The following is a 57,343-nucleotide window of genomic DNA, read 5'->3' as shown; positions in this document are numbered from 1 at the left end:
CGTCAGGCTGTGAAGGAATCGAAGGTCCATCTCGATTGCGAAGTGTGAGCTGGAACATCCGAGGGTAGTCGTCGGTTGAAACAGAAGGACGTACGCAGTCCTGAGCAGGAGGATCCAACTATTTACAAGATCAACGGCGATCGCGACATCGCGCGTCTACCCGAGTCCGTACCCGCACCCGACGATCTCAGCGGCACCGCAGTGTTCGATGCGACCGGCGAGGACTCCACCATGCCGTCGTGGGACGAACTGGTTCGCGAACACGGCGACCGCGTCTACCGACTGGCCTACCGGCTGTCCGGCAACGCCCAGGACGCCGAGGACCTGACGCAGGACACCTTCATTCGCGTGTTCCGCTCCCTGTCGAACTACCAGCCGGGCACCTTCGAGGGGTGGCTGCACCGCATCACCACCAACCTGTTCCTGGACATGGTTCGTCGACGCAGCCGCATCCGTATGGAAGCGCTCCCCGAGGACTACGACCGCGTCCCCTCCGACCGACCCAACCCGGAGCAGATCTACCACGACGCGCGTCTGGACCCCGATCTGCAGTCCGCACTCGACTCGCTGGCACCGGAGTTCCGTGCCGCAATCGTGCTGTGCGACATCGAAGGACTCTCGTACGAAGAGATCGGTGCGACACTGGGCGTAAAGCTCGGAACTGTTCGCAGTCGCATTCACCGTGGACGCCAGGCGCTACGCGAGTACCTTCGAGTGCACGGGAAGGTCGACTCCGGTCACGCAAGTGTCCACTAGCTACGAGGAGGGTTGGATGACGCAGGCGCGCAAGCCGAAGCAATTCAGCTCCACCGAACATCTGGCCAGTGAGGCCATCGCGGCGTACGTCGATGGCGAATTGCGAATGCCCGCTTACCTTCGTGCAGCCGACCATCTGTCCGAATGTCCCGAGTGCGCCGCCGAGGTCGAGGCCCAGCAGCAGGCACGCAAGGCACTGCGGGGAGCAGGGGAGATGTCGATGCCGCATTCCCTGCTCGGCCTGCTCAGCCAGATACCGTCCTGCGCGGGCGAGGATCGGCCGTCCCACACCAAGCGAACCTTCATGTCCGCCGTCGCCGACGTCCGTCGTCGCCGACGCTGATCGCATCGACATCTGCCTCACGACTTCTCACCTGCATCGAGCCGCGCCGACCGCTCGAGTGATACTGAACTCTCACACCGACGTATGCGAGGGGTAACCGGACGCGTGACATCGAATTCGACCAGCACCGAGACTGCAGGCACCGACCCGTCGGAGATCGAGCCCGACGGCACCGGCCAGGCGGGACCGGAGGGTCCACGGTTGCCACCGCGTCCGGTGTATCGACCTTCCGTCGATCCGGTGTCGGCTTCGGTGTTCGGACGTCCCGACGACGTGGACGGTTCGTTCTCTCCTCGTAGGCCCGGTGAGGAACTTCCCTCGCGCGTATCGGTGCGGCCACCCGATCCCATCCTCGCCGAGGCGTTCGGACGCCCGGACGATTCCCCGGAATCGCTGCAGCGCGACCCGAATGCCCAGGGCGAAAGCGATGCGGCCCCGTCGGCTCCGGCCGATCCGTGGCGCGATCCCACCGCTCGGGTGTCCCTCGGCAGCGCGGCGCTCGACACACCGCCCCCTCCTGTGTTGCCTCCGGGAACCAAACTCGGTGTGCGCGATGTGCTGTTCGGGCGGTCGGTGTCCGTCCGAGCGCTCGTCGTACTCGGTGTCCTCGCACTCGTCATCGGATTGGTCGGCGGGTTGTTCGGTCGCCTCACCGCCGAGGTGACCGGTGCGTTGACCAGCCAGAAAGTAACCCTGACCCAGTCCAGCGGCGACGACATCCCGCGCGGACAGATCAGCAAGGTCGCCGACGCCGTCCTGCCGTCCGTCGTCTCGATCCAGGTGACGCTCGGCGAAACCGGCGGCACCGGCTCGGGCGTCGTCATCGCAGGTGAGGGCTACATCGTGACGAACAATCACGTGATCTCACTGGCCGCATCCGACCCGGAGAACTCGACACTCGAAGTGACGTTCTCCGACGGCACCAAGGTGCCCGCTGACATCGTCGGCCGCGACACCAAGACCGACCTCGCCGTCCTCAAGACCGACGTCGGCAACCTCACCGTCGCCGAACTCGGTCGTTCCGCCGACGTTCGCGTCGGGCAGGACGTGATCGCCGTCGGATCACCGCTCGGGTTGAACAAGACCGTCACCTCCGGCATCGTCAGCGCGCTCGATCGGCCCGTCGCCCTGTCGGGTGAAGGCACCGACACCAACGCCGTCATCGATGCCGTGCAGACCGACGCCGCCATCAACCCCGGCAACTCCGGCGGCCCGCTCATCGACTTCGAGGGCCGCGTGATCGGCATCAACTCCGCCATCCGAAGCGAGAGCGGCGGATCGGTCGGCCTCGGCTTCGCCATCCCGGTCGACGAAGTGTTCGAGGTGACACAGTCACTGATCCGGGACGGCGTGATGCGGCACCCCGACATCGGAATCAATGCCCGCTCGGTCATCAACGACACCTCGGCAGGCGCGGAAGTGGCGAACGTCCGCTCGGGCGGTCCTGCCCAACAGGCCGGAATCGTCGAAGGAGATGTCATCACCAAGGTCGGCGACCGAGCAGTGGGCGACGCCGACGAACTGGTCGTCGCCGTGCAGGCCACGACCATCGGGGAGTCGGTCCCGGTGCAACTCGTTCGGTCGGGACGGCTGGTGGACCTCTCCGTCACGCCGGTTTCGGACTGACGACGTAGGCTGGCAGGCGTGTTCGGCAACATCGGTTGGGGAGAGCTCGTCATTCTCCTCGTAGCAGCTCTCGTCATCCTCGGCCCCGATCGCCTCCCCGGCGCGATCAGCTGGGTGTCCAAGTCGATCCGCCAGGTCAAGGACTACGCCAACGGCGCGAGTCAGCAGCTCAAGGACGAACTCGGTACCGACTTCGAGGACCTCCGCAAGCCGCTCGCGGATCTCAACCAACTTCGCGGCATGACCCCTCGGGCAGTGATCACCAAACACCTGCTCGACGGAGACGATTCGGTCTTCAAGAACCCACTCGAAGACACGTTCAAGGGCAAGCCCTTCGACGCCAAGCCGAAGAGCTCGGGCGGCCCGACGCCTCAGATCAGCACTCCACAGGGTGGGGTGTCGATGAGCAAGAACGAGCCGAAGCTGTCCGCAGGCGACACCCCGCCCATCGACGCGGACGCCACGTAACCAGATTCCGTCCCGCGGCACTCCACCGCTTGTTCTCGTCAATGGACCACTGCATACGTCTGAGCGGTGCAATGGTTCATTGACGCAGACCAGGGCTTTGCGTCAATGAACCATTACATGCGTCTCGGCGGTGCAATGGTCCATTGACGCGGCGGGGAAGCGGGTGGACGCAGCCTGTCTAGAGTTTGCGGGCCGAGTCGATGCCGAGTGACATTCCCACCAGACCGCGCTCGCGCACGGCGAGTTTCGCAGCCACGGCCTCGAGTGCCTGGGCCGCAGGCGATTCCGGGTTACTCAGCACGATCGGCGTGCCTGCGTCACCGCCCTCTCGGACGGCGGTGTCGAGGGGAATCTGACCCAGCAGAGGAACGCTGGCACCCACGGCCTTGGTCAGCCGGTCCGATACGTCCTGTCCACCACCGGATCCGAAGATGTCCATCCGAGTGCCGTCGGGCAGCTCGAGCCACGACATGTTCTCCACGACGCCTGCGACGCGCTGCCGAGTCTGCAGCGCGATCGCGCCCGCACGTTCGGCCACCTCGGCCGCGGCCTGCTGAGGGGTGGTGACCACGAGGATTTCCGCGCTCGGGATGAGCTGAGCGACGGAGATCGCCACGTCACCGGTGCCGGGCGGAAGGTCGAGCAGCAGCACGTCCAGGTCGCCCCAGAAGACGTCGGCGAGGAACTGCTGCAACGCACGGTGCAGCATCGGCCCGCGCCACACGACGGGGGTGTTTCCCTGCGTGAACTGGGCGATCGAGATGAACTTCACCCCGTGTGCCTGCGGCGGCATGATCATCTTCTCGACCTGCGTGGGCCGGGCGTCGTTACCGAGCATCCGCGGCACGGAGTGACCGTAGATGTCGGCGTCGAGCACACCGACCGACAACCCGCGAGCGGTGAGCGACGCGGCAAGATTGACCGTCACGCTGGACTTACCGACGCCGCCCTTGCCCGACGCCACCGCGTACACGCGCGTCAGGGATCCGGGTTGCGCGAAGGGAATGATCGGCTCTGCGGAATCGCCGCGCAGTGATTTGCGGAGTTCGGTGCGCTGCTCGTCGTTCATCACGTCGAGTTCGACCGAGACGGTGCCGACGCCTGCGACGTCGGCGACTGCGTTCTTGACGCGGTCGCTGATCTCGGTCTTCATCGGGCAACCGGAGGTGGTGAGGTAGATGCCGACGCCGACGGCTCCGTCGGCGGAGATGTCGATGCTCTTGACCATCCCCAGATCGGTGATGGGTTTGCGGATCTCGGGGTCGATCACCTTCGCGAGCGCGGTCCGAACGTCGGATTCGGTCAGTACAGCCATTGCCTCATGCTAGGCGGTGGGCCAACTCTCGATGGACAGCGGGCAGCACGATCTAGTGAATGCGCGGCAACTGGTCCGAGCTCGGGACGATGCCGGTGGCGTATCCGGCCGACCACGCAAGCACGTTCGCCACGTAGGCCATCGAGTTGTTGTAGCGCAGGATCGCTTTGGTGGTCGAACCCAGGTCGCGCATGTTGGTGCCGTCGTCGCAGAGGTACATGCCTGTGGCCAGGGCTGCGTCGAACAGGTTCTGTGGGTCGGAGACTCCGTCGCCGTTGCCGTCGGCGTGATAGAGGTTCCACGTCGAGGGCAGGAATTGCATGGGTCCGACTGCGCGGTCGTATTCGGTGTCGCCGTCGAGCGCGCCGCCGTCGGTGTCGCGAATCACCTGGTTGCCGGCGAGGGTGCCGTTCAGTCGCGGCCCGAGGATGGGCTCGTGCAGCTCGCCCGAGTCGTCGACCTTGCCGTTGTTGGCGTGGGTGGATTCGACACGGCCGATGCCGGCGATGACGGTCCAGCTGATGCCGCAGCCGGGTTGCTGCTGGGCGAGGATGCGCTCGGCGTTCTTGTAGGCCGAGACGTTGACGACCGGAATCGCGATGGGACTGACCGCGAGGTTGGTGGGCAGCTCCGGTGTGGGCGGGATCTCGGGAACCGGCGCAGGTGCGGGGACCGCAGCGGGCACGGGAAGCTCGGCCTGGGCGACCGGCTGCGCCTGTTGATCCTGGGCGATCGGCTGCGGAGTTTCGACGACGGAGTTCGATTCCTGCGCAGCAGGGGACGTCTTCGCGCTGACGAACGGGATGTATTCCGTGGCTCCGGCGCTGGTGGCGGCGGTGACGAGTCCTGCGGGGACGAGACCTGCCAGAGCAATCACCGAATTCCGTCTGACCTTGGAATTCGATGCTTTTCTGTGACGACCCACGCGTGCTGTACCTCCTGATTTCCCCGAATGACAACCGGGGCCCGACCTGATGACCGGGATCGAGGGTACCTGATTCGAGACTGTTCCGTTATCGGGCCGTTACAGAGCGGACCTAGTGCGTATCGGGGTCCGACGCGTCCGGCATGCCCATGTCGTCGTGCACCCGCGCGGCCGCCTTCTTTCGTGCCTTCTTGGGAGAGACCGTAGGTTGACCCGTCGCCTGCTCGAGGAGTGCCTTGATCTCGTCCAGTTCGCGGCGCAGGTAGTCGCGGGTGGCGACCTCGCCGACGGCGATGCGCAGCGCAGCGAGTTCACGAGCGAGGAACTCGGTGTCGGCCTTGGTCTGTTGGGCGCGAGAACGGTCCTCTTCGAGGGAGACGCGGTCGCGGTCGTCCTGCCGATTCTGGGCGAGCAGAATCAACGGCGCGGCGTACGCGGCCTGGGTCGAGAACGCGAGATTGAGCAGGATGAAGGGATACGGGTCCCACTGGAGGTTGACCGCCACGACGTTGAGGAAGATCCAGACGATCACGATTCCGGTCTGGATGGCCAGGTAGCGGCCGGTGCCGAGGAATCGTGCGGCTTTCTCTCCCGACTTGCCGAGGTCGAAGTCGAGGTTGACGTTGAACATCCGCGACCCGCGCGGCGTGTCCATTCTCTGGCGTGCTGTTTCTTTCACTGTCCCGCCACTTCCTGATCTCGCCAGTCCTCGGGCAGCAGATGATCGAGGACGTCGTCCACGGTCACGGCCCCGACCAGGTGGTCCTCGTCGTCGACCACCGGGCCACAGACGAGGTTGTACGTCGCGAAGTATCTCGTCACGGCGGTGAGGCTGTCCTCGGGGGACAACCGCGGCAGAGCGCTGTCCACCACACCGCCGACCAGGCTCGCCGGGGGTTCTCGAAGCAATTGCTGCAGATGCACGCAGCCGAGATACGGGCCGGTCGGTGTCGCGGTCGGGGGCCGCACCACGAAAACCAGGGAGGCCAGCGCAGGCGTCAGGTCGGGATTACGTACCCGGGCGAGCGCCTCGGCCACCGTCGTCGACGCGGTGAGAACCACCGGCTCGGGGGTCATCAGACCACCGGCGGTATCGGGGGAGTGTTCGAGCAGACGACGGACAGGTGCCGAGTCCTCCGGATCCATCAGGCGCAGAAGCGATTCCGCCTCGGTCTCGGGCAGCTCGCCCAGCAGGTCGGCGGCGTCGTCCGGGTCCATGGCCTCGAGCACGTCGGCACCACGGTCGACACCGAGGTAGTGCATCAACTCCACCTGATCGTCGTCGGGCAGTTCCTGTACGACGTCCGCGAGCCGCTCGTCGTCGAGAGCCCGCGCCACCTCCATTCGGCGCTTGACGGGCAGCTCGCGCATCGCGTTCGCCACGTCGGCCGCGCGCAGATCCTCGAACTGCATCAGCAGCTGCGCTACACCCTGATCGGGCATGGACAGCTCGTTCTGTGTCAGCCCCTGCACGTGCTGCCAATCGACGACGTGGATGGCACCACGCCGCGCGAGCCGTTGCCGTTGCTTACGGACCGCCACCCGCGCGACCACCCAGTCGCGAGTTCGGGTGAGTTCGATGCCGAGGTCGACGACGATGGAATCGGCGTCGTGCAGCTCGTCGAGCTCGGGGTCGTCGACGCGCACCTTGGAGTCGAGAATCTGCGCGAACACCAGGATCTCGTTGGCGCGTTGGGTGAATCGACGCAGACTGACGTTTCCGGTCGTGAGCTGAACGGAGTTGGGCTCGATGCTGGTCACTCGCAGCATCGGCACGAAAATTCTTCGGCGAGTTGCCAATTCGACCACGAGGCCGAGGACTCTCGGCTGCGCTCTGCCGACACGCATCGAGATGACGACGTCGCGAACGCGGCCGATCGATTCGCCGTCGGGGCCCAGGACACCCAGGCCGGCGAGCCTGGCCGCGAATACCTTGCTCAGTGCTGCCATGATGGCAAGGTTAGAGGCTCGGCAGTACAGAGGGTGAATTAGACAGGGGTTGTGCTTTCGTGAGAGCTTCGGGCATGCGGCGGTCGGTGCTGGCCGTTCCGGGCAGTTCGGACAAGATGATCGACAAGGCGAAGGGACTGCCCGCCGACGCGGTCTTTCTCGATCTCGAGGACGCTGTCGCGCCGCTGGCGAAAGTGGCGGCCCGAGCGCGCATCGTCGACGCACTCAACTCCGACGGTTGGGGCGATCAGATCAAGGTCGTGCGCGTCAACGACTGGACGACACAATGGACGTACGGCGACGTCATCGACGTCGTCTCGGGTGCCGGACGCAATCTCGACGCCATCCTGCTGCCGAAGGTCGAGTGCGCCGCGCACGTGCAGGCTTTGGATCTGCTGCTCACCCAGGTCGAGAAAGAGCACGGACTCGACGTCGGTGCCATCGGAATCGAACCGCAGATCGAGAGCGCCCGCAGTCTGCGCAACATCGACGAGATCGCGACCGCGAGCCCACGGGTGCAGACCCTGGTGTTCGGTCCTGCGGATCTGATGGCCAGTGTCAACATGCGCACTCTGGTCGTCGGCGAGCAACCGGTCGGATACGACACCGGCGACGCCTATCACCACATTCTGATGACCATCCTGCTCGCTGCCCGGACCCACGGTCTGCAGGCGATCGACGGTCCCTACCTGCAGATACGCGATCTCGACGCCTTTCGTCGGGCGGCCGGCCGCACGGCAGGCCTCGGTTTCGACGGCAAGTGGGTGCTGCATCCGACGCAGATCGAGGCCGCCAACGAGATCTTCGCACCGCGTCAGGCCGACTACGACAAGGCCGAGATGATTCTCGACGCGTACGAGTTCCACACGTCCGCGGCGGGCGGCGGCCGCGGCGCGGTGATGTTGGGCGACGAGATGATCGACGAGGCGAGCCGCAAGATGGCGCTCGTCGTCTCGGCGAAGGGGCGAGCGGCAGGAATGACGCGCACGACCGCTTTCGAGCCGCCCACCTCCTGATCCGTCGTCTCGTTCGCGGGAGGAACAATGGGTGTGACGGTGTCCGTTTCGGGGCACAATGGAGTCATGACTAATCCCCTCTCACAGTCGGGCCGCCCAGGGCAGGGACTGCCGACGCCGCCTTCCGGTTGGCCGATCGGTTCCTACCCCACCTACGCCGAGGCGCAGCGCGCCGTCGACTACCTGTCCGACGAGGAGTTCTCGGTACAGGACGTGACGATCGTCGGCGTCGACCTGATGCAGGTCGAGCGCGTCCTCGGTCGCCTCACGTGGCCCAAAGTGATTGGTGGAGGCATCGTTTCGGGTGCATGGCTGGGTGTTTTCCTCGGCCTGGTCCTCGGCATCTTCAGCGAGAACATCTTCGGAGCACTGCTCATCGGCGTCGGTGGCGGCATCATCTTCGGCCTGATCTCTGCGTCCATTCCGTACGCGGCCACCAAGGGGCAGCGAGATTTCGCGTCGAGCATGCAGTTGGTCGCCGGTCGATACGACGTCCTCTGCGAGCCCCGTACCGCGGAGAAAGCACGCGACCTGCTCGCGAAACTGTCGATCTGATCACACCTGGTGGACGACCAGGCAACCGACAGGTAACGGAATAGCCCCAATCTCCCCTCAATGCCAGTGAGTTCGGTTACGTTTCTTTCGTGCACGGCAGTCCCACACAGTGTGCTGCGCGAGTAACTGAACGTACGGAGGCGGAAAGTGCCGAGACATCGTGGTCGTAGGCGTGGAAAAGCAACGAGGATAGGGGTGTTGGCGGCAGCGGCTCTGGTGACGAGTCCGTCGCTCGCAGCGTGTGGTTCGTCCGACAGTTCGGTTCCGGTTCTGAGTTTCTACACTGCCGCAGACGGCGCAGAGCAGTACGCCGCTGCGGCACAGGTGTGTTCGGACGCCTCGAACGGTCGCTACCGCGTGGAGCAGCGAACGCTGCCCAAGAGCGCAAATGATCAGCGTCTCCAGCTCGCGCGGCGCCTCGCAGGCAACGACCGGACGCTCGATCTGATGACACTCGACGTGGTGTGGACGGCCGAATTCGCCGAAGCCGGATGGGCATTGCCCGTGCCCGACGACCTGTCCGAAAAGCTGCGCGACGGCTCCACCCTCGAAGGTCCGCTCGCCACGGCCGAATGGCAGGACCAGCTCTACGCGGTTCCGCTCAACTCCAACACCCAGTTGCTCTGGTACCGGCCCGACGAGGTGCCGGACGGGGTGCCGCCGCAGACGTGGGATCAGCTGATCGACGTGGCCGAGGCCAATGCGGCCGCCGGTAGGCCCTCGGAGATCGGCGTTCAGGCCAAGCAGTACGAGGGCTTCATGGTCTGGTTCAACTCGCTGCTCGAGAGCGCTGGTGGATCGGTCGTCGGCGAAGACGGAACGACGGTGACACTCAACGACACTCCCGAGCACCGCGCCGCCACCGAGAAGGCCCTCGAGATCATCAAGCGGGTCGCCACCGCCGATGGCCGCGACCCGTCGGTCTCGCAGAGCGACGAGGGAACCTCCCGGCTCGGGATGGAAGCGGGACGGATGGCCTTCCAGGTCAACTACCCGTTCGTGCTGCCCGGTCTGAAGGAGAACGCCGTCGCCGGTGCCGTCTCGTTCCTCGACCTGTCGAACGTCCCTGCCGACCAGCAGGACGCGCGGATCGCCGAGGTCTTCCGCAGCGCCCCGTATCCGGAGGTCGATGCGGGCGAGCCCGCCAAGGTCACCATCGGTGGGTTCAACATCGGCGTCGCCAAGACCACCCAGCACGAGGACCTCGCGTGGGAGGCCGTCGAGTGCCTCACCAACGAGGAGAACCAGCGCAACAACGCCGTCAACGGTGGTGTGCCGCCGGTGCTTGCACGCCTGTACGACGATCCGGAGTTCCAGGCCGTCTATCCCGCATGGGAAGGGGTGCTCGGTTCCATCGAGTCGGCGGCCGTGCGGCCCGTTTCGCCTGCGTACCAGAGCATCTCGATTCTGTTGACCGATGCGCTCAACCCGCCGCAGAACATCGATCCGGTGGCCGACGTGGACAAGCTCGCTGATCTGGTCACCAAGGCCGTCAATTCCGAAGGGTTGATTCCATGAGCGCCACCACCGAGTCACAGCCCGCATCGCAGCCTGTCGACAAGCAGGCGGCTCTGAAGAACGTCTCCGACGGCAAGAAGGCCGAACGACGGTTGGGTCTGCTGCTCATCGCACCCGCAGCCCTGCTGATGATCGCGGTCACCGGGTACCCGATCATCTACGCGTTCTGGCTCAGCCTGCAGAAGTACAACCTCGCATTTCCCGAGGATCGTGAATTCGTCGGCATCTCCAACTACGTGACCGTGCTTTCCGACGGCTACTGGTGGACGGCGTTCGGCGTGACGGCGGGTATCACGATCATCTCGGTGATCATCGAGTTCATCCTCGGCCTGGCGGTGGCTCTGGTCATGCACCGCACCATCTTCGGCCGTGGACTGGTGCGCACCGTGGTGCTCATTCCGTACGGCATCGTGACCGTCGCCGCCGCGTACAGCTGGTACTACGCGTGGACTCCCGGCACGGGCTACCTCGCCAATCTGCTGCCCGACGGTAGTGCTCCGCTCACCGAGCAGTTCCCGTCACTGGCGATCGTCGTGTTGGCCGAGGTGTGGAAGACGACGCCGTTCATGGCGCTGCTGCTGCTCGCAGGCCTGGCGCTGGTACCCGACGATCTGCTCAAGGCCGCCGAGGTGGACGGAGCGGGTGGTTGGACCAGGCTGATGCGGATCACCATCCCGTTGATGAAGCCGGCGATCCTCGTCGCGGTGCTCTTCCGCACCCTCGACGCGTTCCGCATCTTCGACAACATCTACGTCCTGACCCGAGGCAGCAACGAAACCGGATCGGTCTCGATTCTGGGTTACAACAACCTGTTCGGTGCGTTCAACCTCGGACTCGGGTCGGCGATCAGCATCCTGATCTTCTTCTGCGTCGCGATCATCGCGTTCGTGTTCATCAAGTTGTTCGGTGCATCGGCACCGGGATCCGACGACGGAGGCCGCAAGTAATGACCACTGTTACGCCTCGCAAGAAGGTCGGTTGGACGGTCGTCAACGTCCTCGTCCTGCTCTACGCACTCGTTCCGCTGCTGTGGATCATCAGCCTGTCGTTCAAGTCGACGGCGACCATCGCGGACGGCAGGTTCATTCCGCAGTCGTTCACCCTCGAGAACTACAAGGGCATCTTCCAGACGAACCAGTTCACCTCGGCACTGGTGAACTCGATCGGCATCGGACTGATCACCACGGTGATCGCCGTGGTGATCGGCACGATGGCCGCGTATGCCGTTGCTCGCCTGGACTTTCCGGGCAAGAAGGCGCTCGTGGGTGCGGCACTGCTCATCGCGATGTTCCCCCAGATCTCGCTGGTGACACCGCTGTTCGACATCTCCCGCTCGCTGGGGCTGTTCGACACCTGGCCGGGACTGATCATTCCGTACATCACCTTCGCGTTGCCGTTGGCGATCTACACCCTGTCGGCGTTCTTCCGCGAGATTCCGTGGGAGCTCGAAAAGGCAGCGAAGATGGACGGCGCGACGCCCGCACAGGCGTTCCGCAAGGTCATCGCTCCGCTGGCCGCCCCCGGCATCGTCACCGCCGCCATTCTGGTGTTCATCTTCGCCTGGAACGACCTTCTGCTCGCCATCTCGTTGACGGCGACGGAACGTTCGGTCACCGTCCCGGCGGCCATCTCGCAGTTCACCGGTAGCTCTCAGTTCGAGGAGCCCACGGGTTCGATCGCGGCGGCAGCAGTCGTCATCACGATCCCGATCATCATTTTCGTGCTCTTCTTCCAACGACGTATCGTGGCGGGCTTGACGTCCGGCGCAGTGAAGGGATAACCGTCATGGCCGAAATCGTTCTCGACAAAGTCACCAAGCTCTACCCCGACGGCGCCGCCGCGGTCAGCGACGTCGACATCACCATCGCCGACGGCGAATTCATCATTCTCGTCGGGCCGTCCGGTTGCGGAAAGTCCACGACGCTCAACATGATCGCCGGTCTGGAGGACATCTCGTCCGGCGAACTGCGCATCGCGGGGGAGCGCGTCAACGAGAAGGCACCGAAGGATCGCGACATCGCGATGGTGTTCCAGTCCTACGCGCTGTACCCGCACATGACGGTGCGTCAGAACATCGCCTTCCCGCTGACGCTCGCGAAGCTCTCGAAGTCGGAGATCAACACCAAGGTCGAGGAGGCAGCCAAGATCCTCGACCTCAGTCAGCATCTCGACCGCAAGCCGGCGAACCTCTCCGGTGGTCAGCGTCAGCGAGTTGCCATGGGCCGCGCCATCGTTCGTACCCCCAAGGCGTTCCTGATGGACGAGCCGCTGTCCAACCTCGACGCGAAGCTGCGCGTGCAGACTCGCGCCGAGATCTCGCGCCTGCAGAAGCGCCTGGGCACCACCACGGTGTACGTCACGCACGACCAGACCGAGGCCATGACCCTCGGCGATCGCGTCGTGGTGCTGCGCGGCGGTTTGGTACAGCAGATCGGTTCTCCGCAGGAGCTCTACGACAAGCCGCGAAACCTGTTCGTGGGCGGCTTCATCGGATCGCCCTCGATGAACTTCGTTCCCGGACAGCTCACCTCGAACGGAGTGTCCACCGCGCTCGGTGAGATCGACATCCCACTCGAGCGGATGGATGCGATCAAGGCCAAGAACCCGGGCCGCGAGGTGGTCGTCGGCATCCGTCCCGAGCACTTCGAGGACGCGGCTCTGATCGACGGCTACCAGAAGATGAGCGGCGCGACCTTCACCGCCACCGTCGACGTGCTCGAGTCGATGGGTAGTGACAAGTACGTCTACTTCACGCTCGAGGGTGCCAAGGTCGAGTCCAGCGAACTTCAGGAGCTCGCAGCCGATGCGGGCATCGCCGATCTCGGTGGCGCACAGGTGGTTGCGCGTCTGGCCGCCGAATCCAAGGCCGCCGAGGGTGGTCAGGTGGAACTGTGGTTCGACCCGGGCAAGATCTCGGTGTTCGACCAGGCCTCGGGTGCCAACCTGACGCTGTAGTGCCTACGGCAGTGGTGTGGTCGAGTGCCCTCGAGGGCACTCGACCGCACCACTGCGCAGCGCTCAGAAGGCAGAGCCCGTGCTCGGCAGCTGGTAGCCCTGAAAGAAGTCGAACGGCACCACGTTCGGTGCCGGATTCTGCAGCTGCGGTGCCGGTGCCTGTGGGAACAGTTCGGGCAGGCGGAACTGATCGGGCTGCTGGTTCTGCTGATACTGTGGCGCGCTGTGGTCGCGATCGTCGCGGTCGGACCACAGCGGATCGGCCGACGCGGTGCCGGTGACCGCCACCAGAGGGATGGCCACCAATGCTCCGGTGACTGCTGCGCGGGTGAGGATCTTTCGGGTGTTCATGTGTTCCCTTTCGTCGTGGTTCGTACCTCCACGACAGTAGGTATGCGTGAGGTCGACCGAAAGGCAGATTCGTTGACTCCCAGTAGATTTGGAGTTTCCTGCCAGGGTCCTGGACCAGCGAATGTATGGTCCGTGTCCTGGTCGGACGAGGGTGTCACCTGTCAGGCTGCTGTGAGGCGGTCGTCAGGGCGTCACACCTGCATGTTCGACGTGGTGGTCGGTTCGGACTCGGCCACTCGCACCGATTCCCGAGCGGCGGGGGTGCTCCTGATGACCAGGGCCGCGAGTACGACGACGAGGCAGGCCACCGCGCCTGCGACGAAGGCTGCGGTGTACACGCTCTCGCGGGCGACGGCTGTCCCGTCGATGGTGAACATGGCGAGGACAGTGGACAGTGTGGCACTGGCAATCGAGGTGCCGACTGTCCGGACGATCGAATTGACGCTGTTCGCCACCCCGGTGTCCGCTGCGCTGACCTCGGCCATGAGCAGGTTCGGCAGGGCAGCGAACGCAAGACTGACGAACATGTTGATGACGATGCCTGCGGTGATCAGCTGCCAGGTGTGATCGTGGGCGAGTGCGACGAAGACGAATCCGACCAACCCGATCACGGCTCCTGCGATCAGTACTCGGCGCGGACCGAACGACCGGATGAGGCGACCACTGACGACGGCCGCGACCACTCCGACCGCTGCGCCGGGCAGCAGATAGACGACGCTCGCCTCGAGAACATTCGCGGTGAAGCCGTAGCCGGCCACAGCTCGTGGTGTCTGCACGAAGTACGAGCAGGCGAGGAAGTTGACGAACATCCCGATACCGACGAAGAGGGTGGCGACGTTGGTGGCGAGCAACGGTCCGTGGGTGAGCATCCGGGGTGCGACCAGTGGCTCGTCGGCGCGTTTCTCGAAGTTCCACCAGATGGCCCCCGCGACCACACCTCCAACCGCGCAGCCGATGGTGGCAACCGAACCCCACCCCCAGGTGCGGCCCTGGGTCAGGGCGAGGAACAGCAGCAGCAGAGTCACCGCGAGCAGTGCAGCTCCCCACCAGTCGACGGTGCCGCCGCTGGTCCTCGGGCGCGCCGGTACGCCGAACCAGGCGATCGCGAGGGCGAGCACCACGAACGCAACAGTGAGCCAGAACACGCGGTGGTAGTCGGCACCGTTCGCCGTCAGCAGCCCGGTCAACACCAGTCCGAATCCGCCGCCGACGCCCAGTGTGCCGGACAGGACGGCCATCGAGCCGACGAGCTTACGAGGAGGCATCTCGTCACGGAGGACGGCAAGGGCGATGGGGAACAGAGCGTAGGACACGCCCTGCAGGACCCGGCCGACGATCAGCCACAGCAACGAGTGGGTCAGAGCTGCGAGCAGAGATCCGGCGAGGACGACGGTGAGCACACCGATCAGCACCGGACGCTTACCGTGCAGGTCGGCGAGCCTACCGATGACCGGGGTGGCGATCACCGCAGCGAGGAGATTGGCCGTCAGTACCCATCCGGCGGCGGTGGTGCTGACCCCGAGTTGGGTGCCGATGGTCAAAACGATGGGGACCACCATCGTTTGCAGAACGGCGAGAGTCATGACGATGAAACAGAGTCCGGGCAGCAGGATGCGGCGGGAGGACATGAAAGAACTACCTCGTTACGTATCGACCAAGCGATGGAACCGAAAAAATTAGAATGATGAACGCATCTAAGTAACTATCAGAGATCGGTGCACCAGGGAAGTGAGCCGGGGCTGTTACCACGGCCGAGCATCGACGCAGGCCTACTGATGCTTTCCCAGAGCTTTCTGACGCAGTTCGCTGACGATCTCGTCGTTCCAGACGTGTTCGCGCACCAGGCGGTAGCGCTCCCGGCTCATCCAGAGGTACGCCTCGGCGTCGGTGCGGTCCTCGAGGATCTCCGCTGCGCGCACCATGCGAACCACCGGTAGGTACTCCTCACCGAACCAACGCCGCGCGACGGTACCGCGGTCGACGAATTCCCCGACCTCCTGCATCAACCGGAATCCCCACGCTTCCACCGATTCGCTCAGCTGCGCGTAGTCGAAGGGATCGGTGACCTGGACGGCCTCGCGGGCCCGGCCCACCAACGGAACTCGACTGAGGAAGATGCGTCGGTGATCCTTGATCAGCAGGTCGCCGCGTCGGGTGATGCCCTCGGGGGAGATGCGCGTGATGATCTCGGTGACCACGGCGTCGATCGTCGTTCGGTGCATGGCGAAGGCGATCGACACTCGATGATGGCCGTCGACGACGAAGTGCATGCCACCGATGCGGTACACCTGGATCGGGGGCATCGCCTCGCCGCGGCGTTGGGCGGCTGCAAGTCGCTGCCAGCGTTCGCGAATGCGCGCCGACGTCGGGCGGAAGAAGCGGTCGAAATCGCGAGTGCGGTCGACGCTTCCGACGATGGTGTCGACGCGAATGACCTGCAGGCCGAGGTGCCGCTCGCCCACCTTGCCGAGCGCGGCGACCACCTCGTCGAACGGCAGGATGGTGTTGACGTCGTCGGGTTGACGACGCAGCCACCCGACCAGGCGTGCGACGTCGGCGCGACGGCGTTGGCGGGTGAAGTCGTTCTCCGCGTCGGCGGCCGGGAATCCGGTGTCACGTGCCATGTCTGCGCCTCACGATCTTCGGTGTCTCGAAATCCGTTCTCTCGCTGCCCGGTTCGATCTCGAGAAGGGTGTATCCGACGGTGTTGATCACCGTCGCGCCGTGCAGGGTCAGATCGTCCGGGGTGTGACCGTGCGGGTGAATGTGGCCGTGCAACAACAACTGTGGGGACAGTCGACGCGTCACCTCGTCCAGGCAGTCGAAGCCGATGTGCGCGGGGTCGGTGTCGTCGCCGACGCCGAGCGGGGGACTGTGGGTGAGCAGAATGTCGACGGGCCGAAGATCCTTGCGCACGTTGCGATGCCACGCGAACGTCCGGGTCAGGGTGCGTGATCGCCGTCGCTGCTGCCGTTGGGTCCACTGATTGGGCCCACCGTTGTAGCGGATGGACCCGCCGAGACCGGCGATCCGCAGGCCTGCCGCGGACACGATGCGGCGATCGACGTTGACGGCACCGACCGGTCCGGGCCAGGTTGCGGGCAGCCCGGCGCGCATCCAGCCTGCGCGCCCGGCCGAGTATCCGGTGAGGTCAGCGTCGTGATTGCCCGGCACGAAGACACACGGTGCGTTCAACGCGTCGGTGAGGTACTCGAGGTAGTCGAACGGGAGGTCGCCCGCGCCGAGAATCAGGTCGACTCCGAGCGACTTCACCTGCGGACTCCACAGGGATTCGATCGTTTCGTCGGCAACTGCGAGAACGGAGACCACGGGTACGACGGTACTCACCTCCGGTGCGGTGGTACCTCCGAACGGACTTCTCGGGCATCGGTGGTGTTGGATGGGTCAGGTGAGCGACAGTGTCATTGCAGCGGTACGCGCACATCTGGTGACCGAGATCGGCGACGAGAATCCGTCGTCGGCGTCGGTGACGTTCCTCGGCCTCGAGTCGCTGGACGTGCTGAGATTCGGCGCGGATTCCGACGTGGTCCGATACGTCAGTCTCGGCTGTTCTCGTCACCCCATGGCCGATCCCAACGAACTCGTCGCCGATCCCTCGCGCGGCCCCCGAGCAGAACTGGTGCTGACTCTTCGCGGTGGGGCAGGCGTGGCGTCGGGCGTGCACAAGTCCTTGGCCGTGCTCGCTGCCTCTCCCGCGGTGGAGGGCGTCGTGCTGGTCGAGGACGCGCTGCTCGATCTGGGCGAGCCGCTGTGGACCAACGCGCCGTTCACCGCGGTGCTGCTCGGCGACAGCGATATCGCCGATCTGACGCTGCCCGAGCCTTACGATCCGGTTCGCTTTCTCGCTGCTGTGCCGTTGACCGGTACCGAGGCCGCGTGGGTGCGTCTGCGCGGTGCCGCCGCCCTGCGTGAGGCCTGGGCCGAGGCCGGGATCGACGTGCGCGATCCGAATCGGTCCGCGGCCAGTCTCTGACGGCCACTCACCGGGCGTAGGACGCCAATTCCGGTTCGGCGGTGACGGAATCGAAGATCAGGTGCCCAGGTACCTGGGCCAGATATTTCAGTCCGGTGATCGCGGCACGCGCGTCGTAGCGCAGGTTCGGCATGGCGGTGGTGAAACACAGATCGTCCGAGATCCGCTCGCGCACAGCAGGTCCGTCGTGTTCGAGCGCATCGAGGACGATATGAAAGGCGACGTTGTCGCCGATGATGTTGAAGTGTTCGACGGGCCGCAGCGGACAGACGTCCTGAACGGCGATGTTCGCGGCTCCGGCGAGAGTGCTGGCGTGCGGTTGCGGATAGATCAGCTCGTCGAATTTCGTGTAGATCGAGGTGTAACCGGGACCCTCCGGCAACGGACGTGCCGCCAGCGCGGTGAGGAACTTCGATCCGGTGGCGATCTGCCAGTTCGCAGGCGGGCACTCCTGCGAGTCGTCGCATCCCGAACGCGCCGAGTCGGTGCCGTTGTACGGGGTGGCGAGCGAGATGAGATCCGACACCAGAGCAGGCAGATCCGGCCAGAACGTCAACGCCCACAGCTCGTCGAGCGGGCCGTGCTGGTGTCCCATCATGACGACCTGGCGACCGCTGTCGGCGGCCATCGTCCGAACCGCGTGCACCACGTACTGGGCGGCGATCTGCAGGTCGCCGTAGCCCTCGTCCGGCAGGGAGAGGCTGCACACCGGAATCCCCGCGGCGGGCAGTGACTGCAGATAGTTCCAGCCGAACGATTGCTGATCGGTGGCGAAAGCCGGGGTGAGCAGGACCGGGTCGCGGGTGGCGTCGTGCAGATCGGTGGTGCACGTGAGGGCATGGTCGAGGGCGGCCGGAGCGACGGTCAGCGCGGGACCCGGATCGAGGTTCGACCCAGCCGATGCGGTTCCCGGTACCAACGTGGACAGCAGGGCGACGGTCGACGCCAGTACCAGTGAGCGGATTCTCATCGATCCCTTCCGGACGACAATGCAGGGCTTCTGCAGTCTCATCCGGCACGAACCGGTGGGCTCGTCACCTGTCGGCAGTCGGGGCAATCACCGACGACCGCCCGATTCGGTTGGACATCGTCCAATCGAGTGGTCGGCTCCTAGAGCCAGTCGTTCTTGTGGAACGTCCGCCACAGTCCGATGCATACGCACAACACCACAGCGACCATCAGGTGGTAGCCGTACGTCCAGTGCAACTCGGGCATGTTGTCGAAGTTCATTCCGTAGATGCCCGCGACCATCGTCGGCACAGCGGCGATCGCCACCCACGACGAGATCTTGCGCATGTCCAGGTTCTGCTGCATCGTCACTCGCGCCAGCGCGGCGTCGACCAGTGAGCTGAGTACCTCGTCGTACTCGGAGATGCGTTCGGCGACGGTTGTGTGATGGTCCTGCACGTCGCGCAGGTAGCGTCGCACCGCTTTGGGAACGCTGGGTTCCTGCACCAGACGCGCCAGCGGGGTCGACAGTGGCGTCACCGATCGACGCAGCTCGACGACCTCGCGTTTGAGCAGGTAGATGTTCTCGATGGGGACGTGGTGGTGCGGGGAGAACACCTCCTCCTCCATGCCGTCGACGTCCCGCTCGATCGAGTCGGTCACCGCGAGGTACTCGTCGACGACGTGGTCGGCCACTGCGTGCAGCACCGCCGACGGGCCGAGCGCGAGCTGTTCGGGGTTCGCTTCGAGGCGTTGACGCACGCCGGCCAGCCCCGAATGCTCCCCGTGCCGGACGGTGATGACGAAGTCGCGGCCGACCATCACCATGATCTCGCCGCTCTCGACGATCTCGTTGGCGGTCGTCACCGACTCGTGCTCGACGTACTTCACCGTGCGCAGTACCAGGAACGCGACGTCGTCGTAGCGCTCGAGCTTGGGTCTCTGATGCGCGTGCACGGTGTCCTCGACCATCAGCTCGTGCAGGCCGTAACACTGGGCGATCGAGCTCATCTGTTGGTCGTCGGGTGCGTGCAGACCCACCCACACGAATCCTTCGCCGCGGGCACGTACCTCGGCGATGGCCGAGGTGTGGGTGAATCTGCCGGGCAGTCGAGCGCCGTCGACGTAGACCGCGCAGTCGACGATCGCGCGGGCCGTGGGCACCGGAATTCGCGGTGTGTGCTCGGGACCGGCCTTGGCGGATCGTCGATGCAGGGACGGCAGCGACGGGCGTGGTGGAAGGGACGGCATGGCGGGCAATCGTACGCCAGCAAAACGACGAGAGAGTGGGCCTGGAACACTGTGCAGGTGCTCATCGACCTCCACACCCACTCGACGGCGTCCGACGGCACCGACAGCCCGGCCGAGCTGGTCCGGGCCGCAGCCGAGGCGGGACTGTCGGTGGTGGCTCTGACCGACCACGACACCACCTCGGGATGGGACGAGGCGGCCTCCGCACTGCCGTCCGGTCTCACGCTCGTGCGCGGCATGGAACTCTCCTGCACCGGGCGAGGCGAGGACGGCCGGCCGGTTCCCGTGCACCTACTGGCGTATCTGTTCGACCCCGCGAACGAGGCGTTCGCGGGCGAGCGCGCGCGGTTGCGCAGCGAGCGGGTCACGAGATTGCGTGCCATCGCCGAGAAGATGGCGGCGGACGGTCTGCCCATCGACCCCGACGCGGTGCTGGCCTCGGCCGGAGCGGCGGCCGGGCGACCCCATCTGGGTCGTGCACTGATCGACGCCGGGTACGTCGCGGACATGAACGCCGCGTTCGCCGGTCCGTTGGCGACCAGCGGTAAGTACTACGTCGAGAAGGTCGACACCCCCCTCGAAGTCGCGGTGGACATGATCGCTGCGGCAGGCGGTGTCAGCGTGCTCGCGCACGCCAGAGCTCGTACCCGCGGTCGCATCCTCGACCTCGATCACATTCGCGAACTCGCAGCGCGCGGTCTCGGCGGAGTGGAGGTTCATCACATGGATCATTCGCCGGAGGACACCGCGGTGATGGCCGACCTCGCCGCGGAACTGGACCTGATCGTCACGGGATCCTCGGATTACCACGGCACCAACAAGACGGTGAAGTTGGGCGAATACTCCACTGCCCCAGAGCAGTACGACCGTCTGGTTGCGGCGGCGCGGCCATGACATTCGACGTGACGCTCTACTTGACGGTGTTGATCACCCTGTTCGTCATCATGGATCCGCCTGGCGCGATCCCGGTGTTCCTGTCGCTTGTGGGCCGCAAGAGCAAAGAAGCACGCAACAAGGCCGCATGGCAGGCCCCCGCGGTCTCGCTGACCGTCATCTCGGTGTTCGCGATCGGTGGCCAGGCGATCCTGAGCTACCTGCACATCGGCATTCCGGCGCTGCAGGGTGCAGGCGGGTTGCTGTTGCTGCTCATCGCGTTGTCGCTGCTCACCGGAAAGGGCGCGGGCGGCGACACCGCCGCGGAGGACGTCAACGTGGCACTCGTGCCGCTCGGTACGCCGCTCATGGCCGGCCCCGGTGCCATCGCCGCGGTGATCGTCTACGTCAGTCAGGCCGACGGTGACGCCGGTTCGTTTCTGGCAATTGCGTTGGGCATCATCACCATTCACCTTCTGTTCTTTCTGGTGCTCCGATTCTCGACGGCGCTGATCCGGCTGCTCGGCGAGGGCGGTATCTCGCTGTTGGCACGCATCGCCGGTCTGTTGCTCGCCGCCATCGCAGTGCAGTTGATCGCGGACTCGGTTCGCGGATTCGTGGCCGGCGGATGACCGGGGTCGGGGCCGGGCTCCGCTTCCTACGCGGGCTCAGCGGAATCGTCACCGCGGGACTGGTGGTGCTCGCCATCGGCGTCGCCGTCACGCAGTATCTGGGCCACTCCCGCGGCTTTCCCGGTCCTGGCGGTCTCTCGGTCGCCGCGCATATCGTCGCCGCCGTCGTTGCCGTGATCGCTCAGCGCGTCACCGATCACCGTCGCGGATTCTCGGCTGTTCTCGGGGCGATCGTGGTCTTCGTCGCCACCGGTCTCGTCCTGTGGACGCAATGGTGGCAGTGAGAACCTGTGCCTGTGGTTCCTGACGCTGTGGTCAGGTGGGGCGGCGATATGGCACACTGGGGCCCCGACAGGGCTACAGCCCATCGCTGATCGTGCAGGCGTACCCGCCTCACATGCGAGACACGCTCTCGGCAGTTTGCAGCCAGCACTGGCGCACTCCGACGGGCCCTCATTTCCCACATCACTCACTTCGTTGACATGCGTCGCCTTGCTGGTCGAGGTCGACAGTGCGAGGAGCTTTCACCGTGACGGCAGTCGAAGACACCGCAGCTACACACACCGCAGCAACACACACAGCACCGGCAGGGCCGGCGGCGATCACCGACGAGGAGATCTTCGCCGGGCACCTCGGCGGCAAGCTGTCGGTCGAGTTGGCCGCGCCGCTGGACACGCAGCGCGATCTCTCGATCGCCTACACCCCCGGAGTGGCGCAGGTCAGCCGCGCCATCGCCGCCGATGCCTCGCTGGCCAAGCGGTACACCTGGACCGATCGCCTCGTCGCCGTCATCTCCGACGGCTCCGCAGTGCTCGGCCTGGGCGACATCGGTCCGCGGGCGTCGTTGCCGGTGATGGAGGGCAAGGCCGCATTGTTCAAGAAGTTCGCGGGCCTCGACTCCATTCCGATCGTGCTCGACACCAACGACGTCGACGAGATCGTCGAGACCATCGTGCGCCTGCGGCACAGCTTCGGTGCCGTCAACCTCGAAGACATCTCGGCACCGCGCTGTTTCGAGATCGAGAAGCGCGTCATCGAGGCACTCGACTGCCCCGTCATGCACGACGACCAACACGGCACCGCGATCGTCGTCCTCGCAGCGCTCAACGGGGCCGCGAAGGTTCAGGGCCGCAGTACGTCCGAACTGAAGGTCGTCATCTCCGGAGCCGGGGCAGCGGGCGTCGCGTGCGCGAACATGCTCCTCCTGGCCGGCATCCGGGACGTGGTGGTGCTGGACTCGAAGGGGATCGTCTCCTCCGACCGCCACGACCTCACCGGCGTCAAGACCGATCTCGCAGCAAGAACCAACCCCCGTGCACTGTCCGGCGGAGCGGCCGATGCCCTGGCCGGAGCCGATGTGTTCCTCGGTCTGTCCGCGGGCAAGGTCGACGAGAGCTACATCGCATCGATGGCCCCGGACTCCATCGTGTTCGCGCTGTCCAACCCGGATCCCGAGATCCATCCGGAGGTGGCGAGGAAGTACGCCGCCATCGTCGCGACCGGACGCAGCGACTTCCCGAACCAGATCAACAACGTTCTCGCCTTCCCCGGTGTGTTCAAGGGCGCGCTCGACGCCGGTGCCCGCCGTATCACCGAAGGCATGAAGCTCGCCGCTGCCGAGGCAATCCTCTCGGTTCTCGGCGACGAGTTGGCTGCGGACAAAATCGTGCCCAGCCCACTCGATCCTCGTGTCGCCCCGGCCGTTGCGGACGCAGTTGCGGCAGCAGCGCGAGCCGAGGGCGTCGCGTAGGAAAACGGAAAGAAAACACCGGCGAACCCGGCCCCACCCGGGCCTGCGGTTCGCCGGTGTCTTTCGTCGGTGTCTTTCGTGGTGGGACGAGTCAGACTTTCGCGAGTCCGGTCGGCATCCGCCGCAGGCGACCGGTTCCCGGAACGGACGTCCACACCGCGAGGGCGAGAAGACCGTCGACGATCAGGGTCAGCAGAGCCACCAGGATCGCGCCGACGAGAACGCGGCCGTAGTCGTAGAGCGCGAGCCCGTCGAAGATGTAGCGGCCGAGCCCGCCGAGGTTGACGTAGGCGGCAATGGTCGCGGTGGCGATGATCTGCAGTGTGGTGTTGCGCAACCCACCGAGGATCAGAGGCAGCGCGTTGGGGATCTCGACCCGAAACAGCACTTGCGCTTCGGTCATCCCCATTGCGCGGGCGGCGTCGACGACGTTGGCGTCCACGTTGGCGATGCCGGAGTACGTGCCTGCCAACAGCGGAGGAATGCCGAGCAGCACCAGCGCGATGATCGGCGGAACCAGTCCGAGTCCGATCACCAGAACCAGAAACACGAGAATGCCGAGGGTCGGCAGCGACCGCAGTGCGTTGACGAGTCCGACGACGACGGCCTCACCGCGGCGCAGGTGACCGATGAGCAGACCGACGGGAACCGCGACGGCAGCCGAGAGCAACACTGCCAGCAGGCTGTACCACATGTGCTCGATCAGTCGTGCGCCGATTCCCGTCGGTCCGGCCCAGTTTCCGCCGTCGAGAATGTACGAGAACGCCTCGGAGAAGAGATTCATGCGCGTGCCTTCTTCTTCGACGAGCCCGTGCTCAGCCGCGTCCACGGAGTGAGTCGACGGCCCAGCAGAAACAGAGCCGCGTCGAAGATCAACGCCAGGAACACGATCGAGATGATGCCCGCGAAGATCTGGTCTGGATAGTCGCGCTGGTAGCCCTGGGTGAAGAGCTGGCCGAGACCGCCGATGCCGATCACCGAGCCCACCGAGACGAGCGAGATGTTGGTGACCGCCACGACTCTGATGTTCGCGATCAGCACCGGAAGCGCCAGGGGCAGTTCGACGGTCACCGCTCGCCGCAGCGACGAGTAGCCCATCGCCTCGGCAGAATCGACCACGGCGAACGGCACCGAGTCGAGGGCCTCGGGCACCGCGCGCACCAGCAGTGCGGTCGAGTACACCGACAGGGCGATCACCACGTTCAGCGGATCGAGTACCGGTAGACCGACCACCGCGGGGATGGTGACGAACAGGGCGAGCGAGGGCAGGGTGAACGCGATGCTGGCCACCGTCAACGTGATTCGACGAACCCAGCGAGTGTTGCGAATGACGGTGCCCAGCGGGATGGCGATGAGCAACCCGACGAACAGCGGGACGAGCGAGAGATACAGGTGCGTCTTCGTGTAGCCGAGAACCACATCGAAGTTGTCCAGCAGCCAGGTCACTGTTCGGTGTCCCCGCTGGAGAGGAAGTGGTGCCGGTTGCGCTCGGAGTCCTCCGACTTACGTTGCGCAGCAAGGTGTTCCAGAATCTCCGCACCGTCGACGCTACCCACGGCCGCGCCGGACCCATCGACCGCGACACCGATTCCCGACGGCGAGGAGATCGCCGCGTCGAGTGCCTGGCGTAGATCACCGCCTTCGAGAAACAGCGAGCCGCCCGCCGCCGTGCTCTCGTCGATGCTGCGGCCGCCCCGCACCTTCTCCACTCCGGTCGCGTCGATCCACCCGAGTGGACGGCGCTGCTCGTCGACGACCAGAACCCATTGCCCCTGGTCCAGTCGGAGGCCGTGGATCTCGTCCTGCGTCGCCGTGTGGATCGGGTGCATGGTCACCGCCTGCGCCGACCTGAACGACAGCCCGCGGTAGCCGCGATCGCGGCCGACGAACGACGCCACGAAAGACGTTGCCGGTGCGGCCAGTACGGTCTCCGGCTTGTCGTACTGCTGCAGTCGGCCCTGTGGTCCGAAGACCGCGATGCGATCGCCGAGCCGGACGGCTTCGTCGATGTCGTGGGTGACGAAGACGATCGTCTTCTTCAGATCGGCCTGCAGTCGCAGCATCTCGATCTGCAGTTCTTCACGAACCACCGGGTCCACCGCGCTGAAGGGCTCGTCCATCAGCAGGATCGGCGGGTCGGCGGCCAGCGCCCGGGCCACACCCACCCGCTGTTGCTGCCCGCCGGACAGCTGCGCCGGATAGCGCGAGGCGAAGGCCGGGTCAAGGCCGACGCGCTCGAGGACGTCGAGTGCAGCCTTGCGTGCAGAGCGACGCGATTCGCCGTTGAGTACCGGCACCGTGGCGACGTTGTCGACGACGGTGCGGTGCGGCAACAACCCGGCACTCTGGATGACGTAGCCGATACCGCGGCGCAGCTTCACCGCGTCGATGTCTGCGATGTTGCGACCGTCGACCGTGATCACGCCCGAGGTGGGAGTGATCATGCGATTGATCATTCGCATCGACGTGGTCTTGCCGCAGCCGGACGGCCCCACGAACACGGTGAACGAGTGTGGCTCGATCACCAGGTCCAGCGAGTCGACGGCCGTGGTGCCGTCCGGATACGTCTTGTTGACGCTTTCGAAGGTGATCATCAGCTGACCGGCTGATCCAGACCCTTGTCCGCTACCCAATCCGCTGCTGCTGCCGCGGGTTCGACCTTCTCGTCACCGGAGACTCGCGTGTTCAGCGCGATCAGCTCTTCGGTGGTGATCTGTGCCGAGACGGCGTCGAGCACCTGAGTGAGCTTGTCGGACTGCTTGGCCGTACGCAGCACCGGAATGATGTTCTGGGCCGCGAAATTGTTCTCCGGGTCCTCGAGGACCACGAGATCGTTCTGTGCGATCGAGGGCGCGGTGGTGAAGATGTCCGCCGCGACGACCTGCCCGGAGACGAGTGCCTCGACCGTGGCCGGGCCGCCGCCGTCGGAGATGGGGATGTAGTTGCCGGGCGAGATGTCCAGGCCGTACTTGTCTCGCAGACCGGGCAGACCGCCGACGCGCTCCTGGAACTCCGGCGTACCGGCGAAGGTCACCTCGGAGGAGAACGGAGCGAGATCGCCGATGGTGGTGAGGTTGCGCTCGGTGGCGGTCTGGCGAGTGACGACGACGGCGTCCTTGTCCTCGCCCGGTGCCTGCGCCGTCACGGTGAGGTCGTCGCCCAGAGCGGCTGGCAGTGCGGCCAGGACATCCTCGGAGGACGTGGCGGTCGCGGATTCGTCCAAGTACTGCAGCAGGTTTCCGGTGTAGTCGGGGATCAGGTCGATCGATCCGTCTCGTACTGCAGGAATGTAGGCCTCACGGCTGCCGATGTTGAGCTTGGTGCTCACCTCGAAGCCGTTGGCGCGCAAGGCCTCGGCGTAGATGTTCGCCACGGTCTCGGACTCGGGGAAGTTGGCCGAGCCGATGATGATCGAGTTGGTGTCGCTGTTGCTCTCGCCGCCACCGCTGGACAGTGGATCCGAATTTCCGCCGCAGGCGGTCAGAGCGGTGACCGAGAGAGCGAGTGCGGCAACGGCTGCCACTGCCCTCGGAGCGGAGAACGCGCGCGTGATTCGGGAGGTGGTCATGGTGTCCTTCCATCGGTTCGGGCACAGTCCTACCCATCTCCTCTCGACCCCACCCGGGCTGCGGGGGCATCGAAGGAACCAGGACTCGGGCTGCTCGGGATGGTAGTCGAATTCCGCGTGCCCATAAGGTTGGTTCGACTACCGTCTCGTTCGCACTAGTGCCCCGCGGCCGAGATCGGTAAACCACCCGCGCAGTGAACAGGAGAAAATGACAGTGCGATCGTCGGTTCTGGCAGCGGCCCTGGTGATGTCGATCGCCGGACTGGTCGGCGGTTGCAGTGCGGGCACGTCGACCGACTCCGCCGCCGTGCCCGTCGTCGTCGGAGCAGGCAGCTCGGACCTGTCGCGTCTGCTCGCGCAGATCTACGCCGGGGGACTGCGGTCGACGGGAGCGGACGTCGAGGTGAAGGAAGACCTGGGCGATCGGGCCGACTACCTCGCGGCGCTGGACCGCGGTGAGGTGACGATGGTTCCCGACCTCACCGGAGAGCTGCTGCGCACCTTCGACACACTGTCCGGGGCAACCGAGGCCGAGGACGTCTACACCGAACTGAACCGATCACTGCCGGCCGGGTTGTCGGTGGGGGATTACGCGACGGCCGAGGATCGACTCGCCATCGCGGTGGCGTCGGGCAGTGAATCGGGCGACGAGACGGTGACGGATTTCCTGGGTCGTGAGGAAAGATCGGTGGGAATCGTCGACGGCCAGGTCGATCCGATGGACGTCCTTGCGCAGGGTACGAGGAGTCCCACGTTCACGGGGGCGTCGTTCACCGATGTCACCCCGTATGCCGATGCGCAGTCCGCCGTCGACGGCTTGAGCGCCGGAGAGGTCGATGTCCTGGTGATTCGCACCGCGTCGTTCGGCCCGCTGGCGAAAGACCTGACCACGCTGCCCGACGACGACCACGTGTATCCGGCGCAGAACGTCGTGCCGCTCTATGCCGATGGAGTGCTCAGCGAGAGTGCGCTCAGGTCGTTCTCGGTGGTGGCGGGGGAGCTGACGACAGCGGACCTCGCCGAGATGATCGGCGAGGTCCGCAGTGGTGTTCCGTCAGGCGAGGTCGCCGGCCGCTGGCTCGGTGAGCGAAACCTCTGACGTGCTGATGGGCTGCGCGGCCCGGAGCTTACGGCCGAGGTAGGAGCCCATGTGATGAACGGCCTGGGCTGCCTCCCGCAGGATCGACGCCTGCAGATGGGCCACGTGCCAGAGCTTCTTGTACTCCACGTGTTCGAGCTCGACACCCGACAGGCGCAGCTTGTCCGCGAACGCAGTGATCTGCGCGTACAAGACCTCGTCGGTACCGACGTGCATGACGATCGGCGGCAAACCGTCCAGGTTGCCCAGCAGTGGCGCGAAACCCTGGTCCAGGGGATCGCCCGCACCCAGATACGCATCGGCCGAGCTGTAGGACCAGCCGGTGTTGACCACCAGATCGCGGTCCTTGGCGGCATCGCGCGCTCCGGGATCGACCCAGGGCGAGATCAGGCCGAGGGCGGCCGGGCTGGTGCCGTCGTCCACCAGACGCCGGGCAGCGGCGACCGAGAGACCGCCACCGGCCGAATCGCCGGCAATGGCGATGCGGTCCGCGGTGAATCCGTGGACACGAACCAGCTCGCGGAACGCTGCCACGGCGTCGTCCAGACCTGCCGGGTACGGATTCTCCGGTGCCAACCGATAGTCGAGCACGTAGACAGCACTGGCCGATTCCCGGGCCAGATGCGCGGCCAGTGACCGATGCGTGTTGATCGAACCGATCGTGTACGCGCCGCCGTGCAGGTACAGAATCGCGGTGTCGCGTTCGGTCGCCCCGACGGTGATGCGCTCTGCTCGCCGCCCGGCGAGCGTCAACTTCTGCGCGACGGTTCCGTGCGGGAGCGTTTGCACCGGAGCCGCGGCTTCGAGGATCAACCGCTGCGTGCGAAACGAGAACCGCGCATTGAGCGCGACGCGATAGAACGGCTTCAGCGCAGCCGCGACGATCGGCAGGGGAACGTAGAAGGACTTCACGACGCGACCCGCCTACTTCTTCGTGCGCGGCAGCGCGCGTTTGGACACTGCGGCGATCAGGCCTTGGTACCGCGAGCCGGTGATGCGCTGGAGCAGGTCGAGGGCAATGGCGTCGGACCCGATGAGAACGCGGCCCTTGCCCTTCTCGACGCCCTTGAGGATGGTCTTGGCTGCGTCGATCGGGGTCGTCTTGGCGAGCTTGCTGTCGAAGAACTTGGCCACGTCGGCCTGGTCGAAGTTCTCGGCGACGGTGGCGTTGCGGGCGATGGCGGTCTTGATGCCGCCGGGGTGAACCACGGTCACCTTCACCGGTGCCTTGGAGATCAGCATTTCCATCCTCAGCGATTCACTGAACCCGCGGACGGCGAACTTCGCCGCGTTGTACGCGGACTGCGACGGCATGGCCAGCAGACCGAAGAGGCTGGAGATGTTGATGATGTGGCCGTCGCCGGAGGCCTGGATGTGCGGCAGAAATGCCTTCGTGCCGTTGACGACTCCCCAGAAATCGACGTCGACGATGCGCTCGATGTCCTTGAACGAGGACTTGTCGACGTCACCGTGGTACGCGATGCCTGCGTTGTTGTAGATCTGGTTGACCTTGCCGAAATGTGCGACGACGGCCTCGGCGTAATCCAGCACGGTCTCGCGCTGGGAGACGTCGAGGAAATCCGATTTGACCTCGGCACCCAGGGCCTCGACCCGTCGAACGGTCTCGTCGAGTCCGGCGGTGTCGACGTCGGACAGAGCCAACTTCGCTCCACGCCCGGCCAACTCGAGGGCCAGCGCGCGGCCGATTCCCGAACCCGCGCCGGTGACGACGGCCACCTTGCCTGTGAATGTGCTCATCGTGCGGACACCTTGTCTGTGTTGTTGCCGGCGGAGTTGTTCGCCGACGATCCGGAGGGCAGATCTGCGGTAGCGACGCTACGGTACGCATCGAGATCGAAGTTCCTGGTGATCCTGCGGAACTCGAACGTGAAGCCCGGCCACAGCGTCGTGTTGTTGCCGTGCTTGTCGAGGTACCAACTGGCGCATCCGCCGTTCATCCACACGCTCTTGGCGAGCTGATCCTGCAGCGTCACGTTGTACTCGTCCTGCACGTCCTTGCGCACCTCGATGGTGCCGATGTCGTGCTTGTCGATGGTGTTCAACGCGTCGACCAAGTAGTTGATCTGCGACTCGATCATGAACACCATCGAGGTGTGGCCGAGCCCGGTGTTGGGTCCCACCAGAAAGAACATGTTGGGGAAGTTCGCGACCGCCGCGCCCTTGTAACCCTGCTGACCGCCGTCCTCGAAGGTTTCGGCCAACGTGCGACCGTCCTTGCCGGTGATGCCCTGGTAAGCGGGGGAGTCGGTGACGTGGAAGCCGGTGGCGACGACGAGCGCGTCGATCGGGCGCTCGGTGCCGTCCTTGGTGACGATCGAGCCCTCGCGGATCTCGGCTATGCCGTCGGTGACGAGGTCGACGTGGCTCTTGGCCAATGCCGGGTAGTACGCGTTCGAGATCAACATCCGCTTGCAGCCGATGCGGAAGTTCGGGGTGACCTTGGCGCGCAGGGCCTTGTCCTTGATCTGGGTGCGCAGGTGGTTCTCCGACGCCCACTGCAGCGGCTTCATGAATGCCGGAGCCTTGGCCAGACCGACGACCTGGGTCTCGCGCATCGCATAGATGCCGCTACGTGAGAGGCGCTGGAATCCGGGAACGTGCTTGAAGGCGAAGCGCTCGAGCTTGGTGTACGGACGATCGGCGCGGGGAAGGATCCACGGCGCGGTGCGCTGGTACACGTCGAGGTGCTGCACCTGATCTGCGATGGCGGGCACGATCTGGATCGCCGACGCGCCGGTACCGATGACGGCGACGCGCTTGCCTGCGAGCGAGACGTCGTGGTTCCACTGAGCCGAGTGGAAGACGTCGCCCTTGAAGTCGTGGATTCCCTTGATGTCGGGCAGGTTCGGCTCGCACAGTGCGCCGACGGCCGAGACGACGATCTTGGCGGTGTAGTTGCCGGTGGTGGTCTCGACGTCCCAGCGACTCGTCTCGGCGTTCCAGCGAGCCGAGGTCACATCCGTACCGAACACGTGCTTGTCCATGACGCCGTACTTGCGCGCCACCCCGGCGATGTACTTCTGGATCTCGGGCTGCGTGGAGAACGAGCGCGTCCAGTCCGGGTTCAGCGCGAACGAGTAGGAGTACAGGTGCGACGGCACGTCGCAGGCGGCACCGGGGTAGGTGTTGTCGCGCCAGGTGCCGCCGACGTCGTGGCCACGTTCGAGAACGACGAAGTCCTTCTTGCCTGCCTTCGTCAGCTTGATCGCGGCACCGAGGCCGGCGAATCCGCTGCCGATGATCAGCGTATCGACGTGACGCGGCGTCGTTGCACGGTCCGAAGTATCTGTTACGGGAAGACTCATGTAAGGGAGCGTAGAAGCTTATTGAGTGTGAGTCAATAGTTATTGACTAACATTCAGTAGGGTGGTTGCATGGCGTTCGTGAACAGCCCCGGCACATCGACCACGAAGAGGACCAGGCTCAGTCCGCAGCAACGACGAGCCCAACTGATCGAGCTCGGTACCGAAATGCTCGCCGACCGCCCCCTCGAACAGATCTCGGTCGAGGACATCGCAGACCAAGCAGGCGTCTCCCGAGGCCTTCTGTTCCACTACTTCGCCTCCAAGCAGGACTTCCACCTCGAAATCGTGCGTGAGTCCTCGCGCGTCATGCTCGAGCGCACCGCACCCGATCCTTCGCTGCCACCGTACGAGATTCTGCGCGACTCCATCGCGAACTACGTCGATTACGTCACCGACAAGCGGCAGATGTACGTCTCCCTCCTGCGCGGCACCCCCAGCGGCGACCCGCAGATGCGCGCGGTGTTCGAGGACACCCGCTCCGCCATGGCCGAACGAACGGTCGCGCAACTCGGCGGACTCGACATCGAGGTAACCCCCACCATCGTGTTGGCCGTCCGTGGCTGGATCGCATTCGTCGAGGAAACGACCATCAACTGGCTCACCGCTCCGGAGCTGAGCCGCGACGAACTCATCGACCTCAACGTCAACGCCCTGCCCGCCGTCGCCCTGGCGCCGGGCATGATCTCCGCACTCCTGGGAACGAACCCCGTCGCCGACGCCTGATCCCGCCCCGGCTCCTCCCCTGCCGCGTCAATGGACCATTGCACTCCTCAGACGTATGCAGGGGTCCATTCACTCGTGTCCGGGGTTCGCGTGAATGGACCGTCGTACTGCGCAGACGTATGTAGTGGTCCATTGACGCGGACCGGGGGAGCCCAGAAACGACGACAGCGGCCCACTTCCGAAGAAGTGGGCCGCTGTCGTTGTCGGAAATCTAGTCTTCGCCGACTGCCTTGAAGGCCTCGTCGATGATTTCGAGTTGCTCGACCGCGTGTACCTTGCTCGAGCCCGACGACGGTGCGGACATTGCGCGACGCGAGATGCGCTTGATGCCGACCAGCTTCTCGGGCATGAGCTCGGGCAGCGCGAGACCGAAGAACGGCCAGGCACCCTGGTTCGCAGGCTCTTCCTGAACCCAACGGAATTCCGTTGCGTTCGGGTAGCTTTCGAGAGCTTCCCGGATCCGACGGACCGGCACGGGGTAGAGCTGCTCGACGCGAACGATCGCGACGTCGTCGCGGTTGTCCTTCTGCTTGCGAGCGAGCAGTTCGTAGTAGAGCTTGCCGCTGACCATCAGCACACGCTTGACCGCGCTGCGGTCACCGGTGCCGGTGTCGTAGGTGGGCTCGTCGAACACCGAGTGGAACTTGCCGTCGGTGAAGTCCTCGATGTTGCTCACCGCTGCCTTGTTGCGAAGCATCGACTTCGGGGTGAAGACGATCAGCGGGCGACGGATGCCGTCACGCGCGTGCCTGCGCAGCAGGTGGAAGTAGTTCGCGGGGGTCGAGGGGAGTGCGACGGTCATCGAGCCTTCGGCGCACAGCGTCAGGAAGCGTTCGATGCGTCCGGACGTGTGGTCGGGACCCTGGCCTTCGTGGCCGTGCGGCAGCAGCAGCACGACGTCGGAGAGCTGGCCCCACTTGGCTTCACCGGACGAGATGAACTCGTCGATGATGGACTGTGCGCCGTTGACGAAGTCGCCGAACTGCGCTTCCCACATCACCAGTGCGTCCGGGTTGCCCACGGAGTAGCCGTACTCGAAGCCTACGGCTGCGAACTCGCTCAAAGCGGAGTCGTAGACCATGAACTTGCCGGGGTTGTCGCTGCCGATGTTCTGCAGCGGCGTGTACTCGGCACCGGTCTTACGGTCGATGATCACCGAGTGACGCTGAGTGAACGTGCCGCGGCGGGTGTCCTGGCCGGAGAAGCGGATGTTGCGACCCTCGTCGACCAAGGATCCGAGCGCCAACAGCTCGCCGAAGGCCCAGTCGACCTTGCCCTCGTGCGCCATCTCGCGACGCTTCTCGAGCACCGGTTTGACGCGCGGGTGCACGTTGAAGCCGTCGGGAACGTCGAGGTGCGCATCGCCGATACGGTGCAGCACGGCCTTGTCGACTGCCGTGGTGAGCTTGGCAGGCAACTGCTGGTCGAGTTCGACCGATTCGCTGGGCTCCGGGGTGTACTTCTCGAGCTCGCGTACCTCGTTGAAGACACGTTCGAGCTGGCCCTGGTAGTCGCGGAGTGCGTCCTCGGCTTCCTTGAGCGAGATGTCTCCACGACCGATGAGCGATTCGGTGTAGCTCTTACGGACGCTGCGCTTGGTGTCGATCACGTCGTACATCGCCGGCTGCGTCATCGAGGGGTCGTCGCCCTCGTTGTGGCCGCGACGGCGGTAGCAGATCATGTCGATGACGACGTCCTTGTGGAACTTCTGACGGAAGTCCACCGCCAGCTGAGCCACCCAGGCGCATGCCTCGGGGTCGTCGCCGTTGACGTGGAAGATCGGCGCGGCGATCATCTTCGCCACATCGGTGCAGTACTCGGACGAACGCGAGAACTCCGGTGAGGTGGTGAAGCCGACCTGGTTGTTGACGACGATGTGCACGGTGCCGCCGGTGCGGTAGCCCCGCAGATCGGACAGGTTCAGCGTCTCGGCGACGACGCCCTGGCCTGCGAATGCCGCGTCTCCGTGCAGCATCAGCGGCAGAACGGAGTAACCGCCCTGGCCGGTGCCCTTGTCCAGCAGGTCCTGCTTGGCGCGGACGAGGCCTTCGAGAACTGGGTCGACGGCTTCGAGGTGCGACGGGTTCGCGGTGAGCGAGACCTTGATGTCGTTGTCACCGAACATCTGGATGTACGTGCCCTCGGCACCGAGGTGGTACTTCACATCGCCGGAGCCGTGTGCGGCGGCCGGGTTCATGTTGCCCTCGAACTCGGTGAAGATCTTCGAGTAGGGCTTGCCGACGATGTTGGCGAGCACGTTCAGTCGGCCGCGGTGCGGCATACCGATGACGACCTCGTCGAGGGCGTACTCGGCGCTCTGGTCGATGACGGAGTCCATCATCGGGATGACCGACTCGGCACCTTCGAGCGAGAAGCGCTTCTGCCCGACGTACTTGGTCTGCAGGAACGTCTCGAACGCCTCGGCTGCGTTGAGCTTGCTCAGAATGTACTTCTGTTGCGCCACAGTCGGTTTGACGTGCTTGGCCTCGACGCGTTCCTGCAGCCAGGAGACCTGCTCGGTCTCGAGGATGTGGGTGTACTCGACGCCCACGTGGCGGCAGTACGAGTCGCGCAGCACGCTGAGCACGTCCCGCAGCTTCATCTTGTCCTTGCCGTGGAATCCGCCGACCTTGAACTCGCGGTCGAGGTCCCACAGCGTGAGGTCGTGGCTGATCACGTCGAGGTCCGGGTGCATCCGGAACTTGTCCTTGGTGAACTGCAACGGATCGGTGTCGGCCATCAGGTGACCGCGGTTGCGGTACGCCGCGATGAGCTCGAGCACGCGGGTGTTCTTGTCGACCGTGCCCTCGGGCAGATCCTTGCGCCAGCGAATGGGCTCGTAGGGGATCTTCAGCGAGTGGAACAGCTCGTCGTAGAACTCGTCGCTGATCAGCAGGTTGTGGATCGTCTTGAGGAAGTCGCCCGACTCCGCACCCTGAATGATGCGGTGGTCGTACGTCGAGGTCAGAGTCATGAGCTTGCCGACGCCGAACTCGGCGAGACGCTCGTCGCTGGCTCCCTGGAACTCCGCCGGGTACTCCATCGCACCTGCGCCGATGATGGCTCCCTGGCCGTTCATCAGACGCGGCACCGAATGCACGGTTCCGATTCCGCCGGGGTTGGTCAGCGAGATGGTGACGCCCTGGAAGTCCTCACCGGTGAGCTTGCCGTCGCGAGCGCGACGCACGATGTCCTCGTACGCGTTGTAGAACTGCGTGAACGTGAAGTCCTGCGTGTTCTTGATGGCGGCGACGACGAGGGAACGGTTGCCGTCCTTGCCGGGCAGGTCGATCGCGAGACCGAGGTTGATCGCTGCCGGTGTGACGGCGTTCGGCTTGCCGTCGACCTCGGCGAAGTGGCGGTTCATGTTCGGGAACGCCTTGACGGCCTGCACGATGGCGTAGCCGAGCAGGTGCGTGAACGAGATCTTGCCGCCGCGGGTGCGCGCGAGATGGTTGTTGATCACGAGACGGTTGTCGACCATGAGCTTGGCCGGGATCGCACGCACGCTGGTCGCGGTCGGAATCTGCAACGAGGCCGACATGTTCTTCGCCACCGCGGCAGCAGCGCCGCGCAGAATCTTGCTGGACTCTTCGCCGAACTCGGCTGCGGCGGGCTTTGCGGGAGCGGACTTGGCCGGTGCTGCCTTCTTCTCGGCAGGCTTGGCGGCGGCAGGCTTCGAGGCCTCGGCCTTGGGAGCGGCGGCTTTCGGAGCGGCCTTGGGTGCTGCGGCCTTCGGCGCGTCGGTCTTGTCGGGAGCAGAAGCGGCCGGCTTGGCTGGTGGCGCGGGTGCTGCGGGAGGCGCGGACTTGGTCGAGCTACCGTTCGAGGCTGCGCCGTTACCGGCCGACCCGTTGGATCCGGTGGTCTCGTCGGTCGCTGCATCGGGGTCGTAACCGGTCAGAAACTCGTGCCAGCTCGCGTCGACGGATGAAGGGTCCTGCTTGAATCGCTGGTACATCTCGTCGACCAGCCATTGGTTTTGTCCGAATTGGGTAGTAGAGCTGCTGCTCACGGCAGTAGTTCGCCTCGTTTCTGTCTTCGTTCCCGTTCAGCGCGCGTACGTGTCCAGGCTAGACCTTTGGTCCAGCTCACGTGCGTCCGGGACGTAGCTGTGATATGTACTCACCGGTAACCATCGGCCTCGTTGTCGATGACACCTTGGACTATCGAATTATTCCCTCGGTTCGTTTCGGCTGCAGACCACAGTTGCGCATAGAACCCGCCCCGCGTGCGCAGCTCCGAATGTCGACCTACTTCCACGATACGGCCGCCGTCGACCACCACGATCAGGTCCGCTCGTGCGGCGGTCGCCAAGCGGTGCGCGACGACCACTGCGGTGCGGGTGCGTGCGACGGCACTGCTGGCTGCGAGCACGGTTCGTTCGGTCGCTGGATCGAGCGTGGCGGTGGCCTCGTCGAGCAGCAGAAGATCGGGGTCGACCAGCTCGGCCCTGGCCAGTGCGATCAGCTGTCGTTGACCCGCGGACAGCCCTTGCCCGCGCTCGCCGACGGGTTGGTGCATGCCGCCGCGAAGTGCAGCGATGGTGCTCAGAGCCCCCACGGAGCGGGCTGCGTTCTCGATGTCGGCACGGGTGGCGTCGGGCCTGCCGTAGGCGATGTTCGACGCGACGGTCCCGGTGAACAGGTGCGCTTCCTGCGGTACGACGCCGAGTCGGTGCCGGTAGTCCGAGAGGCGATAGTCGCGTAGATCGTGGCCGCCCACGCGCACCGATCCGGAGGTCGGATCGTAGAAGCGGGCCAGCAGTTTCACGACCGTGGATTTGCCCGCGCCGGTGCGGCCGACCAACGCGACGGTGGTGCCGGCAGGGATGGTGAGATTTACCTCACTCAGGGCGTCGGACTGTGCCCCGGCATACCGAAAACCGACGTCGACGAGTTCGATGTCGGCGCGCAGGCGTCCGCCGGGAAGTGCGGTGGTGTTCGCGTTGGTGGAGGTTTCTATCGAGCTGGTGGTGCGCAGCAGATCCCCGATGCGGCCGACGCCGACCCGTGCTTGCTGGTAACCGTCGAACACCTGCGAGAGCTGCTGGATCGGTCCGAAGAGCAGCCCGAGGTAGAGCACGAACGCCACGAGGGTGCCCGCGGTGGTGGTGCCGGTGGCGATCTGATGTGCGCCGACGAACACGACGACGGCGAGCGCGATGTCGGAGAGCAGTGTGATGAGAGGAAAGAACACCGAGATCGCGGTCTGCGATCGCATTCGGCTCACCCGGTAGCGGTCGGAGCGTTCGGCGAACCTCGATGCGGCGTACTCCTCGCGCCGGTACGCCTGTGCGGCGCGCAGTCCCGTGACGTTCTCCTGGAAGTCGGCGTTGACGATCGAGATGCGCTCGCGGGAGGTGGAGTACGCGGCCGAGGAGATGCGCCGGAAGATGACGGTGGCCACGGCGAGTGGCGGCACCACCGCCAGCGCGACCAGTCCGAGTGCCGGGTCGGTGACGAGCAGTGCGGCGGCGATGCCGACGATGGTCAGCACGCTCACCACCGCGGTCGAGGCTCCGGTCTGAATGAACGAGGACAGCGCATCGACGTCGGTGGTCATTCGGGTCATGATGCGGCCCGACAGCTCGCGTTCGTAGTAGTCGAGGCCGAGCCGCTGAATGTGTGCGTAGCTGCGCACCCGGAGTCCGAAGAGCACCCGCTCGCCTGCCCGCGCGGTGATGACCGTCGTCCAGCAGACGACGAACCAACTCGCCGCTGCCAACACTACGCCGATCGAGGTGGCGATCCACAGGGTGTTCGAGTCTCCACTGGCCACTCCGCTGTCCACGGCGTAGCGAACGAGGGAGGGAAAGGCGATCGAGGCCAGTGAGTCCAGCGCGAGGAGCACCACCACCGCTGCCAGCAACAATCGCACCGGGCTCAGCAGTCTCGACAGCCGGAACTCGGGGTCGGGTCGACGCAGTTCGGATCCCGATGTGCCCGGGTCCTCGGTCGCAGGCGGCAGGGCCGCGACTGCCCGGGAGATGGCCGGTGTGGGTGCGAGTGAGCCGAATGCTCCGGCCATCGCAGTTCCGTGACCACCTCCGCCTCCGGGTGCGGGTGTCGCGGCCGCGCCGGGTGCGACCGTCGACTCGGGAGACGTGTCGGGCCAGAGCGTGTCGGCGGACGGGGCCGCGGGCAGCTCCGTGCCGGGATCGTCGTTCGGCTCGCCGTCTCCGCCGGCCAGGAGGGCCCGGAACAACGGACAGCGCTGATCCAGTTCGTCGACCGTTCCGGTGTCGATGATCCGGCCGTTGTCGAGGACGGCGACGCGGTCGGCCAGGGTCAGAGTCGAGCGGCGATGAGCGAGAACGAGAGTCGCGCGTGTGCGGACGCCGCGCAACGCGTCGAAGATGGCGGCCTCGGTCTCGGCGTCCACGGCGGAGGTGGCGTCGTCGAGGATCAGAATGCGCGGCTCGACGAGAAGAGCGCGGGCCAGCGCAATACGTTGGCGCTGGCCCCCGGACAGGGTGAGTCCGCGCTCACCGACGAGGCTGTCGTATCCCTCGGGCAGCGCGTCGATGAAGTTCGAGGCCTGCGCCAGCCGCGCCGCATGCTCGATCTCCTCCGCGGTGGCGTCGGGCCTGCCGAGAGCGATGTTGGCGGCGATGGTGTCCGAGAAGAGGAACGGCTCGTCGAACACCAGCGAGACGGCCTCGCGCAGGGATGTCGAGTCGAGGTCGTCGATATCGATGGACGTTCCGTCGGACGTCAGGGCGATCTGTCCCCGAGTCGGGCGGTAGAAGCGAGGGAGCAGGAGTGCGAGTGCGGTCTTTCCCGAACCCGCGTGGCCGACGACGGCCACCGTCTCACCGGGCGAGATGGTCAGGTTCAGGCCGGTGAGCACCTCGCGTTCGGGCTCGAACCCGAACGTCACCTCGGAGATGCGGACTCCGAGCGGGCCGTCCGGCAACGAGACGGGTTCGGTCGGTTCCGGGTCGGACGGCTCGGTATCGACCACCTCGTAGACGCGCTCGACGGCCGCGCGGGAGAGCTGAGCCATGATCACCACCGACGAGACGGTGCGGGTCACGGCGGACAGAGTCGCGACATAGGTGGCGAAGGCCAGAAACGTGCCGATCGTGATGTGGCCCTCGAGGGCCAGATAGCCGCCGAGGGCGATGACTCCGACGAGTCCGAGCTGAGGAATGGTGGCCATCGACGGTGCGAACCGCGAGTTGATCTTCGCCGATCTCATGCGCTCGGCGAACAGCGTGCGACCCAGCGTCTCGATGCGATCCACCGCGCGGGCTTCCTGTCCGAAGCCCTTGACGACTCGGACGCCGGTGACCGTTTCCTCGACATGTTGTGCCAGATCGGCGGCGCGTTGCTGCGCCGACCAGGTGGCCGCGAAGAGAATGGGCCGAATTCGATAGACCACGATGCCGACCGCAGGAACGATGAGTACCGCGACCACGGTGAGCAGCGGCGACAGATACGCCATCACCGCCAGCGCCAGCACGAACTGCAGGACGGCTCCTGCCGACAGCGGCACCATGGCCAGCAGTCCCTGTACGAGTTGGAGGTCGGTGATCGATCGCGAGACCACCTGCCCGGTTCGGATTTCGTCCTGCTTGCGCCCGTCGAGCCGCTGCAGTGACGCGAGCAGGTCGAGGCGTAGATCGTGCTGGACGTCGATCGAGAGCCGGCCGGCGAGCATGCGTCGACCGAATTGGCACGCGAACCGCACGAGACCCAGCAGTGCGATGGCTCCGGCGACGGCGGCGATCTTCTCGCCTCTGCCTGCGGTCGCATCATCGATGGCGACTCTGGTGAGCAGCGGGAACGAAATGTCGATGACCGCGGCGATCATCGTCACGCCAAGGGCTCCGAGTGCGGTACGTCGATGCAGCATGCACTGCGCGATCAGACGTCTGATCCACCCACGCCGGGGACTCGACGCGGGTTCTGTGCTGTCGAGTGTCGACGAGCTGTGCCCGGGTGCCGCTGCACGGTCTTTCACCGCATTACTGTGTGCCATCGATTCACCACGGTAGACCCGAGTACCGACACCTTCGGCCCGCGAAAGTAGGGACCGCCTATCTAGGTCGTTCCGCAGGCTCCACTCCCGCCGCGACGTCAGTCGATGTCGCGCGTGCGGGCCAGGAACCAGCCGACGCCGGTGAGAATCGCGGCCCACAGCGCGAGTCCGAGCGGTGCCCACGGCCACGACGCCAGGTCGCCTGCGTCGTCGAGTTGAGTCGCCGCCATGGTCGGCAGAGTCAGGTTCGACGGCAACGCCACGGCGACCGATCCGAGCCCGAGTCCGAACAGGATCAGCGAGATCAGACCCTCGCCGAACGGTAGCCAGGCGACGAGCACGATCGCGGCCCACGTCGGAGATTTGAGCAGCAGACCCAGGCCGGCACCGATCATCGACCACAGCACCACTGCGAGGAGGCACGACGCCACCACGCCGATGAACGCGCCGTCCAGCAGCACCGTCCGCTCGTTGAAGATCAGCAGGCAGATCAAGCTGGCCAGCAGCACCACCAGGCCGTATCCGAGGCCGAACAGCGCAGTGACGATCAGTTTGGCGGCGATCACCCCGTCGCGGCCGCGAGCCGTCAGGAAGCTGGTGGTGATGGTCTTGTGGCGGAATTCGGTTCCGGCGTTGACGGCACCGAAGATGCCGGCGAACAGAATCGCGGCACCGGCGGCGACGTACAGGCCGATCGAGGCGACCCCGCCGGAAATGTCGAGGTCCTCCTCGAATTCACCCAGCTGATTCGCGATCACAGACGTGATGACGGACGCGAACACTCCGACGACGATCGGGGCGATCGCCAGCGCCCACCAGAACTTCAGTGTGGTGACCTTACGGATCTCCGACGTCAGCAACGCGTTCATCGCGGGCCCCCGTTCCAGTTCTGTGGTGGACCGTAGTTCTGCGGCGCAGGGCTGTACCCCTGCGGTGGGCCGTAACCCTGCTGAGGTCCCGGCGGGCCGTAACCGTAGGGATTCTGCTGAACGGGTGCGGCGTTGTACTGACCTGTGGTCATCGACAGGAACACCTGCTCGAGGTCGACGTGTTCGCTTGTGGTCCCGAAGATCGTCACCTGGACGTCGGCCGCGATGCGGGCGATCGTGGCCGCGTCGGTACCGGCGACGCCGATGCGTCCGTCGGGCAGCAGTTGACTGTCGTTGAACCCGTTCGATGCCAACGCCAATGCCAAGGCTGCGGGGTCCGATGCGGCCACGAGTACCCGGCTCGGACGCGTCGATCTCAGTTGCGCGATGGAACCCTGGTAGACGAGTGCGCCGGCGCTGACGATCACCAGATTGTCGACGGTCTGCTCGATCTCGCGCAGGATGTGACTCGACACCAGCACGGTGCGTCCGGACGCGGCGAATGCCTTCAGGAAGTCGCGGAGCCAGGCGATTCCCTCGGGGTCGAGTCCGTTGGCGGGTTCGTCGAGCACGAGGATTTCGGGATCACCCAGCAGAGCTGTCGCCAGTGTCAGACGTTGACGCATGCCCAGGGAGAAGCCGCCCGCGGCGCGGTCGGCGGCGTCGCCGAGGCCGACCAGGTGCAGCACGTCGAGGGCGCGGCTGTCGGGTACGCCGATCGCGGCGGTGTAGATCTTCAGATGATGCGCTGCAGAGCGCTTGGGGTGCAGGCTCAGCGAGTCGAGGACGGCTCCCACGGTGCGGGCCGGGTGGGTCGCCGCGCGAAACGGAACGCCGTTGACGAGGCCGACACCCGAGGTGGGGGCGACGAGTCCGAGGAGCATGCGCAGCGTCGTCGTCTTGCCCGAGCCGTTGGGGCCGAGGAATCCGGTGACCGTTCCGCGCGGAACGACGAAACTCAGGTCCGAGACCGCGCGAACCGTGCCGAATTGCTTGGTCAGTGCCTGCGCTTCGAGCGCCGCTCCCGGATAGCTGGTCATCTGTGCGCAATCCCCCTGGCCGTTGGACACCTCGAGTACCGGCTGCACGCGGCAACCGGTACTCGAGGCTACGGGGTGCGACCGACATCCGGTGCGGCCACTCGCGCGCGAGCCCTCCCGCGTCAGCGATGCAGCGCGGCGGCGATCTCTCGGTAGGTCTCGAGCGGATCGGCCATGTCGGGCAGCGAGTGCAGTGTCACGTGCGATGCGCCGGCGTCGACGTGCTCGTTCAACCGTGCTGCGATCGCGTCGGCCGTACCGTGCGCCACCAACGCGTCGATCAGCCGGTCGCTGCCGCCGTCGCCGATCTCCTCGTCGGAGTAGCCGAGTCGGTTCAGATTGTTGGTGTAGTTGCGCAGGTGCAGGTACGGGTTGTTGACCGGTGGCCGCCCGATCGAGCGCGCCTTGTCCGGATCCGATTCGAGGACCACCTTGTGTTCGGGTGCCAGAATCTTGTTCGGTCCCAGGGCTTCTCGTGCTTCACGAGTGTGCTCGGGGGTGGTCAGGTACGGATGCGCACCTGCGGTGCGGTCGGCCGCCAGCGCGAGCACCTTCGGGCCGAGAGCAGCGAGGACGCGCCGCTCCACCGGGACTCCGGCCTCGTCGAGAGCGTCGAGGTAGGACACCAGAGCGTCGTACGGCTTGGTGTATTCCTGCGTTGCCTCCGGGTGGCCCGCGCCGATTCCGAGGACGAAACGGCCCGGGTGCTTGCTCTCCAACCGGTGATACGACGCGGCGACGTCGGCCGCTGCGTCCGACCAGATGTTGACGATGCCGGTCGCGACCACGACCGTTTCGGTGGCGTCGAGAATCTCCTCGGAGGTGGTCAGGTCCGCGGGCGGCGAGCCGCCGAGCCAGATCGTTCCGTAGCCGAAGGATTCGATCGCCCGGGACAGTTCGGGGGTGAATGCCGAATGAAGTCGCCAGACGCCGTACGTGCCGAGTTCAGGTGTGGAAGTCATGTTCGGAGTCAACGCGTTCCACTCGCGAAGATTCCGGGGGCTCTCATTCGTCCGGCTCGATGATGCGGTTCTCCGGGAAACGGGCAGGCGGCGGGCCGAATGCGTCGCGGGCGTTCTTGATGACACCCTTGCCGACCGCGCGGTTGCCCGCGCCGCCGATCGCTGCGCCGATTCCGGCGGGGAGCATCTTGCCGACCAACAGCGCGCTGCGCTTGGCGAGGTACTTGGTGATGAACTTCTTCACCAGCGACTTGTTCATGGTCGCCATCGAGCCGCCCGGGATGCGCGAGGTGATCAGCGGTCCCCAGTTCTTGGCAGTCTTGCCGACCGTTCGTTGCACGATCTGCATGCCCGATTCGCCCAGGGCGACCGACAGCACCAGCGCGCGTCGGTGCTGGTGGTTCTCGACGGGGATGCCGTGCACGGACGCGACCGACAGGGTCAGTAGTGCCGAGGACTCGATGAAGAACGCGGTTTCGGCACCCACCGCGGCGAGCGAGGCGACGGTTCCGACGCCCGGGATCGCCGCGGCACCGCCCACCGCCGAGCCGCTGCCGGTGACGGCCAGCAGGAACCGCTTCTCCAGGCGTTCGATGATCTGCGCCGGGGTGTCGTACGGGTGTGCTCGACGCACGTGCGCGACGTATTTGTCGACGGCGGGTCCCTGGAGGCGGCTGGCGTTGTCGAGAATGTTGACCAGCGCGCGTTCGAGCTTGCCTCCGCCCCCGACCTCGACCTGTGCGTCGTCCTTCTTGCCGGCCATGGGTCCTCTTTCTTCTGGAGAGTTGTGAATCAGTGCACCCAGTGGTCGGCTGGAACGAGCTCGTCGGGCTTCGGCGGCGGGGGAGCGGTGCCGTCGCCGAAGGGTGATCCTCCCAGGGATTCGCGGCCGTGTGGTTCGAGCCATCCGGTCAGGTCCGGGCCCTTGGGGACGATGCCCGACGGATTGATGTCGGTGTGCACCTCGTAGTAGTGCCGCTTGATGTGATCGAAGTCGACGGTGTCGCCGAATCCGGGGGTCTGGAACAGATCGCGCGCGTAGTTCCACAGCACCGGCATCTCGCTTAGCTTGCTGCGGTTGCACTTGAAGTGGCCGTGGTAGACGGGATCGAACCGCACGAGCGTGGTGAACAGGCGCACGTCGGCCTCGGTGATGTGGTCTCCGACGAGGTAGCGCTGGGTGGACAGGCGCTCGACGAGCCAGTCGAGACGGGCGAACAAGCGGTCGTAGGCCTTGTCGTACGCCTCCTGCGATCCGGCGAATCCGCAGCGATAGACGCCGTTGTTGACGTCTCGGAACACGAGATCGGCCACCTCGTCGATCTCGCCGCGCAGCGCCTCGGGGTACAGATCTGGGGCACCGTCGCGGTGATACTGCGTCCACTCGGTCGACAGATCCAGCGTGATCTGCGGGTAGTCGTTGGTGACGACCTCGCCGGTGGGCACGTCGACGATGGCGGGGACGGTGATGCCGCGCTCGTATTCCGTGAAGCGGGCGAAGTACGCATCCTGCAACCTCGGAATCTGCAGAACAGAATCGACGCCGCCCGGCTCCTCCTGGAAGTTCCAGCTGCGCGGGTCGTGAGTCGGTCCCGGAATGCCAAGCGACAGAACGTCTTCCAGCCCGAGCAGTCGGCGAACGATGATGGATCGATGCGCCCACGGGCAGGCACGCGCTGCAATCAATCGATAACGCCCCGGCTCCACCGGATAGCCGTCGCGGCCGTCGGCGGTGATTCGCGTCGGAATGTAGTTGGTGTCGCGCGTGAATTCCTTGCCCGGCTTCACATAGGCGGCATCGTCGGCCATGTTGTTCACTCCTCGCATCGATCGGTTCTCTCGACGCTACCCAGTTCGGAGCCGACTCAACCTCGATCGGCGCGCGGCACGGCGGTGTGACACGCTCCGATCTCCACATAACCCAGCCGCGCGGCGAGGCGTCGAGCACTGGCGTTCTCGGGTCGCGATCGCCACTGCGGAATCAGGCCGTCGTCGATGGCGTCGTTGGTTGCCAGCCGCCCGACCACCTGGGCGTGACCCCGTCGGCGATGGTTCGGGTCTGTCAGGACCCGCATGTCGGCCAGGATCAGCTGCTCTTCCGAGTAGCCGGCGGAGGAGAGCGAGTGCGCCGAGTCCGCAGGCCTGTCGTCGCCGAGCAGTGTGAACCAGTTGCGCGACACCGGCTCGCCGAATGCCTCGGCAACGTCGGCGTCACTGCAGTTCGCCGCAAGATTGCGGGCGTGCACCGCATCGTGGGAGATCAGCGGGTCGTGTACGTCGATGGTGTGGCCGATGTCCGAGCCGTAGGCCAGCGTATGAGTGCCGATCTCGTAGCGCTCCGAGCGGTCACCCAGCAGCGACGAAATCCAGGTTCGGTCGGTACCGGCGTGGCCGGAGATCGCGCGTGAGGCTTCGACGGCCCAGGACGGACCGACGATCACGGTGGTCTCGGCCAGTCGCAGCACGGTGATGTCCTCGGTGGCACCGACATGTTCGACGCGGTCGGCGTCGGTGTCGAGGCCGCGGTCGTCCAGTTGCAACCGGCGACACCAGGCCAGGCGGACGATGTCGAGTCGGTGAGAATCGAACGGGCCGGCATCGAGAAGGGGGAAATCCACGCCTGAACCCTAGCCACAGCGGCGCTGGGCGACGTTTCGGTTTCACCGTCCAGAAGCAATCTTTCGGACTTTTTCGCCCCCGGTGTTTCGCTCAGCGCCGATAGATGGCAGACTCACTTTTGAGATTAGAGCTTCGACGTGAAGATCTAGCTCGCTTACAGAAGGTTTACAGAATGACGCAGGGCAGTGTGAAGTGGTTCAACGGCGAAAAGGGCTTCGGCTTCATCGAGCAGGATGGTGGCGGACCGGACGTTTTCGTTCATTACTCGGAGATTCAGGGTAGCGGCTTCAAGTCGCTCGACGAGGGCCAGCGCGTGGAGTTCGAGGTGGGCCAGGGTCAGAAGGGCCCCCAGGCTACCGGCGTCCGCGCCATCTGATTCAAGCTTCGTAACCCGACTTCTCCTGGTGGAGTGAACTTCTCGAAGTAAGTTCCACCAGAAATTCGGTGACAAGGCCGGATACACGGAAGAAATTCCGAGTATCCGGCCTTCGTCTGTTTCGCAGGGCATCGACCTCGGTCGGTGCCCTGTGTGCGTTGTATGTCCGATAAATCCGCAGGTCGGAGGAATGTCCGGGTTGCTTTGCACCCCCGGAGGCCCATATATTCCAGTCGGAATAATTCGACCGGAATATCGACCTGGGGGGTGTACACCGATGCGGGATGGAGCGATCAATCCCCTGGGCGTATCGGTGCTCGCGTTGCTGTCGGAAGGTCCGATGCATCCCTACGAGATGTATCAACTTCTGTTGTCGCGCAAAGAGGATCGCATCGTCAAGATCCGCCCGGGATCGCTGTATCACGCGGTGACCAGACTGCACGAGCGTGAGTTGGTCGAAGAAGTGGGTACGGACCGCGGTGGCAACCGTCCGGAACGCACGACCTACGAGATCACGCCCGCTGGACGTCGAGTGCTGACCGATCGACTTGCGGAAATTCTCCGATATCCAGTGCGCGAGTATCCGCAGTTCGTTCTCGGTCTGTCCGAGATGCACAACCTGTCGGCATCCGAGGCCGTCGCCCATCTGCGCGGCCGCATCGAGGACCTGGCCGAGGAGATCGCGGAGCTGGCCGGCTATCAGCAGCTTGCCGCAGACCGGAAGGTCTCCGAAATCTATTGGGCGGGAATCGATTACCTCCACCACATGCAGTCCGCGGAGGTGAGCTGGTTGACCAGGTACCTCGATCGCATCGACAGCGGCGAGCTTCCGTGGCCGCACGACATTTCCGTTCTTCACACGACGCTGACGGATCGACACCAGGAGAGCACATGAACGTCCTCGAGACCGCTCCGCCGCAACGAGAGATCAAGCCCTGGCCCGCCCTGTGGGCTCTGTGCCTCGGCTTCTTCATGATTCTGGTGGACACCACCATCGTGGCTGTCGCTCAGCCGGCCATCCTCGCGGGCCTGAACACCGACATCAACAACGTCATCTGGGTGACCAGTGCGTATCTTCTGGCCTACGCGGTGCCGCTGCTCGTCACCGGGCGTCTCGGTGACAAGTTCGGTCCCCGGAATCTCTACATCGCGGGCCTCGTCCTGTTCACGCTCGCATCTGCATGGTGTGGCCTCTCCGGGTCCATCGAGATGCTCATCGCTGCGCGCGCCGTGCAGGGCATCGGTGCTGCGATGATCACCCCGCAGACGATGGCCGTGATCACCCGAGTCTTCCCCGCCGAGAAGCGCGGAACGGCCATGGGGGCGTGGGGAGCCGTCGCCGGTGTGGCGACACTCGTCGGCCCGATCCTCGGCGGAGTCCTGGTCGACTCCCTCGGCTGGGAGTGGATCTTCTTCATCAATCTGCCGGTCGGTGTTGTCGCAATTGCGTTGGCACTGAAGTTCGTTCCGGTGTTGCCCACGAACGACCACAAGTTCGATCTGCTCGGTGTCGCACTGAGCGCCGTCGGACTGTTCTGCATCGTGTTCGGCATCCAGGAGGGCCAGAAGTACGACTGGGGGACGGGTATCTGGATCCTCATCGGTGTCGGACTGCTCGTCTTCGCCGGGTTCGTCTACTGGCAGGCGGTGAACAAGAGCGAACCGCTGGTCCCGTTGGCGCTCTTCCGTGATCGCAACTTCTCGCTCTCCAACATCGGTATCGCCGCAATGGGTTTCGCGATGTCCGGCATGATGCTGCCGATCATGTTCTACGCGCAGAGCGTCACCGGGCTCACCCCGACCCGTTCGGCTCTGCTGTTCGTGCCGATGGCCCTGCTGACCGGCATTCTTGCACCCAATGTCGGCAAGCTCGTCGACAAGACCCATCCCCGCTACATCGCCGGTTCGGGACTGTTCATTCTGGCCGCGTCGCTGCTGTGGTTCGCCTACGAGATGACACCCACCACCGCGATCTGGAAGCTCTTGCTCCCGGTCGCAGCGATGGGCGTGGCGAACGCGTTGATCTGGTCTCCGTTGGCGGCCACGGCGACGCGCAACCTGCCGATGAGTCAGGCCGGCGCAGGTTCCGGTATCTACAACACCACCCGGATGATCGGTTCCGTGCTCGGTAGTGCGGGTATCGGCGCGCTCATCCAATCGCGCCTGGCCGCCGAACTACCCACCGGTGGATCGGCCTCGGGGGCAAACGAATTCGCCGGCCGAGTGCCCGAGATGCTGCGTGACGGTTTCACCACCGCCATGGCGCAGTCACTGATCCTGCCAGCCGCGGTGTTGATCGTCGGCATGATCGCGGTCTGCTTCTACGCTCGGCCGGCGTTCAAGTAGTGCCTGCGGCAGTGGTGCGGTTAGGTGCCCCCTGCGGCACACAACCACACCACTGCGCGAAGCGCACTACAGGCCCAGATCGCGGCCGATCAGTTCCTTCATGATTTCGTTCGATCCGGCCCAGATCTTGGTCACGCGAGCGTCTTTCCATGCCCGAGCGGCGCGGTATTCGTTCATGAATCCGTAGCCGCCGTGCAGCTGGACGCAGTGGTCGAGGATTTCGTTCTGCACCTGCGAGCTCCACCATTTGGCCTTGGCGGCGTCGATGGCCGTCAGTTCACCGATCCCGTGCGCGGCGATGCAGTTGTCGATGTACGCCTGTGCCACATCGAGTTTGGTGACGAGCTCGGCGAGCAGGAACTTGTTCCACTGCAGTGAGCCGATCTGCTGACCGAATGCCTTGCGGTCCTTGGCGTATTGCAGTGTCTCCTCGAGGATCGGGCGGACGTGTCCGAGGTTGGCCACCGAGCAGCTGATGCGTTCCTGCGGGAGCAGCTGCATCATGTGGATAAAGCCGCCGTCGAATTCGCCGATCATGTTCGAGCTCGGGACGCGCACGTTCTCGAAGAACAGCTCGGCCGTGTCGGATTCGGGCTGGCCGACCTTGTCCAGCTTGCGGCCGCGGGAGAATCCTTCGGTGCCGTTCTCGACGGCGAAGAGCGTGATGCCCTTGGCCTTCTTCTCCGGCGTCGTGCGGGTGGCGACGATGACGAGGTCGGCGGAGTTGCCGTTGGTGATGAACGTCTTCGAGCCGTTGATGATGAAGTCGTCGCCGTCCTTGACGGCGGTGGTCTTCAGCGCGGCGAGGTCGGAGCCGCCGGACGGCTCGGTCATTGCGATGGCGGTGAGGATCTCGCCGCTGCAGAAGCCGGGCAGCCAGCGCTTCTTCTGCTCCTCGGTGGTGAGCTTGACCAGGTAGGGCGCGACGATGTCGACGTGAATACCGAAGCACGACGCCACCGCGGCGCTCGAGCGGGCGAGTTCCTCGGCGAGGACGGCGTTGAATCGGTAGTCCTCGGCTCCGCTGCCGCCGTATTCCTCGGGCACTTCGAGTCCCAGGAAGCCGTTGCGACCTGCTTCGAGCCAGATCTCGCGGTCGATGTACCGCTGTTCGACGAGCTTCTCCTCGACCGGGGTGATGGTACGGGTGACGAACTCGCGTACCGACGCACGGAAGTCCTCGTGATCGGCCTCGAACAGGCTGCGCTTCATCTATCTGTTCCTCTCGGTAACGGTGAGTTACCTGCGCACAATACTCGTTGGTAACAACCGCCCGAGACGGGTGTGGCACTATGCGAACCATGGCTGACGCACCCACTTCGCTCGTTCGATCCACCACCGCGGCAGGCGCCGAGGTCGCCGTCCTCACCTTCGATCACGGCCCGCTCAACCTGTTCGATCAGGCCATGTTCGACGCGGTGGCCGCCGATGTCGCCGATCTCGTCGCGCGACCTCCGCGGGCGGTGTTGCTGCGCGCCGAGGGCAAGGTGAACTCCGCCGGCGTCGACGTGCATGTCTTCGAGGGCCTGTCCGCCGCGCAGGGGGCGGATCTGTGGCGTGGTCTGTTCGCGCAGATCGCTCATCCGCTCGAGGCGCTGCCCTGCCCGGTGATCTATGCCGCGCACGGCTTGACGCTCACGGCGGCGTTCGAGATCTCGCTGGCGTGCGACATCATTCTCGCCGGTCCCAAGGCCAAGTTCGGTCTGGTCGAGACGGTCGTCGGGTTGACTCCGTCGATGGGTGGCCCGCAGCGCCTCGCCGAGCGGGCCGGTTCGGGTCGGGCTCGCGAGCTCGTCATGACCGGTGACCTGTACGACGCGCAGACGCTGAAGGAGTGGGGCGTGGTCAATCAGATTCATGACGACGTCGACGCCGCGGCGCTCGCACTGACGCACCGACTGGCCGACGGCCCCACCGTCGCGCATGCGGCAACGAAACAGATTGTGGCAGCGTGGCGTTCGGGCGGTGTGGCCCATGCGGACGAGATCACCTCGGAGGTCTCCGGCGCACTGTTCGAAACAGAGGATCTGCGGGGTGCGGTGAAGAGCTTCCTCGAGGTCGGCCCGGGGAAGGCGACGTACACGGGCAAGTAGCATCAGGTGAGTGAGTACTGATCAGCTGGCCGAACTGCACCTGCACATCGAGGGGTCACTCGAACCTCCGCTGATATTCGAGCTCGCCGAGCGCAACGGATTGTCGTTGCCGTACAACGACATCGACGAATTGCGGGCGAAGTACGAGTTCACCGACCTGCAGTCGTTCCTGGATCTGTACTACGCCAACATGGCCGTGCTGCGCACTGCCGAGGATTTCGCGGATCTCGCCCGGGCCTACTTCCGCCGCACGGCGCAGGCCGGGGTGACGCACGCGGAGATCTTCTTCGATCCGCAGGCGCACACCGAGCGCGGTGTGCCCCTCGCGGCCGTCGTCGACGGATTGGCCGACGCGTGCGCTACCAGCGAGCGCGAGTTCGGCGTCACGAGTGGGCTGATCGCGTCGATCCTGCGGGACAAGCCGGTGCTGCACGCCAATCAACTGCTCGACGATCTGTTGGCCATGCAGGCCCCGATCATCGGTCTCGGTCTCGATTCCGCCGAGGTTGGCTATCCGCCGTCGCTGTTCGTGGACGTGTTCGCCAAGGCGCGCGCCGAGGGTTTGCATGTCGTCGCCCATGCCGGTGAGGAGGGCCCGCCCGACTACATCTGGCAGGCACTGGATCTGCTGAAGGTCGAGCGCATCGACCACGGTGTGCGATGCCTCGAAGACGAGGCACTGGTGAATCGACTTGTCGAGGAACAGATTCCGCTCACCGTCTGCCCGCTGTCCAACGTTCGGCTCAAGGTGATCGACACCGTCGAGCAGCTACCGCTGCGGCAGATGCTCGAGCGGGGCCTGTCGGTGTCGATCAATTCCGACGATCCCGCCTACTTCGGCGGCTACGTCGACGACAACTTCTCTGCCCTCGAAGCGGGAATGGGCCTCACCGCGGCCGAGCGAAAGCAGTTGGCCGAGAACTCGATTCGCGCGAGCTTCGTGACTGTCTAGATCAGTTCGCCGTCACCGAGATCCGCGGGTAGCCGGTGGCACCATCGGGAACGGTGTCGGCGGTCTGGTTGGTCTGCAGCTCACCGGCCGAGTTGGTGGCGCGGGCTCGGATCGCGTGTTGGCCCGAGGGTAGGTCCAGTTCGACGGTCCATTGCCGCCAGGTGTCCTTGGAGTACTCCTCGGACAGTGTGGCCGGCACCCAGTTGCCCTCGTCCACTTGCACTTCCACGGCGTCGATGCCGGTGTGCTGGTCCCAGGCGACGCCGGCGATCACGGTCCGGCCGGCGGGCACGGAACTGCCCGATCGTGGAGTGTCGATTCGCGAGGCCGTCTTGATCGGTCCGAGTGCGCCCCAGCCGCGGTCGGTCCAGTATGCCGTCGCGCGGTCGAATCGGGTGATCTCGATGTCGGTGACCCACTTGGTCGCCGAGACGTATCCGTACAGGCCCGGAACGACGAGCCGCGCCGGGTAGCCGTGTTCGACGGGCAGCGGTGCGCCGTTCATTCCGACGGCCAGCAAGGCATCGCGGCCGTCGAGCAGAACCCCGAGGGGAGTGCCCGCGGTGAAGGCATCGCTGCTCGACGACAGCGCCATGTCGGCGTCGGGGGAGATGCCTGCTTCTTCGAGAATGTCCTTGAGCGGGTAGCCGATCCACGTCGCGTTGCCGACGAGGTCGCCGCCGATGATATTGGACACGCAGGTCAGGGTGACCGTTTTCTCCACTGCCTGGCGTCCGGCGAGGTCGGCGAACGTCAGCTCGATCTCGCGGTCCACCATGCCGTGGATCCGCAACGACCATGTATCCGACGCCACCCGGGGCACGACCAGTGCGGTGTCGATGCGGTAGAAGTCGTCGTTCGGGGTGATGTACGACGCGAGGCCGTCGATCTTCAGGTCCGCTCCGGCCGGTATCGGGGGTTGCGGGGTCGGTGTGGGCAGCATGAAGCCGAGTCGATCCGCGGTGACTGCTCGGGCCGAGGTGAGCATTCGGCCGGCTGTTCCGGCAACGACGCCGAGTACCGCGGCACCGGCGGCGAGGGCGAGGAAGCTGCGTCGGTTCATGCCCTCGGTCGCAGGCGCGGCGGCACCGATGAGGGCGTGCAGCACGACGATGCCCACGGCAACGCCGCCGATGGTCGGTACCGCGTAGAAGGCCGTCGCGTCGGGTCGAGTCACTGCCGCGAGTACGCCCACTACGCCCAGTGCGGCGAACACGACCGCACCGATCGGCTTGCGGGCGATTCCTGCCGCCGCGGCGATCGCGCCGATGACCACCGCCATACCGACGAACAGGGCGAGCTTGTCGGAGGTGCCGAACGTGTCGATGGCCCATTCGCGGATCGGGGCAGGACTGTGGTCGACGGCCGAGGACCCGACGGCGGTCAGTGGTGACGAGTTGGGTCCGATGGGCACGGCGATCAATTCACCGACACCGAGGACGACTCCGGCGGCGATGATGCCGGACAGCGCGCGTTTTCCTGTACTCACTCGCTCCAATGTAAGCGAATCGGTGGTGAGCGGTAGTTCGTAGCCTGCTACGAGTTACCGCTCACGACAGCAGACGCTCGAGGTACTCGCTGCCGAACAACTTCTTCGGGTCCATCGAATCCCGAACACGCAGGAAATCGTCGAAGTGTTCGTAGCAATCGCGCAGCTCCTCGCTACCGAGGGAGTGCAGTTTGCCCCAGTGCGGCCTGCCACCGACGCTGCGGCAGATGGCTTCGACGGCGTCGAAGTACTCGCGGTGATCGCGGCGGTGGTACTGGTGCACAGCGATGTAGGCCGTCGGGCGTCCGTACGCGGTGGAGAGCCAGATGTCGTCGGCCGCGGCGAAACGCACTTCGACGGGGAATGCGATGGACATCGACGACCGCTCGAGCCAGCGATCCACCTCGCGCAGCACCCAGCCGATCTGGGCGACCGGCACCGCGTATTCCATCTCGACGAATCGGACGGTGCGGGAGGATGCGAACACCCGGTACGAGCGATCGGTGTATTCGCGAGCCGACAACGCTCGGGCCGAGACCGCGTTGACCCGGGGAATCAGCGCCGGCATTCTCGTCACCACACGGTTGAGGCCCTCGAAGACCGTGTTGGACAGCAGCTCGTCGTCGATGTACGAGCGCACCTTTCCCAGCGGCTTCGAGACCGCGTCGCCGGGTAGCCGAGTGTTGCGTTTGGTCAGCACCCGGTCTGTGTGCGGAAACCAGTAGAACTCGAAGTGGTCGACGCCTGCGACGGTCTCATCGAGTTCGTCGAGCGTTGCCCGCAGCGTCGACGGCTCCTCGACGGCGCGCAGGGCGAACCTGGGTACGCACTCGAGCGTGACTCGGGTGATGACGCCGAGTGCACCGAGCCCGACGCGGGCCGCGTCGAACAGTTCCGTGTTCTCCTCGCGAGAGCTCTGCACGAGTTGGCCGTCCGCGGTCATCAGTTCCACTGCGCACACCTGGGTGGCGATGCCGCCGAAGCGTCCCCCCGTTCCGTGGGTACCCGTGGAGATGGCTCCGGCGACGGACTGTTCGTCGATGTCGCCGAGGTTGGTCATGGCCAGGCCGAGGTCCCACAACCGCGAAGTCAGCTCGCGCAGCCGGGTGCCTGCGAGCACTGTCACTCGGGCGGATCCGTCGTCGTCGCGGACAACCGCTTCGATGCCACGCAGCGAATCCAGGCCGATCTGGACGCCGTCGGTCACCGCGATCGGGGTGAACGAGTGTCCGGCCCCGACGCACCGCACCGACCGAGAGAGGTCGACGGCACCGGCCAGCACGACGCGCAACTCCTCCACCGACGTGGGCTCGGCGCGACGCGCCGGAAATGCATGTTGATTGCCTGCCCAGTTCCGCCACGACCGCTCGACCATCGAATCACTATCGCACTCCTGCAACCCAGGGGCGTTCCCCGTGGGGCAATCCGAGGCACAGAACTCGGCTGCGCCCTAGGATCGGGTCATGCAATCGAGGCTGCCCGCTGATGTGCGACGCGCACAACTGGTGCAGTCGGCGATCGATGTCGCCGAGCGGGTGGGCATCGAGTCCCTGACCGTGCGTGCGCTCTCGGACCATGCGGACGTCACCAAGGGCATCGTGCAGTACCACTTCGAAACCAAGCAGGATCTGGTGATCGCGATGGGCGAGCACCTCATCGTCGACGTCACCGAGATTCTGCACGCCGCGCTGGACAGTGCCGTGGGCACGCGCGAACTTCCGGGCGTCCGTGGTCTGCGGGAGCTGGTGCACGGCGGTCTGAGCGCGGTGTGGTTGCTGATCGAGAAGTCGCCGGATCGGCAGTTGCTCGCCTACGAGATCAAGACCTATCTGCTGCGTCATCGCGCGCTCGGGTCCGCGTCGGCCGCCGAGATCGCCAGTGGGCAGTATCGAATCCGCGACTCCGAGGCCCGGTTGTTCTTCGAGAAGTGTTCCGCTCACACCGGGACGCGATGGCTCGAGCCGGTGGCGTCGATCGCGCGTTTCGGAATGGCCACCCTCGACGGGCTGGTGCTGCGGTGGTTGGTCGACGGCGACGATCTCGAGGTGTTGGCGCAGATCGACGACCTGTCGGGGTTGATCGCGGGCAAGGCCATGGACTGCTGAGAACGGCGTGGCCGATGCTCGCTGGGACTTCTGGGCTACGGAGTGTTTGACTGTGTAGGCCTGGCAACGACGACGAAGGAATACGCCGCATGAGTTCGATCGCCGGTGTCGCAACCACCGACACGACACCACTGTCCCGTATCGCCGCTGCTACCGAGGGGCTCGAATCACCTTTGGCCGCAGTCGATTCCGCTGCCCTCGATGCCAATGCTGCGGCGCTGCGAGCACGGGCGGATTCGGTGCCGATCAGGATCGCGAGCAAGTCGGTTCGGTGCCGGGCCGTACTGGAGCGGGTGCTCGCTGCCGACGGCGTGAGCGGGGTCATGGCCTACTCGCTGCGTGAGGCGATCTGGTTGGCACGCCACGGGGTGGAGGACATCCTGATGGGGTACCCGTCGGTCGATCGCACCGCCCTCGCCGAGGTCGTCAACGATCGTGTTCTGTCCGGACGAATCACGTTGATGGTCGACGACGTCGCACAGCTCGACATCGTGCGCGACGCCACCGACAGCGATCTTCTCAAGCCACGTATCTGTATCGACGTCGATGCCTCGCTGCGAATCGGGCCGCTGCACATCGGTGTCCGACGTTCGCCGCTGCGCGAACCCGAGCAGGTCGCCGCCTTCGCTCGGGCGGCGCAGGCGCGTGGGTTCCGGGTGGTCGGTCTGATGTTCTACGAGGCGCAGATCGCCGGTGTGCCCGATTCCAATCGGGCGGTGGAATGGATGAAGTCGCTCTCGTCCCGTGAGATCTCCACGCGCAGAACGGCGGTCGTCGAGGCCGTGACCGCGGCAGTCGGTCGGATCGAGATCGTCAACAGTGGCGGTACCGGGTCGATCGACTTCTCGGCGGCCGATCCGGTCGTCACCGAGGTGACCGCGGGATCGGGCTTGTTCGCGCCGACGCTCTTCGATCGGTATCGCGCATTCTCGGCCGAGCCTTCGCTGTTCTTCGCGCTACCCACGGTGCGCAAGCCGACGCCTCGGATCGCGACGCTGTTCGGTGGTGGTTACATCGCGTCGGGTCCGGCGTCGGCGTCGAGGTCCCCGCGGCCGGTGGCGTGGTCGAGGAAGGCCAGGGGAGTCGTCACGTCCGGGTTGAAGTTGCTGCGCAACGAGGGTGCCGGCGAGGTGCAGACTCCGGTGAGCGGAGCAGAGGAGATCCGGATCGGTGATCGCGTCTGGTTCCGGCATGCGAAGGCGGGCGAGTTGTGCGAGCGATTCGACACCCTGCATCTCGTGCACGCCGACGGGTCCGTCCAGGCGGTCCCCACTTACCGTGGTGAGGGTATGGCGTTCGGCTGAATCCCGTTCTCGCACAGGCTCATGAACGTTCCGAGGGTGAGCAGTCCGACGGGGGTCGACGGCAGGTACCGGGTCAGTGCCCGCGATCGGACCAGTATCGCGGCCCATTGGCCACGCGAGACGGCGACGTTGAGTCTGTTGCGGGACAACAGGAATCCCATGCCTCGCGGAACGTCCTCGATCGCCGACGCGGCCATCGAGATCAGTACCACCGGTGCCTGGCGTCCCTGGAACTTGTCCACGGTGCCCACCGCGACCTCGTCGAGTCCGGCGGCCGCGAGTCGTTCGACGATGACGGCTACCTGCGCGTTGTAGGCCGCGACCACCAGGAAGTCGCTCTGGTGCATGGGCCGCGTGCCCTCGAAGGACTGCGGGTCGCGCCACTGGAGGCCGAGCAGATTCTGCACGCGGGTGACGATCTCGTCGGCTTCCTCCACCGAGTCGGTGGAATTGCCGTGGTGGTCGAGGTACACGGTGTGCAGTCCCGGTGCGAGCGACTCCAGCGAACGCGCTTGCGTCACAGTGCTGTTGGACTCGAGTTTACCCTCGTAGGACAGCGTCGAGACGGGCGCACACAGATCGGGATGCATCCGCCACGTCGTGGCCAGAAAGTATCCACGGTCGGCGGGCAGCGTCGGGTGACCGCTGGTGATCCAGCCCAGAGCCGACTCGTCGACGGGTTCGGGGTGGGTGCCCTGGCTGACCTGCGGCAGCTGCGCCGGGTCGCCGAGCAGCAGCAGGTTACGTGCGGAGACCGAGACGGCGATGGTGTTGGCCAGCGAGAACTGCCCGGCCTCATCGATGACCAGGAGATCGAGCGATTCGGGCGGGATGCGGCCGGGGTTGGAGAAGTCCCAGGCGGTACCGCCGATGACGCAGCCGTCCTCGGCCTCGCCGACGAAGCGGGAGTACTCCGCCGGGTCCACGACTGTGTGGGCTGTCGGTGCCTTCTTGCCCACCCGGCCCGGGTCGACGCCGGCCGCCACGATGGTGTCCAGCAGATTGTTCACCACGTGATGCGACTGGCCCACCACGCCGACCTTCCAGTGATGAACGCCGACCAATTCGGCGATCACCCGGGCAGCGGTGTACGTCTTCCCGGTCCCGGGCGGCCCCTGTACGGCAACGTAGGAGTGATCGAGATCGAGCAGCGCCGCCGTGACGGCCGTCGCCGATCTGCTGACGCTCTCGCCACCCCGAACCCGTTCCGGCACCGGCCTTCCCGAGGTGCACGCCGGTGACTACGCGACGGCCGTCACG

The 57,343-nt window shown here is 65.4% G+C and carries 52 protein-coding genes and 1 pseudogene; 24 read left to right on the top strand and 29 right to left on the bottom strand.

What is annotated here, in order from left to right:
* The first annotated feature begins 129 nt into the window (after nt 1-129).
* The 4 genes from sigE to tatB all read left to right on the top strand — a co-directional run bounded on the left by sigE (nt 130) and on the right by tatB (nt 3,193).
* A complete protein-coding gene (sigE, locus tag CH251_RS06095; RefSeq protein WP_094612535.1) occupies nt 130-756 on the top strand; it encodes an RNA polymerase sigma factor SigE in 627 nt (208 codons plus the stop codon).
* Nucleotides 757-772: 16 nt separating this feature from the next.
* Complete coding sequence (locus CH251_RS06090; RefSeq protein WP_094612536.1) at nt 773-1,099, top strand: anti-sigma factor; 327 nt, start codon at nt 773-775, stop codon at nt 1,097-1,099.
* 84 nt (nt 1,100-1,183) lie between these two features.
* Complete coding sequence (locus CH251_RS06085; RefSeq protein WP_373454922.1) at nt 1,184-2,725, top strand: trypsin-like peptidase domain-containing protein; 1,542 nt, start codon at nt 1,184-1,186, stop codon at nt 2,723-2,725.
* 18 nt (nt 2,726-2,743) lie between these two features.
* Entirely contained in the window at nt 2,744-3,193 is a 450-nt protein-coding gene (gene tatB, locus CH251_RS06080) for a Sec-independent protein translocase protein TatB (protein ID WP_094612347.1), read from the top strand.
* A 178-nt stretch (nt 3,194-3,371) separates the two neighbouring features.
* On the opposite strand, the gene CH251_RS06075 is transcribed toward tatB, so the two are convergent.
* The 4 genes from CH251_RS06075 to CH251_RS06060 all read right to left on the bottom strand — a co-directional run bounded on the left by CH251_RS06075 (nt 3,372) and on the right by CH251_RS06060 (nt 7,383).
* The gene (locus CH251_RS06075) at nt 3,372-4,508 is read right to left on the bottom strand and encodes an Mrp/NBP35 family ATP-binding protein (RefSeq protein ID WP_094612346.1); all 1,137 of its coding nucleotides are present in this window, start codon (nt 4,506-4,508) and stop codon (nt 3,372-3,374) included.
* Between the two features lie 52 nt (nt 4,509-4,560).
* Entirely contained in the window at nt 4,561-5,433 is an 873-nt protein-coding gene (locus CH251_RS06070; RefSeq protein ID WP_179273541.1) for a lytic transglycosylase domain-containing protein, read from the bottom strand.
* Nucleotides 5,434-5,545: 112 nt separating this feature from the next.
* On the bottom strand, nt 5,546-6,088 hold the full coding sequence (locus CH251_RS06065; RefSeq protein ID WP_045199222.1) for a DUF1003 domain-containing protein: 543 nt from the start codon (nt 6,086-6,088) through the stop codon (nt 5,546-5,548).
* 20 nt (nt 6,089-6,108) lie between these two features.
* Complete coding sequence (locus CH251_RS06060; RefSeq protein ID WP_094612344.1) at nt 6,109-7,383, bottom strand: magnesium transporter MgtE N-terminal domain-containing protein; 1,275 nt, start codon at nt 7,381-7,383, stop codon at nt 6,109-6,111.
* Nucleotides 7,384-7,457: 74 nt separating this feature from the next.
* Here CH251_RS06060 and CH251_RS06055 point away from each other — a divergent pair, with 74 nt between their 5' ends.
* The 6 genes from CH251_RS06055 (at nt 7,458) to CH251_RS06030 (ending at nt 13,427) form a co-directional block, all read left to right on the top strand.
* Nucleotides 7,458-8,399: a CoA ester lyase gene (locus tag CH251_RS06055; RefSeq protein WP_094612343.1), complete on the top strand. Its 942-nt coding sequence runs from the start codon at nt 7,458-7,460 to the stop codon at nt 8,397-8,399.
* A gap of 66 nt (nt 8,400-8,465) precedes the next feature.
* Complete coding sequence (locus tag CH251_RS06050) at nt 8,466-8,954, top strand: general stress protein (protein ID WP_008714301.1); 489 nt, start codon at nt 8,466-8,468, stop codon at nt 8,952-8,954.
* A gap of 195 nt (nt 8,955-9,149) precedes the next feature.
* On the top strand, nt 9,150-10,472 hold the full coding sequence (locus tag CH251_RS06045) for an ABC transporter substrate-binding protein (protein WP_094612342.1): 1,323 nt from the start codon (nt 9,150-9,152) through the stop codon (nt 10,470-10,472).
* Complete coding sequence (locus CH251_RS06040; protein ID WP_032394106.1) at nt 10,469-11,419, top strand: carbohydrate ABC transporter permease; 951 nt, start codon at nt 10,469-10,471, stop codon at nt 11,417-11,419. The genes CH251_RS06045 and CH251_RS06040 overlap by 4 nt, the downstream gene beginning before the upstream one ends.
* Nucleotides 11,419-12,252: a carbohydrate ABC transporter permease gene (locus CH251_RS06035; protein ID WP_032394107.1), complete on the top strand. Its 834-nt coding sequence runs from the start codon at nt 11,419-11,421 to the stop codon at nt 12,250-12,252. The genes CH251_RS06040 and CH251_RS06035 overlap by 1 nt, the downstream gene beginning before the upstream one ends.
* Nucleotides 12,253-12,257: 5 nt before the next feature.
* A complete protein-coding gene (locus tag CH251_RS06030) occupies nt 12,258-13,427 on the top strand; it encodes an ABC transporter ATP-binding protein (RefSeq protein ID WP_094612341.1) in 1,170 nt (389 codons plus the stop codon).
* 63 nt (nt 13,428-13,490) lie between these two features.
* On the opposite strand, the gene CH251_RS06025 is transcribed toward CH251_RS06030, so the two are convergent.
* The 4 genes from CH251_RS06025 to CH251_RS06010 form a co-directional block, all read right to left on the bottom strand.
* Nucleotides 13,491-13,778 carry a hypothetical protein gene (locus CH251_RS06025; RefSeq protein ID WP_045199227.1) on the bottom strand — a complete coding sequence of 96 codons (288 nt, stop codon included), beginning with the start codon at nt 13,776-13,778 and terminating at the stop codon, nt 13,491-13,493.
* A gap of 191 nt (nt 13,779-13,969) precedes the next feature.
* Nucleotides 13,970-15,406, bottom strand: coding sequence for an MFS transporter (locus CH251_RS06020; RefSeq protein ID WP_094612340.1), 1,437 nt, complete (start codon nt 15,404-15,406; stop codon nt 13,970-13,972).
* A 141-nt stretch (nt 15,407-15,547) separates the two neighbouring features.
* The gene (locus tag CH251_RS06015; protein ID WP_094612339.1) at nt 15,548-16,402 is read right to left on the bottom strand and encodes a chromosome partitioning protein ParB; all 855 of its coding nucleotides are present in this window, start codon (nt 16,400-16,402) and stop codon (nt 15,548-15,550) included.
* Nucleotides 16,392-17,108: a metallophosphoesterase gene (locus tag CH251_RS06010; protein WP_032394235.1), complete on the bottom strand. Its 717-nt coding sequence runs from the start codon at nt 17,106-17,108 to the stop codon at nt 16,392-16,394. Before CH251_RS06010 ends, CH251_RS06015 begins: the two co-directional genes overlap by 11 nt.
* 70 nt (nt 17,109-17,178) lie before the next feature.
* Here CH251_RS06010 and CH251_RS06005 point away from each other — a divergent pair, with 70 nt between their 5' ends.
* Nucleotides 17,179-17,772: a suppressor of fused domain protein gene (locus CH251_RS06005; protein WP_082073932.1), complete on the top strand. Its 594-nt coding sequence runs from the start codon at nt 17,179-17,181 to the stop codon at nt 17,770-17,772.
* Nucleotides 17,773-17,779: 7 nt separating this feature from the next.
* Here the strand turns inward: CH251_RS06005 and CH251_RS06000 are convergent, their stop codons facing one another.
* Nucleotides 17,780-18,742 (bottom strand): lipase, encoded by a 963-nt coding sequence (locus tag CH251_RS06000; protein ID WP_094612533.1) that lies wholly within the window; start codon nt 18,740-18,742, stop codon nt 17,780-17,782.
* Nucleotides 18,743-18,882: 140 nt separating this feature from the next.
* Complete coding sequence (locus CH251_RS05995; RefSeq protein WP_179273540.1) at nt 18,883-19,971, bottom strand: magnesium and cobalt transport protein CorA; 1,089 nt, start codon at nt 19,969-19,971, stop codon at nt 18,883-18,885.
* Nucleotides 19,972-20,028: 57 nt separating this feature from the next.
* Between CH251_RS05995 and CH251_RS05990 the strand changes: the two genes are divergently transcribed.
* The 4 genes from CH251_RS05990 to CH251_RS05975 all read left to right on the top strand — a co-directional run bounded on the left by CH251_RS05990 (nt 20,029) and on the right by CH251_RS05975 (nt 23,226).
* Entirely contained in the window at nt 20,029-20,865 is an 837-nt protein-coding gene (locus CH251_RS05990) for a PHP domain-containing protein (RefSeq protein ID WP_094612532.1), read from the top strand.
* Nucleotides 20,862-21,476 (top strand): MarC family protein, encoded by a 615-nt coding sequence (locus CH251_RS05985; RefSeq protein ID WP_094612338.1) that lies wholly within the window; start codon nt 20,862-20,864, stop codon nt 21,474-21,476. The genes CH251_RS05990 and CH251_RS05985 overlap by 4 nt, the downstream gene beginning before the upstream one ends.
* Nucleotides 21,473-21,760, top strand: coding sequence for a hypothetical protein (locus CH251_RS05980; RefSeq protein ID WP_094612337.1), 288 nt, complete (start codon nt 21,473-21,475; stop codon nt 21,758-21,760). Before CH251_RS05985 ends, CH251_RS05980 begins: the two co-directional genes overlap by 4 nt.
* A 317-nt stretch (nt 21,761-22,077) precedes the next feature.
* Nucleotides 22,078-23,226, top strand: coding sequence for an NADP-dependent malic enzyme (locus tag CH251_RS05975; RefSeq protein WP_094612530.1), 1,149 nt, complete (start codon nt 22,078-22,080; stop codon nt 23,224-23,226).
* Nucleotides 23,227-23,317: 91 nt separating this feature from the next.
* Here CH251_RS05975 and CH251_RS05970 read toward each other — a convergent pair whose 3' ends face one another.
* From CH251_RS05970 to CH251_RS05955, 4 genes are read right to left on the bottom strand one after another with little or no spacing between them, the layout of a single operon-like run.
* Complete coding sequence (locus CH251_RS05970) at nt 23,318-24,010, bottom strand: ABC transporter permease (protein WP_094612336.1); 693 nt, start codon at nt 24,008-24,010, stop codon at nt 23,318-23,320.
* Nucleotides 24,007-24,672 carry an ABC transporter permease gene (locus CH251_RS05965; RefSeq protein ID WP_094612335.1) on the bottom strand — a complete coding sequence of 222 codons (666 nt, stop codon included), beginning with the start codon at nt 24,670-24,672 and terminating at the stop codon, nt 24,007-24,009. The genes CH251_RS05970 and CH251_RS05965 overlap by 4 nt, the downstream gene beginning before the upstream one ends.
* Entirely contained in the window at nt 24,669-25,820 is a 1,152-nt protein-coding gene (locus tag CH251_RS05960) for an ABC transporter ATP-binding protein (RefSeq protein ID WP_094612334.1), read from the bottom strand. Before CH251_RS05960 ends, CH251_RS05965 begins: the two co-directional genes overlap by 4 nt.
* The gene (locus CH251_RS05955) at nt 25,820-26,794 is read right to left on the bottom strand and encodes an ABC transporter substrate-binding protein (RefSeq protein WP_094612333.1); all 975 of its coding nucleotides are present in this window, start codon (nt 26,792-26,794) and stop codon (nt 25,820-25,822) included. Before CH251_RS05955 ends, CH251_RS05960 begins: the two co-directional genes overlap by 1 nt.
* Before the next feature lie 208 nt (nt 26,795-27,002).
* Between CH251_RS05955 and CH251_RS05950 the strand changes: the two genes are divergently transcribed.
* Nucleotides 27,003-27,893, top strand: coding sequence for a glycine betaine ABC transporter substrate-binding protein (locus CH251_RS05950; protein ID WP_094612332.1), 891 nt, complete (start codon nt 27,003-27,005; stop codon nt 27,891-27,893).
* Here the strand turns inward: CH251_RS05950 and CH251_RS05945 are convergent.
* Genes CH251_RS05945 through CH251_RS05935 form a run of 3 tightly spaced genes read right to left on the bottom strand, consistent with a single transcriptional unit; the run spans nt 27,849 to nt 31,219 of the window.
* Nucleotides 27,849-28,805 carry an alpha/beta hydrolase gene (locus tag CH251_RS05945; RefSeq protein ID WP_094612331.1) on the bottom strand — a complete coding sequence of 319 codons (957 nt, stop codon included), beginning with the start codon at nt 28,803-28,805 and terminating at the stop codon, nt 27,849-27,851. The genes CH251_RS05950 and CH251_RS05945 overlap by 45 nt on opposite strands.
* 12 nt (nt 28,806-28,817) lie before the next feature.
* Nucleotides 28,818-29,651 carry an SDR family oxidoreductase gene (locus CH251_RS05940; RefSeq protein WP_068053168.1) on the bottom strand — a complete coding sequence of 278 codons (834 nt, stop codon included), beginning with the start codon at nt 29,649-29,651 and terminating at the stop codon, nt 28,818-28,820.
* Complete coding sequence (locus CH251_RS05935; RefSeq protein WP_094612330.1) at nt 29,648-31,219, bottom strand: NAD(P)/FAD-dependent oxidoreductase; 1,572 nt, start codon at nt 31,217-31,219, stop codon at nt 29,648-29,650. The genes CH251_RS05940 and CH251_RS05935 overlap by 4 nt, the downstream gene beginning before the upstream one ends.
* 69 nt (nt 31,220-31,288) lie before the next feature.
* On the opposite strand from CH251_RS05935, the gene CH251_RS05930 reads away from it, so the two are divergent.
* Nucleotides 31,289-31,942: a TetR/AcrR family transcriptional regulator gene (locus CH251_RS05930; protein ID WP_094612329.1), complete on the top strand. Its 654-nt coding sequence runs from the start codon at nt 31,289-31,291 to the stop codon at nt 31,940-31,942.
* A 211-nt stretch (nt 31,943-32,153) separates the two neighbouring features.
* Here the strand turns inward: CH251_RS05930 and CH251_RS05925 are convergent, their stop codons facing one another.
* The 8 genes from CH251_RS05925 to CH251_RS05890 form a co-directional block, all read right to left on the bottom strand.
* Nucleotides 32,154-35,957: a multifunctional oxoglutarate decarboxylase/oxoglutarate dehydrogenase thiamine pyrophosphate-binding subunit/dihydrolipoyllysine-residue succinyltransferase subunit gene (locus CH251_RS05925; protein ID WP_094612328.1), complete on the bottom strand. Its 3,804-nt coding sequence runs from the start codon at nt 35,955-35,957 to the stop codon at nt 32,154-32,156.
* A 110-nt stretch (nt 35,958-36,067) separates the two neighbouring features.
* The gene (locus CH251_RS05920; protein WP_094612529.1) at nt 36,068-39,802 is read right to left on the bottom strand and encodes an ABC transporter ATP-binding protein; all 3,735 of its coding nucleotides are present in this window, start codon (nt 39,800-39,802) and stop codon (nt 36,068-36,070) included.
* 224 nt (nt 39,803-40,026) lie between these two features.
* Nucleotides 40,027-40,797, bottom strand: a complete 771-nt coding sequence (locus CH251_RS05915) for an ABC transporter permease (RefSeq protein WP_094612327.1) — start codon at nt 40,795-40,797, stop codon at nt 40,027-40,029.
* Nucleotides 40,794-41,837 (bottom strand): ABC transporter ATP-binding protein, encoded by a 1,044-nt coding sequence (locus tag CH251_RS05910; protein ID WP_094612528.1) that lies wholly within the window; start codon nt 41,835-41,837, stop codon nt 40,794-40,796. The genes CH251_RS05915 and CH251_RS05910 overlap by 4 nt, the downstream gene beginning before the upstream one ends.
* 122 nt (nt 41,838-41,959) lie before the next feature.
* The gene (locus CH251_RS05905; protein ID WP_094612326.1) at nt 41,960-42,799 is read right to left on the bottom strand and encodes an LLM class F420-dependent oxidoreductase; all 840 of its coding nucleotides are present in this window, start codon (nt 42,797-42,799) and stop codon (nt 41,960-41,962) included.
* 43 nt (nt 42,800-42,842) lie between these two features.
* Nucleotides 42,843-43,562, bottom strand: coding sequence for a hypothetical protein (locus CH251_RS05900; RefSeq protein ID WP_094612325.1), 720 nt, complete (start codon nt 43,560-43,562; stop codon nt 42,843-42,845).
* Between the two features lie 29 nt (nt 43,563-43,591).
* Nucleotides 43,592-44,608 (bottom strand): glutathione S-transferase family protein, encoded by a 1,017-nt coding sequence (locus CH251_RS05895; protein ID WP_094612527.1) that lies wholly within the window; start codon nt 44,606-44,608, stop codon nt 43,592-43,594.
* Nucleotides 44,609-44,664: 56 nt separating this feature from the next.
* Nucleotides 44,665-45,417 carry a GNAT family N-acetyltransferase gene (locus tag CH251_RS05890; RefSeq protein ID WP_094612324.1) on the bottom strand — a complete coding sequence of 251 codons (753 nt, stop codon included), beginning with the start codon at nt 45,415-45,417 and terminating at the stop codon, nt 44,665-44,667.
* A 173-nt stretch (nt 45,418-45,590) separates the two neighbouring features.
* On the opposite strand from CH251_RS05890, the gene CH251_RS05885 reads away from it, so the two are divergent.
* From CH251_RS05885 to CH251_RS05875, 3 genes are all read left to right on the top strand, one after another.
* Entirely contained in the window at nt 45,591-45,794 is a 204-nt protein-coding gene (locus CH251_RS05885; RefSeq protein ID WP_008714360.1) for a cold-shock protein, read from the top strand.
* A 277-nt stretch (nt 45,795-46,071) separates the two neighbouring features.
* Nucleotides 46,072-46,689 (top strand): PadR family transcriptional regulator, encoded by a 618-nt coding sequence (locus CH251_RS05880; protein WP_094612323.1) that lies wholly within the window; start codon nt 46,072-46,074, stop codon nt 46,687-46,689.
* A complete protein-coding gene (locus CH251_RS05875; RefSeq protein ID WP_094612322.1) occupies nt 46,686-48,140 on the top strand; it encodes a DHA2 family efflux MFS transporter permease subunit in 1,455 nt (484 codons plus the stop codon). Before CH251_RS05880 ends, CH251_RS05875 begins: the two co-directional genes overlap by 4 nt.
* Before the next feature lie 66 nt (nt 48,141-48,206).
* Here CH251_RS05875 and CH251_RS05870 read toward each other — a convergent pair whose 3' ends face one another.
* Nucleotides 48,207-49,352 (bottom strand): acyl-CoA dehydrogenase family protein, encoded by a 1,146-nt coding sequence (locus CH251_RS05870; protein ID WP_032396497.1) that lies wholly within the window; start codon nt 49,350-49,352, stop codon nt 48,207-48,209.
* Between the two features lie 89 nt (nt 49,353-49,441).
* Here CH251_RS05870 and CH251_RS05865 point away from each other — a divergent pair, with 89 nt between their 5' ends.
* Together CH251_RS05865 and CH251_RS05860 are read left to right on the top strand one after the other, a co-directional pair.
* Nucleotides 49,442-50,233 (top strand): enoyl-CoA hydratase/isomerase family protein, encoded by a 792-nt coding sequence (locus CH251_RS05865; protein WP_094612526.1) that lies wholly within the window; start codon nt 49,442-49,444, stop codon nt 50,231-50,233.
* Between the two features lie 10 nt (nt 50,234-50,243).
* On the top strand, nt 50,244-51,185 hold the full coding sequence (locus CH251_RS05860; protein WP_094612321.1) for an adenosine deaminase: 942 nt from the start codon (nt 50,244-50,246) through the stop codon (nt 51,183-51,185).
* A 1-nt stretch (nt 51,186) separates the two neighbouring features.
* On the opposite strand, the gene CH251_RS05855 is transcribed toward CH251_RS05860, so the two are convergent.
* Complete coding sequence (locus CH251_RS05855; protein WP_094612320.1) at nt 51,187-52,674, bottom strand: molybdopterin-dependent oxidoreductase; 1,488 nt, start codon at nt 52,672-52,674, stop codon at nt 51,187-51,189.
* A 61-nt stretch (nt 52,675-52,735) separates the two neighbouring features.
* Nucleotides 52,736-54,049 (bottom strand): D-arabinono-1,4-lactone oxidase, encoded by a 1,314-nt coding sequence (locus CH251_RS05850; RefSeq protein ID WP_094612319.1) that lies wholly within the window; start codon nt 54,047-54,049, stop codon nt 52,736-52,738.
* Nucleotides 54,050-54,137: 88 nt separating this feature from the next.
* On the opposite strand from CH251_RS05850, the gene CH251_RS05845 reads away from it, so the two are divergent.
* The gene (locus tag CH251_RS05845; protein WP_094612318.1) at nt 54,138-54,779 is read left to right on the top strand and encodes a TetR/AcrR family transcriptional regulator; all 642 of its coding nucleotides are present in this window, start codon (nt 54,138-54,140) and stop codon (nt 54,777-54,779) included.
* An 89-nt stretch (nt 54,780-54,868) separates the two neighbouring features.
* The gene (locus tag CH251_RS05840) at nt 54,869-56,083 is read left to right on the top strand and encodes an alanine racemase (RefSeq protein ID WP_094612317.1); all 1,215 of its coding nucleotides are present in this window, start codon (nt 54,869-54,871) and stop codon (nt 56,081-56,083) included.
* Here the strand turns inward: CH251_RS05840 and CH251_RS05835 are convergent.
* Nucleotides 56,053-57,321, bottom strand: a pseudogene (locus CH251_RS05835) (DEAD/DEAH box helicase); the annotation flags it as partial. The gene CH251_RS05840 and the pseudogene CH251_RS05835 overlap by 31 nt on opposite strands.
* Nucleotides 57,322-57,343 lie beyond the last annotated feature (22 nt).

Origin of the sequence: Rhodococcus sp. 06-462-5 (assembly GCF_002258315.1) — a bacterium.
Classification (GTDB): domain Bacteria; phylum Actinomycetota; class Actinomycetes; order Mycobacteriales; family Mycobacteriaceae; genus Rhodococcoides.
Note: the sequence above shows the minus strand (reverse complement) of the source record. Positions and strands in the feature narration are given on the sequence as shown.

Coding starts and splice junctions, on each gene's coding strand:
- CH251_RS06090 (WP_094612536.1), top strand. CDS start 773: ATGACGCAGGCGCGCAAGCCGAAGCAATTCAGCTCCACCGAACATCTG.
- CH251_RS06085 (WP_373454922.1), top strand. CDS start 1,184: ATGCGAGGGGTAACCGGACGCGTGACATCGAATTCGACCAGCACCGAG.
- CH251_RS06075 (WP_094612346.1), bottom strand. CDS start 4,508: ATGGCTGTACTGACCGAATCCGACGTTCGGACCGCGCTCGCGAAGGTG.
- CH251_RS06065 (WP_045199222.1), bottom strand. CDS start 6,088: ATGGACACGCCGCGCGGGTCGCGGATGTTCAACGTCAACCTCGACTTC.
- CH251_RS06060 (WP_094612344.1), bottom strand. CDS start 7,383: ATGGCAGCACTGAGCAAGGTATTCGCGGCCAGGCTCGCCGGCCTGGGT.
- CH251_RS06055 (WP_094612343.1), top strand. CDS start 7,458: ATGCGGCGGTCGGTGCTGGCCGTTCCGGGCAGTTCGGACAAGATGATC.
- CH251_RS06050 (WP_008714301.1), top strand. CDS start 8,466: ATGACTAATCCCCTCTCACAGTCGGGCCGCCCAGGGCAGGGACTGCCG.
- CH251_RS06040 (WP_032394106.1), top strand. CDS start 10,469: ATGAGCGCCACCACCGAGTCACAGCCCGCATCGCAGCCTGTCGACAAG.
- CH251_RS06035 (WP_032394107.1), top strand. CDS start 11,419: ATGACCACTGTTACGCCTCGCAAGAAGGTCGGTTGGACGGTCGTCAAC.
- CH251_RS06030 (WP_094612341.1), top strand. CDS start 12,258: ATGGCCGAAATCGTTCTCGACAAAGTCACCAAGCTCTACCCCGACGGC.
- CH251_RS06025 (WP_045199227.1), bottom strand. CDS start 13,778: ATGAACACCCGAAAGATCCTCACCCGCGCAGCAGTCACCGGAGCATTG.
- CH251_RS06020 (WP_094612340.1), bottom strand. CDS start 15,406: ATGTCCTCCCGCCGCATCCTGCTGCCCGGACTCTGTTTCATCGTCATG.
- CH251_RS06015 (WP_094612339.1), bottom strand. CDS start 16,402: ATGGCACGTGACACCGGATTCCCGGCCGCCGACGCGGAGAACGACTTC.
- CH251_RS06005 (WP_082073932.1), top strand. CDS start 17,179: ATGGGTCAGGTGAGCGACAGTGTCATTGCAGCGGTACGCGCACATCTG.
- CH251_RS06000 (WP_094612533.1), bottom strand. CDS start 18,742: ATGAGAATCCGCTCACTGGTACTGGCGTCGACCGTCGCCCTGCTGTCC.
- CH251_RS05995 (WP_179273540.1), bottom strand. CDS start 19,971: ATGCCGTCCCTTCCACCACGCCCGTCGCTGCCGTCCCTGCATCGACGA.
- CH251_RS05985 (WP_094612338.1), top strand. CDS start 20,862: ATGACATTCGACGTGACGCTCTACTTGACGGTGTTGATCACCCTGTTC.
- CH251_RS05980 (WP_094612337.1), top strand. CDS start 21,473: ATGACCGGGGTCGGGGCCGGGCTCCGCTTCCTACGCGGGCTCAGCGGA.
- CH251_RS05970 (WP_094612336.1), bottom strand. CDS start 24,010: ATGAATCTCTTCTCCGAGGCGTTCTCGTACATTCTCGACGGCGGAAAC.
- CH251_RS05960 (WP_094612334.1), bottom strand. CDS start 25,820: ATGATCACCTTCGAAAGCGTCAACAAGACGTATCCGGACGGCACCACG.
- CH251_RS05955 (WP_094612333.1), bottom strand. CDS start 26,794: ATGACCACCTCCCGAATCACGCGCGCGTTCTCCGCTCCGAGGGCAGTG.
- CH251_RS05950 (WP_094612332.1), top strand. CDS start 27,003: ATGACAGTGCGATCGTCGGTTCTGGCAGCGGCCCTGGTGATGTCGATC.
- CH251_RS05940 (WP_068053168.1), bottom strand. CDS start 29,651: ATGAGCACATTCACAGGCAAGGTGGCCGTCGTCACCGGCGCGGGTTCG.
- CH251_RS05935 (WP_094612330.1), bottom strand. CDS start 31,219: ATGAGTCTTCCCGTAACAGATACTTCGGACCGTGCAACGACGCCGCGT.
- CH251_RS05930 (WP_094612329.1), top strand. CDS start 31,289: ATGGCGTTCGTGAACAGCCCCGGCACATCGACCACGAAGAGGACCAGG.
- CH251_RS05920 (WP_094612529.1), bottom strand. CDS start 39,802: ATGCTGCATCGACGTACCGCACTCGGAGCCCTTGGCGTGACGATGATC.
- CH251_RS05915 (WP_094612327.1), bottom strand. CDS start 40,797: ATGAACGCGTTGCTGACGTCGGAGATCCGTAAGGTCACCACACTGAAG.
- CH251_RS05910 (WP_094612528.1), bottom strand. CDS start 41,837: ATGACCAGCTATCCGGGAGCGGCGCTCGAAGCGCAGGCACTGACCAAG.
- CH251_RS05905 (WP_094612326.1), bottom strand. CDS start 42,799: ATGACTTCCACACCTGAACTCGGCACGTACGGCGTCTGGCGACTTCAT.
- CH251_RS05900 (WP_094612325.1), bottom strand. CDS start 43,562: ATGGCCGGCAAGAAGGACGACGCACAGGTCGAGGTCGGGGGCGGAGGC.
- CH251_RS05895 (WP_094612527.1), bottom strand. CDS start 44,608: ATGGCCGACGATGCCGCCTATGTGAAGCCGGGCAAGGAATTCACGCGC.
- CH251_RS05885 (WP_008714360.1), top strand. CDS start 45,591: ATGACGCAGGGCAGTGTGAAGTGGTTCAACGGCGAAAAGGGCTTCGGC.
- CH251_RS05880 (WP_094612323.1), top strand. CDS start 46,072: ATGCGGGATGGAGCGATCAATCCCCTGGGCGTATCGGTGCTCGCGTTG.
- CH251_RS05875 (WP_094612322.1), top strand. CDS start 46,686: ATGAACGTCCTCGAGACCGCTCCGCCGCAACGAGAGATCAAGCCCTGG.
- CH251_RS05870 (WP_032396497.1), bottom strand. CDS start 49,352: ATGAAGCGCAGCCTGTTCGAGGCCGATCACGAGGACTTCCGTGCGTCG.
- CH251_RS05865 (WP_094612526.1), top strand. CDS start 49,442: ATGGCTGACGCACCCACTTCGCTCGTTCGATCCACCACCGCGGCAGGC.
- CH251_RS05850 (WP_094612319.1), bottom strand. CDS start 54,049: ATGGTCGAGCGGTCGTGGCGGAACTGGGCAGGCAATCAACATGCATTT.
- CH251_RS05845 (WP_094612318.1), top strand. CDS start 54,138: ATGCAATCGAGGCTGCCCGCTGATGTGCGACGCGCACAACTGGTGCAG.
- CH251_RS05840 (WP_094612317.1), top strand. CDS start 54,869: ATGAGTTCGATCGCCGGTGTCGCAACCACCGACACGACACCACTGTCC.